Source organism: Stenotrophomonas sp. YJH_SMC_16 (assembly GCF_059367875.1).
Window position 1 is genome coordinate 224,585 of the sequence record NZ_JCAFRH010000006.1, and the last position, 56,987, is coordinate 281,571.

Genomic DNA, 56,987 nt, shown 5'->3' on the forward strand with positions numbered 1-56,987 from the left:
CAGTTGCGCGCGCGACACGATGCGCTCGGCGCGTACCGCCAGTGCCGACAGCAGGCCGAACTCGCGCGCGGTCAGTTCCAGCGACTGGTCGTCGATCCACACCCGATGCCCGGCCAGGTCGATGCGCAGGCGGCCGATGCGCAGGTCCGGGTTGCCATTGCTGGTGACCCGGCGCAGCTGCGCACGCACGCGCGCTTCGAATTCGTCCAGTGCGAACGGCTTGACCAGGTAGTCATCGGCGCCAAGGTCGAGCACGCGCACGCGCTCGGCCAGGCCATCGCGGGCGGTCACCACCAGCACCGCCAGGCCATCGCCGCGCTGGCGCAGGCGTTGCAGAACGTCGCGGCCATCCAGCTGCGGCAGGCCCAGGTCCAGCACCAGCAGCGCGTACTGGGTCGAGCCCAGCGCGGCGTCGGCGTGCGCGCCGTTGTCGACGTGGTCGACCACATGGCCCTGCCGGCGCAGCGAGGCGCACAGGCCGGAGGCGATATCCGGGTCGTCTTCAGCAATCAGAACGCGCATGCGCGGGGGCTCCTGTAACGGTCTGGCCCGCCGGATGGACGGGGTGGGCCTCTCTCGGCTGCCGAGGGTAGCCGCAAACCGGGTGAAGGTGGAGCGCGCCGGCGCCGTCGGTCGCGCTCGCGCTTTCCGGCCATTCAGTCCTGCAGGCCCGGCTCGCCCTGCGCCAGCGGCACCCGCGAACCGTCCAGCAGGCCACGGCTGAGTTTGCCATCTTCGATGAACAGCAGTTCGCCGTTCTCGCCGTTCTTGATGCTGCTGTCGATGGCGATCACGCGGTCGCCATGGAAGCTGCTGACGTGCGGCATCGAAGTGTGGCCGACCACGATGCGCGCGAGCTGCAGGCGGTCGAGCACCTTCTGCACCCCTGCGGTGTCGAGGTGGCCATCGAAGTAGCCGCGGTACCAGATCGGGCTGGTCTTGCCGTCATACAGCGGTGCGGTGTCCGGGCCGGCCTTCACTTCGGCCTTGGGCAGGCCGAGCGAGGCCTGGTAGGCCGCATTGGTGCGCGCCGGGTCCAGCGCCAGCTGTACTGCTTCGGGCGAAATTCCGCCGTGCAGGAACAGGGTGTCGCCGATCTTCAGCAGCACCGGGCGGGTGCGCAGCCACTGGCCGATCACCGAGTCGGCGCCATACAGCTGCGGGTAGCTGCGCCCCAGCAGCTGGGCACTGCGCAGGTACTTCGGGTTGACGTAGCGCAGGTCGTCGTACAGCACCATGGTCTCGTGGTTGCCAAGCACGAAGTGCACCGCGCCACCGGCGGCAGCCGCCTGTTGCTGCAGTCCGTAAAGCAGCCAGAACGCTTCGGTCACCTCTGGGCCACGGTCGAACACATCGCCGGCGATGACCAGGGTGTCCTTGCCCAGCGCCCAGCTGTCCTGTGCGTCGATCACCTTATTGGCGCGCAGCAGGCGCACCAGCAGCCCGTACTGGCCGTGGATGTCGGACAGCGCAACGATGCGCGGCACGGCCGGCAACACGGAGATCGAAGGTGCATCGGGTGCAGCCACGTGCACGCTGTGTTCGTAGCCGCAACGCGGGGCGATGTCGGTGCCTGAGGCCTGCGTGGCAAGCGTGTGCGACTCGACCTTGTCGTCGCAGATCCATCTGGCCTGCAGCTGGTTGCCCTGGCGGAACACATAGGGGCCATCGGCCTGCACGTGGTCGGCGGGCGCGGCAACCTCGCGGGCCTCCGTGGTTGCTGTGGCGCAGGCCAGCAGGGGTAACAGCAGGGCGGTCAGCAGGGAAGGGCGATCGCGCGACATCGGGGGCATCCAGCGGCGGAAAAAACCGATGCTAACCGGCGCGGGCGTTCGTCGGTGTACGCGAATGGGCGGGTCAGGTGTCGCGCCCGTCGTCCTTGAGTTTGCGTACGCGGGTGGCGGCGGGCTGAAGCGGCTGGCCGTCGCGCCCGCGCGGCTGCATGTAGGGCAGCGGCCGCCGCGTCGCCAATTCGATCAGCTGTGAATGGGCTTCCCCCATACCGAAGCGATGGCGCTCTCCCCACTGGCGCAGCGCGACCAGCAGCGGGAACAGTTCCTGGCCGGCGGCGGTGAGCACGTACTCCTGGTAGACCGATCCATCGGAGGCCGGCCGCAGCTGCAGGATGCCGGCCTCGACCAGCCGGCGCAGGCGGTCGCTGAGGATGTTGCGCGCCGCGCCGAGGCTGCGCTGGAAATCACCGAAGCGGGTGATGCCGTCGAACGCGTCGCGGATCACCAGCAATGCCCAGCGGTCACCGAGCAGGTCGGCACTGCGGGCTACAGGACAGGGACTGTCGGCGTGCATGCTGGGTACCTCCGAATGTGGTTGCAGTTTAAAACCAATGACGATAGCCTGCATCTGGTTTCAAATTGCAACTACAAGATGAGTGCCGCATCTCTTCCCCGCCCGTTGCTGGTCCTGCTTGCGGTTGCCGCCGGCGCCAGCGTTGCCAATGTCTACTACGCGCAACCGCTGCTGGATCAGCTTGCACGCGCCTTTGCACTGGACCGGGCCGTGGCCGGCGCGGTGCTGGCTGCCACCCAGGCCGGCAGCGTGCTGGCGTTGCTTGGCCTGCTGCCGCTGGCGGACCGCGGTGACCGGCGACGCCTGCTGCGGCTGCAGCTGATCGCACTGGTGCTGGCCCTGTTGTGGCTGGCGGCGTCGCGCACGGCGAGCTGGCTGTTGTCTGGCATGCTGCTGGCCGGATTGCTGGGCACGGCGCTGACCCAGGGCCTGATCGCCTACACCGCCACGCTGGCACCGCCCGAGCAGCGCGGTCGCATGGTTGGCGTGGTGCAGGGCGGAGTGTTCATCGGCCTGCTGCTGGCGCGCGTGGTGTCGGGTACGGTGGCGGCGGCCTTTGGCTGGCAGAGGGTCTACCTGCTGTCCGCGGTGGTGATGGCGGCATTGGCGGCGCTGCTGTGGCGGCGCTTGCCCGCAGTACCGGTGCCGTTGGTCCCTCCACGCTGGCGCGAGCTGCTGGGCTCGATGCTGGGCATGCTGCGCCGGAATCGGACGCTGCGCGAGCGCGGGCCGCTGGCGGTGCTGCTGTTTGCCGGCCTCAACGTGTTCTGGGCGGCGGCACCCTTGCCGCTGTCGGCACCGCCGCTGCACTGGTCGACCGCAGCCATCGGCGCGCTCGGCCTGGCCGGCGTGGTCGGTGCGTTGATGGCGGCGCGGGTCGGGCACTGGATGGACTGCGGTTTCGCACATCGGGTCAGCCTCGGCGCGCTGCTGCTGATGCTGGTCGCGTGGTGGCCGCTGCTGGGCCTGCCGCAATCGCTGTCCTTGCTGCTGCTGGGTGTGGTCGTGCTCGACCTCGGCGGCCAGGCACTGCATGTTTCGAACCAGGCATTGCTGCTGCGTGCACCGGCAGAACAGCATGGGCGCCTGGTGGCGTTGTACATGCTGTTCTATGCGGTGGGCAGTGGTGCAGGAGCGGCGGCGGGGCCCTGGATGCAGGTGCGGCATGGCTGGCCCGCAGTGTGCCTGCTGGGGGCAGGCATCGCGTTGCTGGCGCTGCTGTGGTGGGCAGCATGGTGGGTGGTGGCGGTGAAAGCAGCGGCTGACGTTGGTGTCGGTGGCGTCGGCTGTCGGTAGCGTCGACCGTTGGTCGACTGCTCTTGCCGCGGAGCGCGAGAAGCCAGCGCTCCGCGCGATAGTCGACTGGCAGTCGACTCTGGTGCCTGCCGCGCGGCGTTACCGCTGCAACGCACGCCGCCCGGGGGCTTCCTGCAATGCCTCGCTGGCCACCACCACGCGGTTGCGGCCGCTGCGCTTGGCTTCGTACATCGCGGCGTCGGCACGTGCCATCAGCCGCTCGTAATCCGGATGACCATCGTGACCGGCCACGCCGATGCTGGCGGTCAGTTCCAGCACTTGGCCATTGGCCAGCGCTACCGGCGACTGTGCGATCTGCCGGCGCAGGCTCTCGGCGATCACGGTCGCCTGCGATTCGCTGGCGGCCACCAGCACCACCACGAATTCTTCGCCGCCATAGCGGAACAGGTAGTCGCTGCCACGCGTGAGCTGGCCGAGCAGGCCGGCCACGTGCTGCAACGCGCGGTCGCCGGCATCGTGGCCATGGCCGTCGTTGATTGCCTTGAAATGATCCAGGTCGAGCAGCAGCAGCGAGAACGGTGTGCGGTTGCGCGTGGCCAGCTCGATTTCCCGGCGCAGCACGGTTGGCAGGAAGCGACGGTTGAGCAGATTGGTCAGCGCATCGCTGCCGGCATCCAGTTCGCCGATGCGCTCGAACAGCAGTGTCATCAGGGTGCGGATGGCAGCCAGATCCTCGCGGATGGCCGGCAGCACCGCCAGTCGCTGCGCCGGTGCATCGCCGCTCGCGCGCTGCAGGTGGCCGTCAATGCGGGCCATCAGTTGGCCCACCTGCAGCGTTTCGCTGCTTTCGCCGAAGCTGGGGATGCCCTTGTGGGTGAACCACAGGCCGAACTCCGAGGTGGCCAGGCTGGCGTTGTCGCTGGCCTGCACATGACCGGCGAGTGCGTACAGCAGGGCGTTCTCCCAGTCCAGCAGCAGTGCGCGCTGGCGCTCGCGTTCCGTACCGACGTTCTGCACCAGCGAGAACAGCCGGTACGCAGCATCGGCACGGGTGGAGCGTTCGCGTGCATGGGTGTAGGCCAGGGTCATGCCTTCCATGGCGATGTCCATGATCGCGCTGAGGCAGTCGATGGCGGCGAACGCGGTCGCGCTGTCGGGCGCGTCGTCGCGCAGGCGCACGAACAGCTCGTGCTTGAGCACGCGCGCACCGCGGGTGACCAGGTCGACGGGGATGCCGACCCGCGCGTGTACGTCACCGATCACCCGCTGCGAGGCGACGGTGGTGGCGATGCCGGAGGCGTCGGTGGTCAGCAGTTGCACCAGCCAGCGCTGCATGGCCGGCTGCAGGCGCTGTTTGACCTGGTCGTGGGACAGGAAGCGGCGGGCACGCCCGTCCTGCAGCAGCACTTCGTAAAAGCGCTGGGCCAGCGCGGGTGGGGCATCGGTGGCAGCGGCCCTGAGCAGCGCGGTGGCGGCAGGGCCGGCCTGCAGCAGGCAATGCTGCCAGGCCTCGGCCAGCGGCTGGCTGGCATCGTCCAATTGGGGTGGTTCCACGTCGATCTCTGACTGCGTACGGCAAACCACGGGTATCGGCCGCGGCGGCGTACGGTTGATGGCGGGTTAGCAGACCAGTTTACGCGCGGTGCAGGGTTGCACGGTGCGCAAACCACATCGGCACCGCTGCGCCAATGAGTGAACGCATTTGAGAATCAATCGCATTGGTGGGAGAATGCGCGCACGGAACGGGCTGCAGGTGCCTGCAGGACTGCTCCGCCTCCCCCCTCGTCGTTGCCTCAAGCCCTTTGCCAGAGGCCCCGTAGCCCTGCCAGAAGGTCCTGATCATGTCTCCTGCCGTTGTCCTTTCGCCGCGCCCGCTGGCGCTTGCCGTTGCCGCCCTGCTGGCGGGCAGCGCCCTGACCGCCCAGGCCGAAACCGACGCCACCGATATCGACACGGTGCATGTCACCGCCTCGCAAATCGCCCGCCAGGCGTTGGGTACCTCGACCATCACCGCCGAGGACATCGCCAAGCGCCCGCCGGCCAACGACATCGCCGAACTGCTGCGCACCATGCCCGGCGTCAACCTGACCGGCAACAGTGCCTCGGGCCAGTACGGCAACAACCGCCAGATCGATCTGCGCGGCATGGGCCCGGAAAACACCCTGATCCTGGTCGATGGCAAGCGCATCGGCGCACGCGATGCGGTGCGCATGGGGCGTAGCGGCGAGCGTAATACCCGCGGTGACACCAACTGGGTGCCGGCGGAAATGATCGAGCGCATCGAAGTGCTGCGCGGACCGGCAGCGGCACGCTATGGCTCGGGTGCTTCTGGCGGCGTGGTCAACATCATCACCAAGCGCCCGACCGGCGACCTGACCGGTGCGGTCGACCTGTATGGCCTGGTGCCCGAGCACAGCGCCGAAGGCGGCAGCGAGCGCGTCGGCCTGCAGCTGAGCGGGCCGATGACCGACACCCTGTCGTTCCGCCTGTACGGCAATCTCAACAAGACCGACGCCGATTCGCTGGAACTCAACCGTGACTTCGCGACCAATCCGAACGCGGTGCCGCCGGCCGGCCGCGAGGGCGTCAAGAACCGCGACATCAACGCGCTGCTGCGCTGGGACGTGACCGCCAACCAGGTGGTCGAGTTCGAAGCCGGCACCAGCCGCCAGGGCAACATCTATGCAGGTGACCGCGCGGTCAGCACCACCGGCACCTCGACACCGATCGATCTGGGGGCCTTGGCCGAGCAGCAGGCCGAGACCAACCGCATGTACCGCAACACCGGCGCGATCACCCATCGCGGCCGCTGGGGTGATGTGACCTCGCGGGTAACGGCGGCAGTGGAGGCGGTGAACAACTCGCGCATCAACGAAGGCCTGGCCGGTGGCCCGGAGGGCAGCTTCAACGGCACCGACTGGTCGACCTCGCGCCTGCGCAACTACCAGCTGGACGGCGAAGTGAGCTTCCCGACCACGCTGGGCGGCGCCGAGAACATCTGGACGCTGGGCTTTGAATACCTGGACAGCCGCCTGACCGACCCGTATTCGATGAGCCAGTCCAGCAGCAGTGGCGGCGGCATCCCGGGACTGTCGGCCGATCGCGCGCGCGGCAAGGCCGATGCGCAGACCACGGCCGTGTTCGTGGAAGACAACATCTACCTGGGTGAGCGCTGGATCGTCACGCCGGGCCTGCGCTTCGACCACCACAGCCAGTTCGGCAACAACACCAGCCCCAGCCTCAATGCGCAGTTCCGCATCAACAGCGACTGGGTGGTGAAGGGCGGTATCGCCCGTGCATTCAAGGCACCGAACCTGTACCAGTCGAATCCGGACTATCTGTACTACACCCGTGGCAATGGCTGCCCGAATGCACTGCCGAGCCTGGGCGCCGGCTGCTACATGCGTGGCAATGCGGACCTGAAGGCGGAAACCAGCCTGAACAAGGAACTGGGCATCGAGTGGGCGCCGCAGAGCGGCTGGCAGGCGTCCCTGACGTACTTCCACAACGACTACAAGGACAAGATCCAGGCCGGCTACACCCAGATCGGGCTGACTGCCGATACCAAGGGCCGCATCTTCCGCTGGGAGAACGCACCCAAGGCGATCGTGCAGGGGCTTGAAGGCAACCTGGTGATCCCGCTGCTGGGCGAGCAGGGCAGCCGCCTGAAGTGGAGCAACAACTTCACCTACATGGTCGAGAACGAGAACAAGACCACGCGCCAGCCGCTGTCGGTGATCCCGAAGTACACCATCAACACCATGCTGGACTGGCAGGCCACCGACAAGCTGTCGCTGCTGCTGACCGGCACGTTCTACGGCAAGCAGGAACCGGCCACCACCAACATCAACAACGACCCGCGCTGCACCGGCACCTGCGACCCGTCGATCGCACTGCAGGATCGCGGTGCGTACAACATCTGGGGCGTGAGCGCGCGCTACAAGGTGACCGAGACGGTCAGCTTCGGCTTTGGCGTCAACAACCTGGCCGACAAGCGCCTGTTCCGCGAGGCCAACAGCAGCGATGCCGGTGCGGCGACCTACAACGAGCCGGGTCGCGCGTACTGGGCCAGCCTGCGCTTCGGGTTCTGACCCCAGGCCGGCGTCGTTCCACGGGGCTCGCCAGGCATGCCTGGCGGCTCCGGACCGGTACGCCTGCAATGTTATAAACATCGTAATAGTCTCCCCCGCCAGCACGGCGTAGCCTGCACCGCATCGCAAAGGAGCTGTTGCCATGGGCCACGACCACGATCACCTGCCATCCGAGATCCGCCACGAGAAACCCTTGTGGTGGGCGCTCGGCCTGACCTCCACCTTCCTCGTCGTCGAGGTGGTGGGCGCGTTCTGGACCAACAGCCTGGCGCTGCTGTCCGACGCGGCGCACATGGCCACCGATGCGCTGGCGCTGATGATCGCGCTGGTCGCGGTACGGCTGAGCCGTCGCCCGCCCGACGCGCGCCGCACCTACGGCTATGCGCGCCTGGAAGCGCTGGGCGCGATGATCAACGGTGCGATGCTGTTCGTGGTCGCCGGGTACATCCTGTGGGAGGCCATTGGGCGTTTCCGCGAGCCGCAGGAGATTGCCTCGTCGGGCATGCTGGTGATCGCCGCGGCGGGCCTGGTCATCAACCTGATCTCGATGCGCCTGCTGCAGGCCGGCAGCGGCGAGAGCCTCAACGTGAAGGGCGCCTACCTGGAAGTGTGGGCGGACATGCTTGGCTCGGTGGCGGTGATTGCGGGTGCGCTGTTGATCAAGTGGACCGGCTGGAAGCCGATCGATCCCATCCTGGCGGTGCTGATCGGCCTGTGGGTGCTGCCGCGCACCTATGTGTTGATGCGTGAGGCGATCAACGTGCTGCTGGAAGGCGTGCCCAAGGGCATGGACGTGGCCAGGGTACGTGACAGCCTGTCCGGCCACGCTGCGGTACTGGATGTGCATGACCTGCACGTGTGGGCGCTTGCTTCCAGCACCCCAGCGCTCACCGCGCACATCGTGATGCGCGACGGCACCGATGCCGATGCGCTGCGCCGTGAACTGGGCGGGCGCCTGCACGATGACTTCGGCATCGAGCACGTGACACTGCAGATCGAAGCGGACCACTGCGGCGAAGCCTGTGGTGAGCCGGTGCCGGCCAAGGGCGGCGAGCACGAGGGCCATGAGGGCCATGACCACGGCGAGGACGCGCAGGGCCATCGCGGTCACGTGCATCGCTGATCGAAGGTGACGCGCGTGCCGGGAGATGCCCGGCGCAGCTATTCGTCCCGTCGCGAGGCGAGCCGATCCGCCAGCCGGGTCGGCTCCGGCAGCCGGTAACCGCGCAGGGTACGCTGCACCCAGGTCAGCGCGGTATCGGCACTGACCCGATGGCCACCGGCCACGAACAGCGGCTTGCAGCGCACCTTGCTGCGCAGCACCCAGCCCAATTGTTCATCGCCCTCCAGCAGCGGCGTATGTGCACCGGCCTCGGCGCCCGGCTCGACGAACCGGCCCACCAGCTTCGACTTGGCGACACCGATGCTCGGCAGGTCGGTGACCACGCCCAGATGCGCGGCCACGCCCAGCCGGCGCGGATGGCTGATGCCGTGGCCATCGACGAACGCCAGGTCCGGCGTGCGCGGCAGCAGCGCCAGCGCGGCCAGCAGCGCCGGCAGCTCGCGGAAGCTGAGCAGACCGGGGATATAGGGCATCACCGTAGGAATCCGCGCGATCTCCTGCGCCACGGGCTGCAGCGTCTTCGCGTCCAGCAGCACCGCCGCGGCGCGGGTGATGGCGCCGTTGTCCTCGAAGCCGACATCCAGCCCGGCCAGCCAGCGCACGTTGCGTGGCAGGCGGTCCTGGCGCTCCACGCGGCCGGCCAGCTGCAGTTGTTGCGCGCGAGCGGCGGCGACGCTGCCTTCCCAGCGTCCGGGATCGATCACCGTATTCATTGGCCGCAGCATCGCATGCGCGGCGCCACGGCCCGGTGAGTGGCGCCCGGGGCTACAATGGCGGCCTGCCTTTCCTCGCGTTGGAGACCCTGCAGTGACCCGTAAACTCGTACTGTTGCGCCATGGCCAGAGCCAGTGGAACCTGGACAACCGCTTCACCGGCTGGGTCGATGTCGACCTGACCGAACAGGGGCGCCGGGAAGCGGCCGCCGCCGGTCGCCTGATGCGCGAGGAAGGCCTGCAGTTCGACGTCGCCCACACTTCCGTGCTCAAGCGCGCCATCCACACCCTGCAGGGTGCGCTGGCCGAGCTGGAGCAGGACTGGCTGCCGGTGAACAAGTCCTGGCGGCTCAATGAGCGCCACTACGGCGGCCTGCAGGGCCTGGACAAGGCAGAGACTGCTGCCAAGCACGGCGAAGACCAGGTCAAGGTGTGGCGTCGTTCGTACGACATCCCGCCGCCGGCCATGGACCTGGAAGATCCGGGCCACCCGATCCACGACCGCCGCTACGCCGGCCTGGACCGCAACGCGCTGCCGGGCACCGAATCGCTGGCCACGACCCTGGACCGCGTGCTGCCGTACTGGCACGACGCCATTGCGCCGCAGCTGAAGGACGGCAAGACCGTGCTGGTCACCGCCCACGGCAACTCGCTGCGCGCGCTGTACAAGTACCTCAACAATGTCTCGCGCGAGGAAATCCTCGAGCTGAACATCCCGACCGGCATTCCGCTGCTGTTCGAACTGAACGACGATCTGACGGTGCAGTCGTTCCGCTATCTGGGCGACCCGGAAGCGGCACGCAAGGCTGCTGAGGCCGTGGCCAACCAGGGTAAGGCGAAATAAAGAAGCAGAAGGCCGGCGCAAGCCGTCCTTCGCTTTTTGTAGAGTCGAGCCATGCTCGACTGCTCTCCGTTGCGGGTTCATGACCCCTGCGGGAGGCCAACCGCAGTCGAGCATGGCTCGACTCTACAGGAAGCTCGCCCCTGTGACCTTTGGCCGGTCCCTGTCGTGGGCGTACCCGGCTACCCTGTGAAATTACCCGCAGGAGAGCCACATGAACGTCCGCAACCTGGTCCCGCTGGGCCTGACCATCGCCATTGCTGCCTCGCTGGCGGCCTGTGGCAAGAATGAAGCCGCACCGGCGGCCAGTGCCGACGCCAAGCCGGCCTTCGACCAGTCGCAGATCAAGACGCCGCTGATCTCGCTCAACAGCGCCGATCTGGACCCGTCGATCTCGGCCTGTACCGACCTCAATGGCTTCGTCAACAGCAAGTGGCTGAAGGCCAACCCGGTGCCGGGCGATCAGACCACCTGGGGCAGCTTCGAGATCCTGCGCGAGCGCTCGCTGGAAGTGCAGCACGCGCTGGTCCAGCAGGCCGCCGCCAGCCAGGCCAAGGCCGGTTCGGTGGAAGCCAAGATCGGTGATATCTGGAAGACCGGCAACGACGAAGCCAAGATCGAAGCCGCCGGCCTGGCGCCGCTGCAGCCGCAGCTGGACAAGATCACTGCACTGAACGACACCGCTGCCATCACCCAGTACCTGCGCGACAGCCAGGCCGAGGGCAAGGGCGTGCTGTTCTCGCTGTTCGCCAATGCCGACTACAAGGATTCGGCCAACGTCATCGCCTACGTCGGCCAGGGCGGCCTGGGCCTGCCGGAGAAGGGCTACTACTTCGACGACGCGCAGGCCAAGATCCGCGACGCCTACGTGGCCTACATCGCACAGGTGCTGACCCTGTCCGGTGTGGACGCGGCGCAGGCCGCCGAGCAGGCCAAGGCCGTGATGGCCTTCGAAACCCGCCTGGCCAAGGCCTCGATGTCGCGCATCGAAATGCGTGACCCGGCCAAGCGCTACAACCCGCTCAGTGCCGCAGATGCCGACAAGCTGACCCCGAACTTCAGCTGGACCGCGCTGTTCGACACCCTGAAGGTGCCGGCCGCGCAGAAGTTCTCGCTGGCGCAGCCGGCCTTCTTCGGTGAAATGGACAAGATGCTCGCCGATGTGCCGGCCAGCACCTGGCAGGCCTACCTGCGCTTCCACACCATCGACGATGCCTCGCCGTACCTGAGCAGCCAGTTCGAGAAGGCCAACTTCGATTTCTACGGCACCACCCTGCGTGGCCAGAAGGAAATGCAGCCGCGCTGGAAGCGCGTGCTGGAGTCGGTCAACGGCGGCATGGGTGAAGCGCTGGGCCAGCTGTACGTCGACGCCGTGTTCCCGGCCGAGTCGAAGGTCGCCATGCAGCATCTGGTGGAAAACCTGTCGCAGGCACTGAAGGCGCGCCTGGAGCAGCTGCCGTGGATGGGCGAAGAAACCAAGAAGAAGGCACTGGAGAAGTGGGCCAGCTTCACCCCGAAGATCGGCTACCCGGACCAGTGGCGTGACTGGGCAGGCCTGCAGACCAACGGGGACAGCTACCTGGGCAACATGCAGGCGGCGCGTGCGTTCAACTACCGCTACATGCTGGACAAGATCGGCAAGCCGGTGGACAAGACCGAGTGGGGCATGACCCCGCAGACCGTCAACGCGTACTACAACGCCACCAAGAACGAGATCGTGTTCCCGGCGGCGATCCTGCAGGCACCGTTCTTCGACGCCAAGGCCGATCCGGCGCTGAACTACGGCGGCATCGGTGCGGTCATCGGCCACGAAATGATGCACGGCTACGATGACTCGGGCAGCCAGTTCGCCGCCAACGGCAATTTCGACAACTGGTGGACCGACGCCGACCGCAAGGCCTTTACCGAGCGTACCGACCAGCTGGTCGCGCAGTTCGACGGCTATGAGTCGGTGCCGGGCGTGTTCGTGAAGGGCAAGCTGACCCTGGGCGAGAACATCGGCGACCTGGGCGGCCTGACCGTGGCCTACGACGCGCTGCAGATGGCGCTGAAGGAAGACCCGAAGGCCAATGTCGAGGTTGATGGCCACAGCCAGGACCAGCGTTTCTTCATGAACTGGGCCACCGTGTGGCGCCGCAACTTCACCGATGGTGAACTGCGCGTGCGCCTGAACACCGACCCGCACGCTCCGGCCAACTTCCGTGCCAACGGTGCGCCGTCGAACATGCCGTCCTTCGCTGCTGCGTTCCAGTGCAAGGCTGGCGACGCGATGGTGCGTGCCGACGACAAGCGCGTGGTGATCTGGTAATCGATCGCACGTGATGCGTGATGTGAAAGGCCCGGCGAACGCCGGGCCTTTTGTTTGTCCGCTCGAAAGCGTCGGGCCGTGCCTGGTGGCTCTCAGGCCAGCGCAGGTTCCTGCGCCAGCATGCGATGAAAGCGCTGCAGCACGTAGGGGTCGATCAGTCCACCGGACTGCTCGTCGATGATGCGCAACGCAGTCTCGCGTTCCATTGCCGCGCGATAGGGGCGCACGCTGGTCATTGCATCGTAGGCATCGACAACGGTGACGATACGTGAGCCCAGCGGAATGCTCTCGCCACGCAGGCCGTCGGGGTAGCCGCTGCCATCAAACGCCTCGTGATGGGCGCGGATCAGTCGTGCGACCGGTGCGGCGTCGCTGCGGCCGGTGGCCAGGAAGATGTGTTCGCCGCGTACCGGATGCTCGCGCATGATCGCGCGCTCCTCATCGGTATGCCGGCGCGGTGCCAGGAGCACATCGTCGGGAATGCCGATCTTGCCGACGTCGTGGAAGCGCGCGGCCAGGCCGATCTGCGCACAGGCATCGTCGTCGAGATCGCAGTGCGTGGCCAGGCGCTGCGCGAGCAGGCCAACGCGGTCGCAGTGGTGGCGGGTGTAGGCGTCGCGCATCTGCAGCGACATCGAGAGGGCATCGATCAGGCAGGCCTGCGCGTGCAGCAGGTCGGGGGCGGGTACGGCGTCAGGGAACATGGTCATCCGCCCGCACCGGGTGGGGACCGGTGCGGGGTGTTCGGGGGGGCGATCAACCCGGGGCGAGGGTGGTCAGAAGGGCGCGGGCCGCATTGAAGCGGTCTTCCGGCAACGGCAGCGGGTGCTTGATGCGCAGCTTGTCGGGCCCTTCCATGGCGTAGAGGTTCGGTTGTTTCTGGATCAGCTGGATCACCGCCATCGGATCGATGTTCGGCTTGGACTCGAACACGATGCGGCCACCGTTCTCGCCCAGGTCCAGCTTGCGGATGCCCAGCGTGTTGGCTTTCAGCTTCAGCTCGGCGATGGCGAACAGGTGCTTGGCCGCATCCGGCAGCAGGCCGAAGCGGTCGATCATCTCCACCTGCAGTTCGCGCAGCGCATCACTGTCGCGCGCGCTGGAAATGCGCTTGTACAGGGTCAGGCGGGTGTGCACGTCCGGCAGGTAGTCTTCCGGAATCAGCGCCGGCACATGCAGCTCGACTTCGGCACCGCGCACTTCCTCGCCGGCATCCAGGTCGGGCAGCTTGCCCTGCTTGATGCTGCGCACCGCGCGTTCCAGCAGTTCTGTGTACAGGCTGAAGCCGACCTCGGCCATCTGCCCGCTCTGGTCCTCGCCGAGCAGTTCACCGGCACCGCGGATCTCCAGATCGTGGGTGGCGAGGGTGAAGCCGGCGCCCAGTTCGTCCATCGAGGCGATCGCTTCCAGGCGCTTCTCGGCGTCGGGGGTGATCGCGCGGCGGTCAGGGGTGATCAGGTAGGCGTAGGCACGGTGGTGCGAACGGCCGACGCGGCCGCGCAGCTGGTGCAGCTGGGCCAGGCCGAAGCGGTCGGCACGGTTGATGATGATGGTGTTGGCGTTGGGAATGTCGATGCCCGATTCGATGATCGTGGTCGACAGCAGCACGTTGAAGCGCTGCTTCTGGAAATCCAGCATCACCTTTTCCAGCTCGCGCTCCGGCATCTGCCCGTGGGCGATGCCGATACGCGCCTCCGGCACCAGCTCGGACAGCTCGCGCTGCATGCGGCCGATGCTTTCCACGTCGTTGTGCAGGAAGTACAGCTGGCCACCGCGCGCGAGCTCGCGCTGGAAGGCCTCACGCAGCAGCGCGTTGTCCCACTGGGTGATGAAGGTCTGCACCGCCAGCCGGTTCGGCGGCGGCGTGGCGATGATCGACAGGTCGCGCAGGCCGGCCATGGCCATGTTGAGCGTGCGCGGAATCGGAGTGGCGGTCAGGGTCAGCAGGTGCACGTTGGCGCGCAGCGCCTTCAGCGCTTCCTTCTGGCGTACGCCAAAACGCTGTTCCTCGTCGACGATGACCATGCCCAGGTCCTTGAACTTCACGTCCGGCTGCAGCAGGCGATGGGTACCGACGATCACGTCGATGGTGCCGGCGGCAACCTTTTCCAGCTCGGCCTTGATCTCCTTGGTGCTCTTGAAGCGCGACAGCACTTCGACCTTCAGCGGGTAATCGGCGAAACGGTCGCGGAAGTTGCGGTAGTGCTGCTCGGCCAGCAGCGTGGTCGGCACCAGTACGGCCACCTGCTTGCCGGCACTGGCGGCGGCGAACGCCGCGCGCACGGCGACCTCGGTCTTGCCGAAGCCGACGTCGCCGCAGACCACGCGGTCCATCGGCTGGCTGCTGGCCAGGTCGCGCAGGGTGGCATCAATCGCGGCCAACTGGTCCGGGGTTTCCTCGAACGGGAAGCCGGCCGCGAACGGTTCGTACATCGCGCGGTCCACCTGCAGTGCCAAACCCGCACGCGCCTGGCGGCGGGCCTGGATCTCCAGCAGCTCGGCAGCGACGTCGCGCACCTTCTCGGCGGCCTTGCGCTTGGCCTTGCTCCACTGCTCGCCACCCAGCGAATGCAGCGGCGCGGTTTCCGCCGAGGCGCCCGAGTAGCGGCTGATCAGGTGCAGCTGGGCGACCGGCACGTACAGGCGGTCGCCCTTGGCATATTCGATTTCGAGGAATTCGCCGGGCATGCCGCCGACGTCCATCGCGATCAGGCCCCGGTAGCGGCCGACGCCATGGTCCTCATGCACGATCGGTGCGCCCTCGGTCAGTTCGCCGAGGTCGCGGATGATCGCTTCCGGCTCGCGGCCGGCACGGCGCGTGCGGCGGGTGCTGCCGGCGCGCTCGGGGAACAGCTGGCGCTCGGTCAGCACCGCGATGCGCGGGTCGTCCAGCGCGAAGCCATCCTCCAGCGGCGCCACGGCGATCGCGAAGCGCGCGTCGTCGGCGAGGAAGCTGGGCAGGTCGGCCACCACCGGCGGTCTCAGCTCGGCAGCCTGCAGCACTTCCAGCAGGGCTTCACGACGCCCGGGCGAATCGGCGGCAATCAGTACCCGGCCTGGATAGTGGCCGAGGAAGGATTTCAGCGCGTCGCCTGCGGGGGCCTCGCGTGCGGCCACCGGCAGCGGCGGCAGCGGCTGGTCACCCAGCGCATGGGCATCGGCGATGCGCGCGTGGTCAGCCGACCACACCTCGATGCGCGGGGCATCGTTCAGGCGCTCGCGCAGCAGCTCTGGCGACAGGTACAGCGCCGACGGCGGCAGCAGCGGCCGTTCGACGTCGTGGCGGCGCTGCTCATAACGCTCGCCGGTCTGCGCCCAGAACGCCTCGGCGGCTTCGCCGGCACCGGCGCAGACCACCGGCAGGCTGCCGTCGGGCAGGTAGTCGAACAGGGTGGCGGTGCGTTCGAAGAACAGCGGCAGGTAGTACTCGACGCCGGCCGGGGCCAGCCCGGACTTCAGATCCTGGTACAGCGAACTGCGCCGGGTATCCACATCGAAACGCTCGCGCAGCGCGGCCAGCACGCGGGCGATGCTGGCCTCGTCCATCGGCACTTCGCGGCCGGGCAGCATGTGCACGGACTCGACCTTGTCCAGCGAACGCTGGCTTTCCGGATCGAACGCACGGATCGAATCGATGTCCTCGTCCAGCAGTTCCACCCGCAGTGGCTCGTCGGAACCCATCGGGAACACGTCGAGCAGGCCGCCGCGCACGGCGAAGTCGCCGGGGTCCATCACCTGCGGCACGTTGCGATAGCCGCCACTTTCCAGGCGGCGCTTCTCGGCCTCCAGATCCAGGCGCTGGCCGACCTTCAGGTCGAAGCTGCCACCGATCACATAGCTGCGCGGGGCCAGCTGCTGCAGCAGGGTCTGCACCGGCACGATCACCAGGCCGCGCTTCAGCGTGGGCAGGCGGTGCAGGGCGGACAAACGCTGCGAGATGATGTCCGGATGCGGGCTGAAGCGGTCGTAGGGCAGGGTTTCCCAGTCCGGGAAGGCGACCACCGGCAGGGCCGGGTCGCCGCCGAGCAGGGTCTGCAGGTCGGCTTCGAGCTGGTTGGCACCGTGGTTGTCACGGGCGATCACCAGCAGCGGCGCGTCGTGCGCGCGCGCGGCCTGGGCCAGGTACCAGGCCAGTGCGGTCGGCGAGGCGGGGGCGCGCCACCAGGCGCGGAGCTGGCCGGCGCGCGGCAGCGGCGGGGCGGAGTATGAGGTACGCGACATGGACCCCGGATTTTAGCAGAAGCCTGATCCAGGCCCGGTGGGTCGGGCTCGCCGGTTGCCGACAGCCTCATGTGCCGTTGGGGGAACGCAATGCCGGCCAGCGGCCGGCACTACCGGGAGACGTGGCCGGGCAGGGCCCGGCGTATCCGTCAGTTGTCCAGCTCCAGCACCATCCGGACCAGGCCTTCGGCTCCGGTCGGGTGCGGCACCGGCTTGAAGCCCAGCGACGCGGCCAGCTGCTTCATCGGTTCGTTCTCGGCGGCAACGTCGCCGTACAGGCGGTCCAGGTACTTGCCACGGCCCCACTTCACCAGCTTGCGCATCAGCTGCCGGCCCAGGCCCTGGCCGATCAGGAAGCGGCTGATCAGGATCGCGTACTCGGCTTCACGGGTACCGGGGATGATCGAGGCCCGGGCGACCGCACCGACCACTGCTTCGCCAGCAGGCAGGGATTCGGCAGCGACCAGGGTGATCTCGGTCTTGGGATTCGGGTGGGTCAGGCGCTGGGTGGTTTCCGGCGAAAGCTCGGTCACCGCCTGCAGGAAACGATCACGGATTTCTTCCGGTCCGAACAGGCTGAACGCCGCTTGCAGCGGTGCGCCATCTTCCGGGCGGATGGGGCGGATCAGCAGCTCGTGGCCGCTGGGAGCCTTGAAGATCTCATGCCAGGGCGGCATGCGGTTGCGAGTGGCCATACCGGGTGATTCCTTGGTGGTCCATCGATTGTGGCATCACCGGGGCTGCATTCCGTGAACGAAAGGCTCACGGCGGTACAGCCTCGTGAAGGCCGTTATTCGGGTGCTTTGAGCCAATCCAGGCGGGTGCTGGCACCGGGTTCGCCCAGGTGCTGGCGCAGCGCCGGCAGGGCTGGGCCGACCACCCGGTCGAACTGCCAGGGCGGGTTGAGCAGCAGCATGCCGCTGCCGTTGAGGCGCAGCGGAGAGTCGTCCGGGCGCACCAGGAACTCGATCGTCATCGCCGATTTCACCGGCAGGGCGGTGGCCTTGCGCAGGAAATGCAGGATGGTGCGGCGCTGCTTGATCGGGAACCAGACGGCACACGTGGCCTGCGGCCAGCGCGCCAGGGTTTCGGCCAGGGCGGCCAGCACCGCCTGGTACTCGGCATCCTGGGCTTCGTAGGGCGGGTCGATCAGGACCAGGCCACGGCCGATCTTGCTGCCGTTGAACTTCGGCGGCAGCAGCGAGCGCAGCAGCGCATAGCCGTCGCCAGAGCGCACATCGACGCGGCTGTCATGGGCGAACAGGGCCTTCAACGTGGCCGTTTCGGCTTCCTGCAGCTCACAGACCGCCATGCGGTCCTGCGCACGCATCGCCTGTGCGCTCAGCAGCGGCGAACCCGGATAATTGGTCAGCGCGCCGACCGGGTTGTCGGCCTGTACCGCCTTCAGGTAGCGCTCGACCACCTCCGGCAGCTTGGGCTGGGCCATCAGCCGCATGATTCCGGATTCGGCCTCCAGGGTCTTGCGGCTCTCTTCGCTGGCCAGCAGGTAGCGGCCGGCACCGCCGTGGGTGTCGAGCACGAAGAACGGGCTGTCCTTGCGCTTGAAGCTGTCGATCAGGGCCAGCTGCACGATGTGTTTGAGCACGTCGGCATGGTTGCCGGCATGGAAGGCGTGGCGATAGTTCATGGGCGGCAGTGTACGGGGCGGCGGCCGCAGCGGCTATGCTGCGCGCCATGACAGCTCCTGTTGCCCATGTCCTGGTGGTCGAGGACGAAGCCGCCATCGCCGAAACCGTGCTCTATGCGCTGCGCAGCGAGGGCTATGCCGCCAGCCACTGCCTGCTGGGCGGCGAGGCCCTGCAACGGCTGCAGGCCGGGGATATCGACGTGGTGGTGCTGGACGTGGGCCTGCCCGACCTGGGCGGCTTCGAGGTCTGCAGGCGACTGCGCGCGCAGCCCGGGCCGTCGGCGCAGCTGCCGGTGATCTTCCTGACCGCCCGCAACGACGAAGTGGACCGGGTGCTCGGCCTGGAGCTGGGCGCCGACGACTACATGACCAAGCCGTTCTCGCCGCGCGAGCTGGTGGCACGGGTGCGTGCGCGCCTGCGCCGCGCGGCACCGGTCGTGGCAGTACCCGGCGCCGATGCGGGCTGGCAGGAACATGGCGCCTTTGCCATCGACCGCGAAGGCCGGCGCATCCGCTTCCGTGGCCAGGCACTGGACCTGACCCGCTACGAGTACGCGCTGCTGGAAGCGCTGCTGCTGCGCCCGGGCGCCATCCTCAGCCGTGCTCAGCTGATGGACCGTGGCTGGGACAGCAGCGCCGACAGCGCCGACCGCACCGTTGATACGCATGTAAAGACGCTGCGCGCCAAGCTGCGCGCGGCCGGTGCCAGCGACGACCCGATCCGTACCCACCGTGGCCTTGGCTACGCGCTGGAGGTCTAGCCGATGCGCCTGGTACTGAAGCTGTTCCTGGGCTTCTTCCTGATCACCGGCATCGCGGCGTTCTTCGTGATGCGCGTGTTCGTCAACGAAGTGAAGCCCGGTGTGCGCCAGGCGATGGAATCGACCCTGGTCGATGCGGCCAACGTGCTGGCCGAAATGGCCGCCGCCGACGTCAAGGCCGGCACCATCCGCAGCGGCAGCTTCACCCGCAACCTCGCCAAGGCACGCCAGCGCGACCTGAAGGCGATGGTCTGGCGCTTCCCGAAGCGCTCGCTGGATTACCGGGTGACCATCACCGATGCCAAGGGCATCGTCATCTACGACTCGCTGGGCCGCGACCTGGGGCGCGACAACTCGCGCTGGAATGATGTCTATCGCACCCTGCGAGGTGAGTACGGCGCGCGTTCCAGTCCCGAGATTGCCGGCGAAGAGGGCGACACGGTGATGCATGTGGCGGCGCCCGTATATGACCCGGCCGATGGGCGCACCCTCATCGGCGTGCTCAGCCTGGCGCAGCCCAACCGCAGCATCGATCCGTTCATCGCCGCCAGCCAGCGCGCTATCATCGAGCGCGGGGCCTGGCTGATCGGCTTGTCGGCGCTGGTCGGTGTGCTGGTGACGATGTGGCTGACCACCGGCCTGGGCCAGCTCAGCCGCTATGCGCGTGCGGTCAGCGCCGGCGAACCGGTGCCGCCGCCGCGCCGCCGCCGCGACGAGATCGGCGATCTGGGCCAGGCGCTGGAAACCATGCGCCGCAAGCTGGAAGGCAAGGCCTACGTCGAGCAGTACGTGCAGTCGCTGACGCATGAGATGAAGAGCCCGCTGGCGGCCATCCGCGGTGCCGCCGAGCTGCTGCAGGAGCCGCTGCCCGAAGCCGATCGCGTGCATTTCGCGCGCAGCATTGTCGACCAGCAGGAGCGGCTGACCGAGACCATCGACAAGCTGCTGGCACTGGCTGAAGTGGAACAGCACGGCTGGCTGCAGACCCGCGACCGGATCGCGCTGCCGGCATTGCTGGCCGATGCGGCCGCTGCCGCGCAGGTGCGCGCACAAGCGGCAGGCGTGCAGGTCCGCATCGGCAGCGTGCCCGACCTGCAGGTGCAGGGCGACGGCTACCTGCTGCGACAGGCACTGCACAACCTGATCGACAACGCGATTGCCTTCTCGCCGGCTGGCGCGGAGATCGCGCTGCAGGCCGAGGTGGACGGGCAGGGCGTGCGCCTGCAGGTGGCCGACCGTGGCGCCGGCATTCCCGACTACGCGCGTGAGCGGGTGTTCGAACGCTTCTATTCGCTGGCGCGCCCCGGCAGCGGGCGGCGCAGTTCCGGCCTGGGCCTGCCGTTCGTGCGGGAAGTCGCGCGCCTGCACGATGGGCGCGCCAGTGTCGATGCACGCGACGGCGGCGGTACCGTAGCCAGCCTGTGGTTGCCGCTGGGTACACCGGGCCAGCGCCCGCGCCGCTGACTTCACATTCGCTTCAAATTCGCCACAAACCCTGCTCACTGCAGCGGTCCATCCTGCAGTCCTCTCCAACGAGGATGGACCATGAAATCCCTGAAGATGCTGCTGCGGTTCGCCATTGTCGGCGGGCTGATCCTGCTGCTGCTGATCCCGCTGACGATGATCCGCGGGGTCATCAACGAACGCAGTGCGTACCGCGATGAGGCCTTCTCGCGGGTGGCCGACAGCCGCGCCGGTGCGCAGCAGCTGGTCGGGCCGGTGCGGGTGGTGCCGTGGGTGGAGCGCAAGCAGGTTGAACTGGTCGATCCGCTGGGCGTCAAGAAGACCGAGGTGCAGGTCACCGAGGGGCACTGGTTGCAGATGCCGGCGTCGCTGGAGGTGGGCGGTGAGATGCTGCCGAGCCAGCGTGAGGTCGGGCTGTTCAAGGTGCCGGTCTACAGCTGGAACGGCCAGATGAAGGCGACGTTCGCCGAAGACGACTATCCGGTGAAGGCCGGCCGCAGTTACGGCCAGCCGTATGTAGCCGTGGGCATTTCCGATGTGCGTGGCCTGGTCGGTACGCCGAATCTGCGCGTGGATGGCAAGCAGCTGCGGCTGCTGCCCGGCGTGGGCGCGGCCAGCGAAGTAGGGCGAGGCCTGCATGCACCGGTGGCCGGTTTCGCTGCGGATCAGGGCGGCAAGCTGGCTGCCAGCACCGTTGAACTGGAGCTGCGCCTGGACGGCAGCCGCATGCTGTCGGTGGTGCCGGTAGGCGACGATACGCATATCGCGCTGCGTTCGAGCTGGCCGCACCCGTCGTTCAGCGGGGCGTTCCTGCCCAATGAGCGACGCGTTGATGCACAGGGTTTCGATGCGCGCTGGGCCGTGTCCTCGCTGGCCTCCGACGCACAGCGACAGCTGCGCAATGACGGTTCGGTCGATTCGCAGGCGGTGACGGTATCGCTGGTCGATCCAGTCGATGCTTACACCCAGGCCGATCGCGCCTCGAAGTACGGCGTGCTGTTCGTGCTGCTCACCTTCGTCGGCTTCATCCTGTTCGAACTGATCAAGTCGCTGCGCATCCACCCGCTGCAGTACCTGATGGTGGGCCTGGCGTTGGCGATCTTCTTCCTGTTGCTGATCAGCCTGTCCGAGCACATCGCGTTCTGGAAGGCCTACCTGGTATCGGCGGTGGCCTGTATCGGCCTGCAGGCGGTGTACCTGGCCAACGTGCTGGGCCATTGGAAGCGCGGTCTCGGCTTCGCTGCGCTGCTGACCGTGCTGTACGGCGCGCTGTATGGCCTGCTGGTGTCGGAGAACAACGCGCTGCTGATGGGTTCGCTGCTGCTGTTCGTGATCCTGGCGCTGGCGATGTGGGTGACGCGCCGGGTCGACTGGTACGCGCTTGGCGCGGAACTGAAGTAAGGAGTACGTCATGGGCTGGCGCCAGGGATTGCGGCAACGGGCACGGCAGGGCATTCCGGCCCTGCTGGAAGTGGATGCACTGCTGCAGGCACATGGCGTGCTGGCGGCCCTGCCGGGGGCACGGATCGCCCCCGGCCTGGTCCGCTTCCAGCTGGCTGCGGTGACCTGCGAGGGATTGCAGGGGCAGGGACTGCGCTGGCTGCAGGACGCGCGGCAGGGACGCGGCGCGGTGGCCGGCCGGGTGCCGCGCTACCGGCCATGGAAGGCCGGGGCGGAGGCGCTGGCCGAGATCGGCATCGGCGGCCTGCCGGATGACTGGCCGGCACACGCGTCGGTGTATGGCTGCAGCAGCATCGATCGGCGGCATTGGTTGTTGTTGCTGCCGGAGCGGGCGCAGTTGTGGTTGGGGTGGAGTGGGTGATCGGGTTGTTCATCCACGCATGGCGTGGATCTACTGGCGGGAACCCAGCCCTCTGGTGGGTGCGAGCTGACCGGTCACCTGTGGGTGCGAACCTTGGTTCGCATGCTCCTGCCCATGACCGATGGGACGGTATCGGCGCGCCCCTGCTGGCTAGACTCGATGGGTTGATGATCGAGCCGAAGGGCAGGGGTGCGATGTGTTGAAGTGGGGCGTGCTGGCCGTAGCGCTGGCGATGGGTGGCAATGCAATGGCGCAGCAGCGCGAGTCGGTGGACCTGGACATGGTCAGCCGCATCCGCCAGGAGGCCTTCCACCGTTCGCAGGTGATGGATACCTTCAGCTACCTCACCGAACGCATCGGCCCGCGCCTGACCAATTCGCCGGCGATGGGCCGCGCCAACGCGTGGACCCGCGGCAAGTTCAGCGAATGGAAGCTGGACAACGTGCACGACGAAGCCTTCGATGACTTCGGCCGTGGCTGGGAGTTCACCTCGGCCAGCGTGGAAATGCTGGGTGACCGCGTGCAGCCGCTGCATGCGCTGCCCAAGGCCTGGACGCCAGGCACCAAGGGACCGGTTGAGGGCGAGCTGGTGCACGTGGAGATCAAGAAGCCCGAGGACATCGAAAAGTATCGCGGCAAGCTGCGCGGCAAGATCCTGCTGCTGGGCGAGGCGCGCGAGTACAAGCGCGGCACCGAGCCGGACTCGCACCGGCATGACGCCACCTCGCTGGAGGGCCTGCAGGAATTCACCCTGCCCAAGGACGTCGCCGCCGAGCGGGCCAAGCGGGTGAAGGAATACAAGGAACGCCAGGAGCTGGCCGCCAAGGTCAACGCCTTCTTCGTCGAAGAGGGCGCGCTGGCCGCGATCAGCATCAGCAGCTGGGACAACGGCATCATCCGCGTCGCCGGCGGCGGTTCGCGCAAGGCCGGCGAATCGGTGGGCATCCCGGAACTGGCGATGATCGCCGAGCACTTCAATCCGCTGGTGCGCGCGCTGGAGGCCAAGCAGACGGTACGCCTGCGCGTGGATGTAGCCGCGCGCTTCACCGACGAGGCTGACCAGCCGGGCTACAACACGCTGGCCGAGATCCGCGGCAGCAGCAGGCCCGACGAAGTGGTGATGATCGGCGCTCACCTGGATTCCTGGCACAGCGGCACCGGCGCGGCTGACAACGCGGCCGGCGTGGCGGTGATGATGGAGGCGATGCGCATCCTCAAGGCCACCGGCGCCAAGCCGAAGCGCACCATCCGCGTGGCGTTGTGGAGCGGTGAGGAGCAGGGCCTGATCGGCTCGCAGGCCTATGTGGCCAAGCACTTCGGTCGTTTCCCGGAACCCACCGACCCGGCCCAGAAGGCGCTGCCGGCCTCGCTGCGCGAGCCGACCGGTGCATTGCAGAAGACCCGCGACTACAGCAAGTTCCAGGTCTACTTCAACATGGACAACGGCTCGGGCCGCTTCCGGGGCATCTACGCGCAGGAAAACCTGGCGGCGATGCCGATCTTCGAAGCCTGGCTGGCGCCGTTCCATGACGTGGGCGCCACCACCGTGGCCACCCGCAACACCGGCAGTACCGACCACATCAGCTTCGACCGCATCGGCCTTCCGGGCTTCCAGTTCATCCAGGACCGGCTGGACTACTTCACCAACGTCCACCACAGCCACCTGGATACCTGGGACCACGCCGAGCCGGAAGACCTGAAACAGGCCGCCGCCATCGTCGCCTCGTTCGCCTACAACGCGGCGATGCGCGAGCAGTCGTTCCCGCGCAAGGCTGAACCGCAGCCCTGAAAAACCTGGCGGGAGGGGCGGGATGCGTCCGCCCCTCCTTGCCTTTCCGGGGCTGGTGGTAAAATCGGGGGATTCCCGTTCCTCGAGCCGTCCATGACCTGCCGCACCCGCTTCGCCCCCAGTCCCACCGGCTACCTGCACATCGGTGGTGCCCGCACTGCGCTGTACTGCTGGCTGGAGGCCCGCCACCGTGGCGGCGAGTTCGTGCTGCGCATCGAGGACACCGATCGTGAACGCAGCACCCAGGGCGCGATCGACGCCATCCTGGAGGCGATGGAGTGGCTGGGCCTGGACTACGACGAGGGCCCGATCTACCAGACCGACCGCGTCGCCCGTTACCAGGAAGTGGCCGAGCAGCTGATCGCCGACGGCAAGGCGTACTACGCCTACGAAACCCGCGAAGAGCTGGATGCGATGCGCGAGGCCGCCATGGCCAGGCAGGAAAAGCCGCGTTACAACGGCGCTGCACGCGAACTGGGCCTGCCGTACAGGGACGACCCGAACCGCGTCATCCGCTTCAAGAACCCGCTGGAAGGTACGGTGGTGTTCGACGACCTGATCAAGGGCCGCATCGAGATCGCCAACAGCGAGCTGGATGACATGGTCATCTTCCGTCCGGACGGCTACCCCACCTACAACTTCGCGGTGGTGGTGGACGACTGGGACATGGGCATCACCGAGGTCATCCGCGGTGACGACCACATCAACAACACCCCGCGCCAGATCAACCTGTACGAAGGCATCGGTGCGCCGGTGCCGAAGTTCGGCCACATGCCGATGATCCTGGACGAGCAGGGGGCCAAGCTGTCCAAGCGCACCGGCGCGGCCGACGTGATGCAGTACAAGGACGCCGGCTACCTGCCCGATGCGCTGCTGAGCTACCTGGCCCGGCTGGGCTGGTCGCACGGTGACCAGGAGCTGTTCAGCCGCCAGGAACTGATCGACCTGTTCGACGTGAAGGACTGCAATTCCAAGGCCTCGCGCCTGGACATGGCCAAGCTGGGCTGGGTCAACCAGCACTTCCTGAAGACCGAGGACGTGGCCGCCATCGTGCCGCACCTGGTCTACCAGCTGCAGAAGCTGGGCCTGGACGTGGCCGCCGGCCCGGCCCCGGAGGACGTGGTGATCGCCCTGCGTGAGCGCGTGCAGACCCTGAAGGAAATGGCCGAAAAGGCCGTGATCTGGTACCAGCCGCTGACCGAGTACGACGAAGCGGCGGTGGCCAAGCACTTCAAGGCCGGTGCCGAGGTGGCGCTGGGCAAGGCCCGCGAGCTGCTGGCAGCCCTGCCGGAATGGACCGCCGAGTCGGTGGGCGTGGCCCTGCACGACGTCGCCGCCGCGCTGGAGATCGGCATGGGCAAGGTCGCCCAGCCGCTGCGCGTGGCCATCACCGGCACCCAGGTCAGCCCTGACATTTCCCATACCGTGTACCTGGCCGGCCGCGAGCAGGCCTTGAAACGCATTGATGTGGCCATCACCAAGGTAGCAACGGCCTGAGGCATCCTTGCCAGGCCCGAACCGGAGAACACGCATGCCCGCCAAGACCGCCACTGCCTGTACGGCCCCGCACCACCACGTCCACGATGCATCGGATTTTGTGGCGGTGGTCGAGCGCGTCTCGCGCGAACGCGGGCTGCGCCTGACCCCGATCCGCGCCAATGTGCTGAAGCTGATCGCCGAGGCCGGCAAGCCGGTCAAGGCCTACGAGCTGCTGGAATGGGTGCGCAACGGCAAGGGCGTGGGCGCTGATGCCCCGCCCACCGTGTACCGCGCGCTGGATTTCCTGATGGCCAATGGCTTCGTGCACAAGCTGGAGTCGGTCAATGCCTTCGTGGCCTGCCACCATCCCAGCAGCGCCGCGCATTCGGTGCCGTTCCTGATCTGCAACAGCTGCCACAGCGCGGTGGAGCTGGAAGACCGCGAAATCGTCACCCAGCTGGAGAAGCGCGCCAAGGAGCTGGGTTTCCAGCCGCAGGCGCAGACTCTGGAAGTGCACGGCCTCTGCGCGCGCTGCGCGGGCTGAGCAATGGGTCCTGGGGTCAGATCCCTTTTGCCTTGGCAAAAGGGATCTGACCCCCGTTTCATGACAAACGCTAGTCCATCGGCTTGCTTGCGGTATCCACCCGCACGATCACCGACATGCCGGGCCGCAGTTGTGCCGCCAGCGTCTGGCCCTCGTTGATCGAAATCCGTACCGGCAGCCGCTGCACCACCTTGGTGAAGTTGCCGCTGGCATTGTCCGGGCGCAGCACGCTGAATTCCGAGCCGGTAGCCGGCGCGATCTCCTGCACGCGGCCCCGCAGCACCTGCCCCTGGAACGCGTCCACCGAGAACGTGGCCGGCTGGCCGATCGCCATGCCCCAGGTCTGGCCTTCCTTGTAGTTGGCCACCACCCACAACGTGTCAGGTACCAGGAACAGCAGCTGCGAACCGGCAGCGACGTACTGGCCCACGCGCACGCTGGCCTCGCTGATCTGGCCGTCGCGCGGTGCGTGGATCACCGTGTTGGCCAGATCGATGCGGGCCAGTTCCAGCTGCGCCTGCGCGCTCTCCACCTGCGCTTCCAGGCTCTTGCGCGCCACCTGCGTCGATACCAGGGTTTCCTCGGCAATGCGGATCTGCGCCTGTGACTGCTGGACGCTGGCCTGTGCCGACGCCTGGGTGGTGCGGAACTTGTCGCGGTCGTTGACTGACACCAGTTGCTGCGCGGCCAGCTCCTCGTAGCGCTTCAGCTCGTTGCGTGAGCGTTGCAGCTCCGCCTGGCCGGCCGACAACGTGGCGTGTGCGGAGGCAATCTGCGCACGGTTCTGCGCCTGCGACTGGTCCGAGTTGGCCAGCGCCGCGCGTGCGCTGTCCAGCGTCGCCTGCGCCTGGGCGACGCGCTGCGCGTAGATGCGGTCATCGATGCGCAGCAGCGGCTCGCCCTGCTTCACGTGCTGGAAGTCCTTCACCAGCACTCCGGTCACGTAGCCGTTCACCTGCGGCGCCATCACCGTGATCTGCCCGCGTACATAGGCGTTGTCGGTCACCATCACGCTGCTGGTGAATGGCCACAGGTGCCAGGCGCGCAGGATCAGCGCAATGCCCAGCAGGGCGACCACCACCATCACCACTACACTGCGCGCGCTGGGCTTGAGGTACTTCGGCGCGACCGCCGGCTCAACGGGCGTGGGCGCAGGTGCCGCGTCGGTCGGCGGCGGTGGGGTCACGTTGTCGTCGGGTCGGGGCGGGACGGGAGGCATGGCGGAGGACTCAGCGGGGCGCGGCCGGCGTGGCCGCAGCGGGGGAAGTGGGGTGGCGCTTGCGCCATTGCTTGAGCACCGCGGTGCGCAGCGACAGCAGCAGCAACCAGCACAGGAAGCCGATGGCCAGCCAACCGCTCAATGTGAACACATCATTGAATCCACGCACGTTGGCTTCGCGGCGAGTGGTCTGCGCCAGCTGCGCGCTGCCCTGCGCACTGCGCAGCACCGGGTCGGTGATCTGTGCGCTGTACAGCTGCTGCTGGATGCGCAGGCGTTGTGCCACCACCGGGTCGGCCGGGTCGAGCTGGCTGGTCAATGCGCTGGAGTACAACTGCTCGCGATGCAGCTGGAAGGTGCCCAGCACCGCCGAGCCGGCCAGGCCACCCAGCGTCTGGGTGATCGACAGCGTCACCAGGAAGGTGATCATGTGATCCACGCCCTGTTTCAACGCGGCAGAGATGCCGAGCATGATCAGCGGGCCCATGAACATACCGGCACCGACCGAGGCCAGGAACTGGCTGGCGTAGAAATCGTGTGGCCGGTCCAGGCTGGTGCGGTGCTGGTCGAAGAACGCGGCGGCGCCCAGCAGCAGGATCGCCATCAGCAGCTGGGGGATCAGCCGCTTCGGGCCGAAGGTCAGCGATGCACCGGCGATGCCGGTGACCACGCCCGCCAGGATCACGACGAACAGCGGGCGCATCTGGTCAGGCCCCATGCCCAGCGTGCGCATCAGGTTGATCACGCCGTAGGACTGCTCGGTGGTGAGGAATCGGATCAGGAACGCACCGACGATGAAGTGCAGTACCGGCAGCTTCGACAGCCAGCGGATCTGCAGCAGCGGATTGCGCCGGTAGTGCTCGATGATGAAGGCGGTGGTGGACAGCACGATCGAGGCGACCAGAGCCCAGCCCAGCCATGGCGTGTTGAGCCACCAGCGGGTGTAGCCCTGCGCCAGCACGATCACCAGCAGGGCGACGGCCGGTGCGAGCAGGGCGAACGTGAGGAAGTCCAGCGGCTCGAACGCCTTCACCTGGATGCCGGGCGGCAGCTTCAGCACCACCACTGCCGCGAACGCGCACAGTGCCAGCCCGGCCTCAAACGAGTAGAGCTGGTGCCACTGGCCGGTATCGACCAGGCCCGGCGACACGATCCAGGCGATCGGCACCGCCAGCTGCGAGAGGCCGACACCGACGACCAGCAGATTGCCGGTGAAGCGACGCGGCAGCGCCTGCAGCATGTACAGCGTGCCCAGTGTCGAACAGGCCGCACCCGCGAAGCCGCTGGCGGCGCGGGTCAGCATCGTGGTCTCAAAGCTGCCGACGAACAGGTGCAGTACCGCCAGCGCCGCATACAGGCCCAGCCCGATCTCGGCGAACAGGCGGATGCCGTACTGCTGGCGGAACTTGAAGGCCAGCAGGTTGGCGGTGACATTCACCATGGCATAGGCGGCCACCAGCCAGCTGCCCTGGGTCGGGGTCAGTGCCAGTTGGCCCTGCAGGAACGGCAGGTTGGCGGTGACCAGCGCATTGCCGAGGCCGCCGGTGATCGCCACCAGCAGCGATACCAGTGCATAGGCCAACCGACGGTACGGTGGGTGCCAGGGCATCGAAGCCGAACCGGGCATGGTCGGCTTCTCGTGCTCCTCCCAATCCGGAACCGGCTTCAGATACGGCTGGACCATCAGCGGGCCTCGCTGGTTGCTCCCTGGAGACCCCCGCGCAGCAGCTGCAGGGCGCGCCCGGCCAGGTGGGCGCGCTCGTCGCGGGTCTTGCCGCGCAGGGCCGCGCCCAGCATGCCCGAGATGAGTGAAATGTCCGTCTTCTCCAGGTCGGCACGGCACAGGCCGGCGGCCTTGGCACGGGCGATCGGTGCTTCCAGCAGGTCGCGCACGGTCTCGCGCGCGGCGCGCATGGCCGGCACGTCCGAATCCACTGCGCGCCAGTAGTCGGCCAAGGCAGGCGAATCGATGATGCGCTGGGCCATGCCCTCGAACACCTCGAACAGGGCATCGTCGCGGTCGCCGAGCTGTTCGACCTGGCGCCGGATGCGGTCGACCGTGCGTTGCAGCAACGCCTGGATCAGCGCGGTGCGGTCGGGAAAGTTGCGGTACAGGGTGGCGCGGCCCACCTGGGCGCGTTCGACCACCAGGTCCAGCGGGGCGGTGACACCGTGTTGGCCGAACACATGATCGGCGGCGTCGAGGATGAGGGCACGGCGGGCAGCAGCATCGGCACGTTGGGCAGTCATGGAATTATGTTCGGACAAAAATGTCCGATTGGCGAGACTTTGAGTGACGGGATTGTCCGCTTGTTGTGGTACGCACATCTTTGTGACGAATGTGTGATGGTGCGGATCGAAATGAAAACGGGGGCCCGAAGGCCCCCGTGGGATCCGACCCCGCCTTACGCGATCAGAAGAACGCGCGGATGCCGAATGCGACACCACGGCCCGGCAGCGGCGAGTAGTCGCGCAGCAGCGAGGTATGCGGACGCACTTCGCGGTTGGTCAGGTTGCTGCCATCCAGGAAGACTTCGTAGCTGTTGCTGGCGTTGCGGTCCCAGCGGTAGGCCAGGTGCGCATCGACCAGGGTGTAGCCGTCGCTCGGTGCTTCGTTCTGCGCGACGTCCTTCTGGCGGCTGTAGCGCACCGCACCGACCGAGGCGCGCCAGCCGTCCTTCGACCAGCGCAGGTCGGCACCGACGCGGGCCGGGGCGATACGCGGCAGGTAGCCGGTGTTGGCCAGTTCCACGTTGTAATTGTGGTTGTGGTCGCCGTGCGGCACGGCGATGTCGAGGTTGCGGCTGCCGCTGCCATCCAGCTTGGCCTTCACGTAGTCACCGAACAGGCGCAGATCCCAGTCACCGGCGCCACCCTCGAACAGGTGCACCAGCGCTTCGGCCTCGGCGCCGCGGAACACCGCGTCCTGCTGGGTCCAGGCGCGGACCGGCAGGCCTTCGGTAACACCGGTGTCGGCCAGGTAGATGAAGTCCTTGAACCTGGTCTGGTAGACCGACGCGGAGAAGTCCAGGCGCTCGCTGTGGGTGTGGATGCCCAGTTCCACGCGCTGGCCGCGCTCGGTCTTCAGGTTGGCGTCGCCGATTTCCAGCGAGCGGGTGGCGATGTGTGCGCCGGCGGCATACAGCTCTTCGTTGGTCGGTGCACGCTCGGAGCTGTCCACGCCGATGCGCAGGTCAACGGCGTCGTTGAGCTTCCAGATACCGGCGGCAGACAGGTTGGTGGCACCGAACGTACGGCGGCGGTAGTCACCGGTCGGGTCCAGCTTGACCTGGTCGTGGCGGCCGCCCAGTTCCAGCTTGAACGGGCCGAACTGCTTTTCCTGCAGTACGAACAGGCCGATGTTCTTCGTGCCGGTATCCGGCACGAACGCCTCTTCGCCCTTGGCGCCGAAATCACTGTTGCCAAACTGCAGGCCGAAGGCACCGTCCCAGCCACCGATCTGCTGCTGTACGGCTTCCAGACGCGCTTCGATGCCACGGTTGGTGAAGCGGGTGGACGGCGTGCCGGCTTCCAGCTCCACGTGTTCGTAGTCGGTGTAGGCCACGCGTGCGTTGATGTTCTTCAGGAACGAGACCGGGTCGTAGATGCCGGCCTTGGTCTCGAAGCGGTTCTGCACCATGTCGATGCGCACGTCGTGCTCGTCGCCGCCTTCTTCTTCATCGCCATGGTCGTGACCGTGGTCATGGCCATGATCATCACCATCGGCGTGCACGTGCGCGCCATTGGGAATGCCGTAGTTGGTGCGGTAGGTGCTGGCCGATACGCCGAAGTAGCCGCCGTCGCCCAGCCACGTTGCGCCGACGCCACCGGCGCGGGTGCGGATCGAGCTGTTGTCCAGGCGGCCGCGACGCGGCTCTTCACCCTCGGCCGCGTCATGGTCGTGATCGTGGTCATGATGATCTTCAAGGCTGTCGATCACTGCATAACCGGGGATGCGGTAGTCGTCGCCATTGCGGACCAGGCCATCCACGTGCAGCACGACATTGCCGCTGACGCCATCGAGGCGGAACATGCCGCTGCGTTCGTTGTTCACCGAATTGCCGCGCAGTTCTGCGCGGCCGCTCAGAGGGCGCTCCGGCAGTTCGCGCGCGATGCGGCCATCGACCACATTGACCGCACCACCGATGGCGCCGCTGCCGAACAGCAGCGTGGCCGGACCCTTCAGCACTTCGATCTGGTCGGCCAGGAACGGCTCGATGCTGGTGGCATGGTCGGCGCTGACGGTGGATGCATCCATGTTGCCCATGCCGTTGGACAGCACGGCCACGCGCGGGCCTTCCTGGCCGCGGATGATCGGGCGGCCGACGCCGGGACCGAAGAAGGTGCTCTGTACGCCGGGCAGCTTGGCCACGGTATCGCCGAGGGTGCCGGCCTTCTGCTCGTCCAGGCGTTCACCGGCCAGAACCTCCACCGGGCGTGCCAGCGATTCTGCGTCGCCCTGCAGCGGCGACGCGGTGACCTGCACCGACGACAGTTCAGTCAGGTGGCGGTCACGATGGGAATCGTCTTCGCTGGCGGCGAAGGCAACGGTCGGAAGCAGGGCGGTCAGGGCCAGGGCGAGGGAATGCGGCTTCAACCGCGGGGTACGGGCGGGCATCGGTGGGTCCTTTGTTACACTGTATCAATCGCTGGGCGCACGCATCCCGTCAGCGGGACAGGGGGAGGGAAACCGTGCGGGTCGGGAAGGGATGTTATATTATTCCATAACGATTCGCCGACCCTGCTGGAAGTCATGTCCCTGTCCTCACGCCTGCGCCACCTGCTCGACCGTTTCGGCGCCACTGGTTCGATGCTGTGCGCGGTGCATTGCGCGGTGATTCCGGTGCTGCTGGCCGCAGCGCCGTCGTTGGGCCTGTCGTTCTGGCTGAGCGACGGCGTGGAACAGGCGCTGGTGGTGTTCGTGACCCTGCTGGGGCTGTTCAGCCTGGTCTGGGGCTACCGTCGCCACGGTGCGCTGCGTGCGCTGGGCTTCCTGATTCCCGGCCTGGTGGCGTTGTGGGCCGGCGTGCTGTACGACCCGTTGCACCACAATGCGGTGCCGCACGCGGTGGTGATGACCGTCGGCGGCCTGCTGGTGGGTGTGGCCCATCTGGTCAACCTGCGCCTCAACCACGGTCACGTGCACGACGCCAGCTGCGCGCACTAGGCGCTCCGTGATAGGATTTTCGATCGTGCGCGGGGGCGCCCAGCAAGGCGGCCCCGCCGAACCCGTGTCAGTACGGGGTAACCAGATTTCACATTTGAGGAGTTGAAGACATGGGTAAGGGTGACCGCAAGACCGCCAAGGGCAAGCGCTATAACGCCAGCTACGGCAACGCCCGTTCGCACACCGCGAGCAAGGTCGCCGTAGGCGCCGCCGCTCCGGTTGCCAAGAAGACCGTGGCCAAGGCTCCGGCGAAGAAGGCTGTGGCGAAGAAGGCCGTCGCCAAGGCCTGATCCGGCCCAGACCGGTTCAACGAAAAACGCGGCGCCTGGCGCCGCGTTTTTTTATGCACGTTTTTGTAGAGCCGAGCCCATGCTCGGCTGGCGCAATGCAGCCGAGCGTGGGCTCGGCTCTACAACCGGATCAGCGCAGGGTGTTCTTCAGCGTTTCCGGATTGCCGTCGTTCGGCGCGGCCGGCACCTGCAGCAGGTGCGCCAGCAGCGGGTAGACGTCGACGTTGTCGAAGCCATCGATCACCAGGCCCTGGCGGAACGACGGGCCGCTGGCCACGAACACGGCGCGCATCGAGGGCAGGGCGTTGTCATAGCCGTGCGAGCCGCGGTCCTGCTTCGCGCGCTTGGCGATCTTCTCGCGGTGCAGTGCATCCCAGCCTTCATCCATCGCACAGACGATGGCCGGAACCCGCGGATGGGTGCCGTAGTGCCAGCGCGCCGGCAGGTTCTCCTTCTTCCAGCACTCGTAGTGCGTATGGCGGCCGAGCAGCGCACGTTCGGCCTCGGCTTCGCGGCCGGCGACCGGCGCGAAGCCCACCGACTGGCCCTGGCTGACATTGCGCGCGATGGCCGGATCGGCCATCGACTCGGTGGCGATCACGTGGCCGTCGGCGACACTGGCCATGCCGTGGTCAGAGACCACGATGATGTTGGTGGTCGCGACCAGGCCGCGCTGTTGCAGTCCATCGAGCACCTGGCCGACGATCTGGTCGGCGCGCACGATGGCGTCGGCGTACTGTTTCGACTCGGGGCCGTAGTTGTGGCCTGCCTTGTCCACGTGTTCCATGTAAAGCGTGGTCAGGCGCGGTGCATCGGCATCGGTCTGCGCCAGCCAGTCGAGCACGATGCCGGCGCGCTGCTCCAGTGGTTCCTTGCCATCGTAGACGCGCCACTGGCTGGGGCGCACGCCACGGATTTCCGACTCGCTGCCCGGCCACGAGGTGGTGGCGGTGCGCACGCCGACGTTCTCGGCGCCGACCCAGATCGGTTCGCCACCCCACCAGCCGCTGGTAGTGACCGCGTCGCGGTTGCTCAGTTCGAAACGGCCCAGGGTTGCATCGTCCATGCTGTTGTTGACGACGCCGTGGTGGTCCGGGCGCAGGCCGGTGACGATGGTGTAGTGGTTGGGGAAGGTCAGCGACGGGTACGAAGGCGTCATCCAGCGCGCGCGTACCCCGCCGTCGATCAGTCGCTGCAGATTCGGTGTCAGGCCGCGATCCAGCGCATCGGCGCGCAGGCCGTCGATCGAGATCAGCAGCAGCTTCGGCGGTGCAGCCGTTGCAACAGTGGTGGGAACAGAGGCGGAAGGGGCGGGCGCGGTGGTGCAGGCGGCCAATGGCAGCAGCAGCGCCAGCGCGCAGGTCAGGCGTACGGAAGTCATCCGTCCATCATAGTGCGAGGTAATGACGCGCCCAAGACACGGCGCACTATCGCGCGCCGTGTCCGCGCATTTTTCCTTATCCCCGCGCCTGTCGGCGCGCCCCCTTCAACAAGAAGGGGGCTTTTCTCCAGACATATTCCTGATGCTTCCATCCACGCATGGCGTGGATCTACCGTGTCGACCAAGGTTGACACCTACCAGCAGCCGCGCAGTGCGCCGTCCCGACAGATCGCAGGAATCTGTCGAAGGCGTGGTGGGTCCGGTTGCGGGGGTGTCCGCGGCATGGATGCCGCGGCCAAGCCCCCATGGACGGGTTTACGGCGTCCCCCGCAACCGGACCCACCACGCCATGCCTCGGAATGCCGCTGTTGCTTCGGCCGTTGCGGTTGCCTCTGCGGGTGCCGGGCGCAGCCCGGCCAGCCCTCTCAGGCGAACAGCGGTGCCTGGCGCTGTTCCAGCCGCAGCAGTGCAGCCTTGGTTTCCAGCCCGCCACCAAAGCCGGTCAGTGCACCGTTGCTGCCGATCACGCGATGGCAGGGCAGGATGATCGGCAGCGGGTTGCGGCCGTTGGCAGCGCCGACCGCACGGGTCGCACTGGGCTGGCCGAGGTGCTGCGCCAGCTGCAGGTAGCTCCAGGTCTGGCCGAACGGAATCAACGCCAGCGCCTGCCATACACGCAGCTGGAACGGCGTGCCACGTGGTGCCAGCACGAGGTCGAAGCTGTTCCGCTCGCCGTGCAGGAACTGCAGCAGCTGATCGCGTGCTTCCGGCAGTGCATCCGGGGCGTAGTGCCAGTCTTCGCGGCCGCGTGCCGGATGGCGGTTTTCCGGGAACAGCACATGCGACAGGCCACGCTCGTCACCGGCGATGGTCAACACGCCGATCGGGCTGTCGAAACGATCGAACAACAGGGTCATGTCGGTTCTCCAACGAAGGTGCCGGACAGGTGCCACAGATGCAGCACGGCATAGGCGCGCCACGGGCGCCACGGTTGCGAGCGGGCTTCGGTCGCACGCTCGCTCAGGCGCTGGCCTTGGGCGTGGCCGAGGACCTGTTGCAGCACCAGGTCACCGGCGGGGAAGGCATCGGGCTGGCCAAGTCCGCGCAGCGCGATGTACTGCGCGGTCCACGGGCCGATGCCGGGCAGTGCCACGCAGCGCGCAACGAATTCCTCCAATGCCTGACCGGGCCCGAAGTCGAGCTGGCCGCTGGCGCAGGCAGCGGCCAGCGCACGCACGGTGGCGGCGCGGGTGAGCGGCAGGCCGATCGATTCCAGCGGCGCCTCAGCCAGTACCTCGGGCGCGGGGAACTGGCGATCGAATTCCGATGGCATGCCCGGCAGGTGTGCGCCATAGGCATCGACCAGGCGCCGCGCGAAGGTGGTGGCCGCGGCCACGCTGACCTGCTGTCCGAGCACGGCGCGTACGCCCACCTCGAAGCCATCCCAGCCACCGGGCACGCGCAGACCGGGACGTTCGGCGATGCCTCGCGCCAGCAGCGGTTCCTCGCCCAGCGCGGCATGCACCTGCTGCAGGTCGGCATCCAGATCGAACACGCGACGCACGCGGCGCACGATGTCGGGGATCAGGCGCGGATCGACCGCGCCCAGCTGCAGGCGCAGTTCCGGGCGTTTCGGGTCGGCGGTGACGCGCAGCAGGGTGGGGCGCTCGGGTGTGCCGAGCACGCGCTGGTAGCTGTCTTCGCCGATCAGTTCGATGCCGGGCAGGCTGCGCTTGCGCAGGAAGGCCAGCATGCGCGGGAAATCCAGCGGTGGACGGTACACCAGGCGCAGTACCAGGCCGCCGTCATCGGCGGCCGGCGGCTGATGCTGGCGACGCAGTGCCGTCGGTGCCATGCCGCAGCCCTGCAGGAAGGCGGTATTGAAGCGGCGCAGGCTGTTGTAGCCGGCGGCCAGCGCAACATCGGTCACCGGCAGCGTGGTCTCGGTCAGCAGCTGCTTGGCCAGCAGCAGGCGATGGGTGGCGTGGATCTGCCCCGGCGTCGCGCCCAGGTGTTCAACGAACAGGCGCTGCAGCTGGCGCGCGCTGAGGCCGATCTTCTGCGCGAGGTCGGCAACGGGCTGCTCCTGCAGGAAGCCGCCATGGATCAGGGCGAGGGCGCGCTGCACGATCTGCCCAGCCAATGCCTGCTGTGCCTGCGGCGCCAGTTCGGGACGACAGCGCAGGCACGGGCGGTAGCCGGCGGCGGCGGCCGCAGCGGCGGTCGGGTAGTAGGTGATGTTGCGCGGCTTCGGTGGCGGTGCCGGGCACACCGGGCGGCAGTAGATGCCGGTGCTGCGCACGGCGGTGAAGAACACGCCGTCGAAGCGTGCGTCGCGGGCCAGACGGGCGCGGTCGCAGGCGGCGGTGTCGAGGGCGAGGGCGGTGTCCATGGCGCCAGTCTAGGTGTGTGCGGGTGGAGATACTCGCCACATTCGGACATGGATGCTGAAGGGCGTCAGGTCGGGCTGTGCCCGGCACCCGCGGTAGTGCCGGCCGCTGGCCGGCAACGGCAACGGCAACGGCAGAAGCTGGTTTCCTGTGGGGAGGCGGGGTGGGCCCGGTTGCGGGAGACGCCGTAAACCCGCGGGGGCTTGGCCGCGGCATCCATGCCGCGGACACTCCCGCAACCGGACCCACCCCGCCTTCGACAGGTTCCTGCGATCTGTCGGAAGGGCATCCCGCTCTGGTAGGTGTCGACCTTGGTCGACACGCTTTCCCAAGGGTCAGAAGGGGTTCAGTACCACGCGCTGAATGCGCGCTCCGGACGGGTAGACTGTGGCCCTTGCTCCCTTGAAATCCGGTTGCCCGATGTCCGCCAAACTCCGCTGGTTGCCCCTGTTGTGCCTGGCCCTGGCGGGCTGCAGTCAGCTGGAGAATCCGGGCAATGTGACCGCTGCCGACAAGGCGGCGCGGGCACCGGCCAGTGATGGCGAGAACATGGTGTCGATCAACGCCGCCGATGCGCCACCGCCGCCGGCGCCGCCGCGCAGCCGGGCGGATCGGCCGTGGCCGCAGGCGCAGCTGGAGAACGGGCGTGCGTGGGTCAGCTGCAGCACCGAATATGCCGGTGACGCGGGCGACGGTGTCGAGCTGGAAGGCCTGCAGCGCGAGCAGATCAGCCAGGCGCTGGCGCCCTGCGCCGAACGTGGCCTGATGCGCGTGCGCTACGCCGGCAAGATCAACCCGGGCTTCGCCGAGATGATGTGGCGGTTGGCCGTGGTTGCCGACCAGCAGAAGATCCACAAGCGCATCCTCGACCTGGATTCCAGCGGGGGCCAGGTGGAATCGGCGATCGTCGCCGGTGACAGTATCGGTGAATCCGGCTGGACCATCTGGGTGCGCGAAGGCTCGATCTGCCACAGTGCCTGCGTGTTCGTGCTGGCCGCCGGTGACAACCGCCTGCTGTCAGGCAAGGTTGGCATCCACCGCATGATGCGCATCAGCTCCAAGGCCACCTCGCGCGCAGAACTCAACCGCGAGCTGCACGAGGTCTACGACAACGTAAAGGACTACCTGCAGCGCAACGGCGTGGCGGTGGGCGTGGCTGATCTGATGATGACCGTGCCCAACCGCAGCCTGCGCCTGCTGACCGCGGACGAGCTGCGCCAGTACGGCCTGGATGGCACCAACGCGGTGCAGGATGATCTGGAACGGATCAAGCAGATGCGGGCCTGCGGCGATGATTTCGTGCAGCGCAAGGACGCGTTCCTGATCGCCTTCGACCAGCAGTGCAAGCGCGAAGGCGCCGACATGGAATCGATCAACAGCTGCGGCCAGGCACTGAAGCAGCGCTTCGGTTTCCCGGATGCAGTGTGCCCGGAAGAAAGCCCGCTGTCGGAGATCGACGTGGCAACGCTGCCGCCGGCACCGTCGGAGCCGCCGCCGGTGGCCGAACAGGCGCCGGCAGATTCCGGCACGCCTGCCGCGCAGGCCGATGCCGCCACGGTGGAAGGCAGCGCCAACGCGCGCTGACGAACAGCTCACCGCGCTGGCGTAGACTGCGGTTCTTTCCCGAGAACCGGCGGTGTCCATGAAGCGCGTGCTCCTGCTGCTGTCCCTGCTGCCCCTGACCGCATTGGCGCAGGCACCTGCGCCGGCCACGCCCGCCCCGGCACCCGCGCGCCCGGCACCGGCCTCGCCAGCGGCTGCAAAACCGGCTACCGCCGACGCTCCGGTGTTGACCGCCGCGCAGCAGGCGCAGGTGCAGAAACAGGACGCGGAAATGGGTGCGGCCGCAGTGAAGGCGGCGCAGCTGGTGGATGCCAACCGCGCAGGCGAATTGTGGGACGGCGCTTCGGCCGTCGCGCGACGTGCGGTACCGAAGGCCGCCTTCGTCAGCCAGTTGACCAGCGAGCGCTCGCGCCTGGGTGCGTTGGCCGGCCGCGGCCAGCCGACCATTACCCGGGTCAAGTACAGCGCCGGCGCTGCGGTGCCGGAAGGGTTGTACATCAACGTCAGCTTCCCGACCCGTTTCGCCAACAGCGCGCAGCCGGTGCGCGAGCTGGTCTCGTTCCGTTTCGACGAGGACCAGGTGTGGCGCCTGGCCGGTTACAGCCTGCGTGCGTCGGCACCCTGAGGAGATGCATGATGGCAACTGAACTGACGATGCTGGCCTGGTCGGTGCTGCTGGGCTTTGTCTACATTTTCGCCACCTCCACCGTGGTCACCCGCGAGCGCGGGATGAAGTGGAATGCTTCGGCGCGAGATGGCGAAGCGAAGCCGGTCAGCCCGCTGGCCGGTCGCCTGCAGCGGGCCCAGGCCAACTTCCTGGAAACCTTCCCGTTCTTCGCCGCCGCCGCGATCGCAGTGGTCGTGGCTGGGCGCGGCAACGACACCACCGCGCTGGCCGCGCAGGCCTACTTCTGGGCGCGCGTGGCCTACTTGCCGCTGTATGCCGCAGGCGTGCCCTACGTGCGCAGCCTGGTGTGGCTCGTATCGCTGCTGTCGATCCTGGCGCTGGTGTTCGCACTGCTGTAGCCGGGCCTGATCCAGATCAAGGCCAGTCATGCGCGCGGCGCTATGCTGGCCCGGACTGAATCAACGGCAGGAGGCGCGCATGCGCAGGATGGACGTGGTGGTGGTCGGCGCCGGACCGGCAGGCCTGTGCTTCGCGCGCGCGCTGGCCGGCAGCGGGCTGCAGGTCGGGCTGGTCGAAGTGCAGCCGCGCCAAGCCTTGGCCGAAGCCGCCTTCGATGGCCGCGAGATCGCGCTGACCCATGCCTCGCGGCAGAGCATGGAGCAGCTGGGGTTATGGCAGCGCCTGCCGCACGCCGAAGTCGCTGAACTGCGCGATGCCAAGGTGATGAATGGTGGCTCGCCGTTCGCGCTGACCTTCGCCAGCAGCCAGGTCGACGGCCAGCCGCTGGGCTGGCTGGTGCCCAATCATCTGATCCGCCGTGCTGCATGGGATGCCGTGCAGGGCCAGGACGGCCTGGAGCTGTTCGACGGGCGCAAGGTGCAGGGCGTGCAGGCCGATGCACAGGGCCATGTGGTCAAACTCGATGACGGCAGCCAATTGCATGCGCGGCTGCTGGTGGCCGCTGACAGCCGCTTCTCCGCCACCCGCCGCATGCTCGGCATCGGTGCGCAGATGCGCGACTTCGGCAAGTCGATGCTGGTGTGCCGCATGCAGGTCGAGCGCGACCATCACCACACTGCCTGGGAATGGTTCGGCTACGGCCGCACGATGGCGCTGCTGCCGCTCAACGAGGGCCAGGCGTCGGCGGTGATCACGCTGCCGCCGCGGCAGATTGAAGAACTGCTGGCAATGGATGAGGTGGCCTTCGGTGAGGCCATCAGCGGTTGCTTCGAACATCGCCTGGGCCGCATGCAGCCGGTGGCCACGCCGCAGGCGTATCCGCTGGTAGGTGTGTACGCGCACCGCTTTGTCGGCGAGCGTTCGGCACTGATCGGCGATGCCGCAGTCGGCATGCACCCGGTCACCGCGCATGGCTTCAACCTGGGACTGGCCAGCGCACAGCGGCTGGCGCAGGGCATCGTCGAGCAGCAGCGTCGCGGTGCCGACATTGCCGCGGCCGGCATGCTGGCCAGCTACCAGCGCGGTCACCGGCTGGCGTCGCGGCCGCTGTACGAGGCCACCAATGCGATCGCCAGCCTGTACACCGACGATCGCCGTCCGGCGCGCCTGCTGCGGGCGGCCGGCCTGCGCCTGGCGCAGGGCGTAGCACCGTTCAGGCAGCTGATTGCCTCGCACCTGACCCAGCGCGTGGCCTGAACAGCTTCAGATCAGCCGGCAGCCAGCACCCGGATCTGGCTGTCGGCGAATTCGACCACCTGGCCTGCGCGGATCTTGCAGGCCTTGCGCAGTTCGACTTCGCCATCGACCCGCACCTGGCCGTCACCGATGACCATCTTGGCTTCGCCGCCGCTGGTGACCAGGTCGGCCAGCTTCAGCAACTGCTTGAGTTCGACGTAGTCACCGTCGAGGTCGAATTCGAGAATCTGCATGGAGCGGGTTTCCTGGGAAGGGGCGCGGGCCAGCGGCCGGGCCGGGGAAGAGGGCGCGTATTGTGCGCCAGCACGGGGCATGACGACACGCGCATGGCAAGCTGTACACCTTGTTCAGGATCAATGCGGTATGATTCCGCTCTGAGCGAGTGAAATCTCCTCCAACCGAGCAGCGCCAGGGCACGCGATAAGAAGGGCGCCCAAAGCGCGGACCATCACCTTTTTTATCGCACTGCCAGGAAGACGGCAGTGTCTTCGGAGTTCCCCATGTCCCAAGATTCCCAAGCGCCGCTGCAGTTTGCGCAGCTCGGCCTGTCCGAGCCCGTGATGCAGGCGGTCACCGCCATCGGCTACGAAACCCCGTCGCCGATCCAGGCCGCCACCATCCCGGCGATGCTGGAAGGCCGTGACGTGCTGGGCCAGGCCCAGACCGGCACCGGCAAGACCGCCGCGTTCGCGCTGCCGGTACTGTCCAACATCGACCTGCAGCAGATCAAGCCGCAGGCCCTGATCCTGGCACCGACCCGCGAGCTGGCCATCCAGGTTGCCGAGGCGTTCCAGTCCTATTCGTCGAAGATCCCGGGCTTCCGCGTGCTGCCGGTGTACGGCGGCCAGCCGTACGGCCAGCAGCTGTCGGCCCTGCGCCGTGGCGTGCACATTGTGGTCGGTACCCCCGGCCGCGTGATCGACCACCTGGACCGCAGCACCCTGGACCTGTCCGAGCTGAAAACCCTGGTGCTGGACGAAGCCGATGAAATGCTGCGCATGGGCTTCATCGACGACGTCGAAGCCGTGCTGAAGAAGCTGCCGGAGCAGCGCCAGGTGGCCCTGTTCTCGGCCACCATGCCGCCGCAGATCCGCCGCATCGCGCAGACCTACCTGCAGGACCCGGTGGAAGTGACCATCGCGGCCAAGACCACCACCTCGGCCAACATCCGCCAGCGTTACTGGTGGGTGAGCGGCATGCACAAGCTGGATGCGCTGACCCGCATCCTGGAAGTCGAGCCGTTCGACGCGATGATCATCTTCGCGCGTACCAAGGCCGGCACCGAAGAACTGGCCAGCAAGCTGCAGGCCCGTGGCCTGGCCGCTGCCGCCATCAACGGTGACATGCAGCAGGCCCAGCGTGAGCGCACCATCGCCATGCTGAAGGAAGGCAAGCTGGACATCCTGGTGGCCACCGACGTGGCCGCCCGTGGCCTGGACGTGGAGCGCATCAGCCACGTGCTGAACTACGACATCCCGTACGACACCGAAAGCTACGTGCACCGCATCGGCCGTACCGGCCGTGCCGGCCGCAGCGGCGAGGCGATCCTGTTCGCCACCCCGCGCGAGAAGGGCATGCTGCGCCAGATCGAGCGCGCTACCCGCCAGCCGATCGAAGAGATGCAGCTGCCGAGCGTGGAGGCGGTCAACGACACCCGCATCAACAAGTTCACCTCGCGCATCAGCGAAACCCTCGGCGCCGGTGGCCTGGACTTCTACCGCCAGCTGCTGGAGCGCTTCGAGAACGAGCAGAACGTGCCCGCCATCGAGATCGCCGCCGCGCTGGCAAAGCTGCTGCAGGGTGACACCCCGTTCCTGCTGCAGCCGCCGGTGCGCGCCCCGCGTGAAGAGCGCGCGCCGCGCGAGCGCTTCGACCGTGGCGACCGTCCGGAGCGTGGCGATCGATTCGACCGCAACGAGCGTGGTCCGCGCTTTGAGCGTGGCCCGCGTCGTGACGACGCCGAAGGTGGTTTCGAGCAGCGTCCGCGCCGCGAGGTTCCGCCGCGTGGTGCGCCGGAGCAGGGCATGGAGACCTACCGCATTTCGGTGGGCCACCAGCATGGCGTGAAGCCGGCCAACATCGTCGGCGCCATTGCCAACGAAGCCGGACTGGAAAGCCGCTTCATCGGCCGCATCGACATCCACGACGACTTCTCGCTGCTGGACCTGCCGGCGCAGATGCCGCCGGACGTGCTGTCGCACCTGCAGAAAGTGTGGGTGTCCGGCCAGCAGCTGCAGATGCGTGCGCTGGCCCCGGGTGAAGACACCAACCCGGCCCCGCGTCCGTTCAAGCCGCGCTTCGACAAGCGTGGTCCGGGCGGCCCGGGTGGCCCGCGTCGTGGCGGTCCGGGTGGTCCGGGTGGCCACGGCGGCGACCGCGGCGGTGACCGCGACAGCCGCCCGCCGCGTCGTGACGGCTTCAAGCCGCGCGGTCCGCGCAGCTTCTAAGCCGCACCCGCAGCCGTCCTGATCAACGCCAGCCTCCGGGCTGGCGTACAGGAAAAGGGGACGGAGGGGATGAAGTCGTAAATGGCAGGCCGCGCGCTTATGCCGAAAACGACTTAATCCCCTCCGTCCCCTTTTTCGCATGGCCCACACATTGCCGGTCATAGGCTGGGCCGGTTCCAAGGGAGGTTGTCACCGCAGCACATTCGGGGGGATCCGGGATGGGTAGAAGTGGCACGGACCAGCAGAGCCGGCGGGTGCCGATGACCCGTGGCCTGGGATTGCGCTTTGCGTTGTTGACGGGCATGGCGATCGGGTTGGTCGCGCTGTCCGCCTTGATCCAGGAGCTGCAGGCGGCCTCCACCGCATGGATCGCCGGCCAGGGCTACTGGTCGCGTGGTCAGCAGGATGCGACCGCCGCACTCAGCCGCTATCTGGCGCGCGGTGATGCCCAGGACCTGGACGACGCGCGCCAGGCGCTGCGGATTCCGTTGGGGGATCTGCAGGCCCGGCTGGCGCTGGAACAGGCGGTACCGGACGAGGAGAAGGCCAGGCAGGGCTTCCTGCAGGGCGGCAACGCGCGCGCCGATATTCCGCGCCTGGTGTTCTCGTTCCGCTATGCACGCGACATCGGTGCATTCCGGGAAGCAAGCACGCTGTGGCGACAGACCGATGATGACCTGTTGGCCGTGCAGCGGCTGGTCGCCGAGCTGCAGTCGGGGCATGCCCAGGGGGCGCTGCCAGTGGCGGACCGCGACCGGTACCTGCAGCAGCTGCGTGATCTGGACCGGCGGTTGCAGGTGCAGGCACAGGCATTTTCCCAGGCGTTGCTGCGCATGGCCACGATGGTGCGGATCGCCACGCTTGTGGTCGGTGGGCTGTCGGTGCTGGCGATCAGCCTGATGGCTGTCGCGCTGGCGCGCCGCGTCGGCAAGGACCTGACCGAGCACGAAAGCCGCTTCCGTGCGGCCTTCTACCAGGCCAATGTCGGCATGCTCAAGCTCGACACCGACGGCAAGGTGATCGAGGCCAACCAGGCGATGGCCGATATCCTCGACTACCGACGCGACGTGCTGCTGCAGATGTCGCTCGGTGATCTGCTGATGGAAGGCGAACTGGTCATCGATGGCGTCGGCCGCATTGACTGGGACCGGCAGCTGCGGCCGAGTGAGCTGCGCTTCTGCCGCCGCGATGGCAGCCTGGTGTGGGGGCGCTGGAGTGGCACCGGCGTGCGCAGCGCGGGAGGTGGCCTGTCGGTGTTTGCGATCATCGAGGATGTCAGCCAGAACCATGCCCTGGCGCGCGAGATCGAACACCACGCCAGCCACGATCCGCTGACCGGCCTGATCAACCGGCGTGAGATCGAGCGGCTGCTGGAACGTTCGCTGCTGCAGGTGCGCAGCGACGGCGGCACGCATGCGCTGTGCTACATCAACCTGGACCACTTCAAGCTGGTCAACGACAGCTTCGGCCACGCCGCCGGTGACCAGATGCTGCGCAGTTTCGCCGACTATCTGGTGGCTGCAGTGCGTGACGGTGACTGGGTCGGCCGCCTGGGCGCCGACGAGTTCGCCGTGTTCCTCGCCCATGCCGGGCAGGACGAGGCCAAGCGGGTGCTGCAGCGGGTGATCCGCAACCTGGGCCAGGCCACGTTCCCGATCAGCGAGGGCAGCCCGCAGCTGAGCTGCAGCATCGGTGTGGTTGAAGTCAGCGCCGACGCCCCCGATGCGAACTGGCTCATGAGTGCTGCCGACAGCGCCTGCTATGCCGCCAAGCAGGCCGGTCGCAACCGGGTGCACTGTTTCAATGAGAACCGCATGGCGCTGGAGGAGCGCCGCCGGGAAGCCGAGCGGTTGCAGGGCGTCAGCCTGGCGATGGCCGAGAACCGCATGCTGCTGTATGCGCAACGCATCGCCCGCGTGGGCGATCCGACCTACCTGCACTACGAAGTGCTGGTGCGCATGCGCGGTACCGACGGCAGCCTGCACCTGCCCGGACAGTTCATGCCGGCAGTGGAGCGCTATGGCATGGCGGTGGCGCTGGATCGTCACGTGCTCGGGCTGCTGTTCCGCCACCTGCAGGTGTGCCCGGCACACGTGCGCCAGCTGGGCCTGTGCAACGTCAACGTCTCTGCGCAGTCGATCGCCGAGCCCGGCTTCCTCGCCTTCGTCTGCGACCTGCTCGAGCGCAACCGCGCGCTGGCCTCCAAGCTGTGCTTCGAGATCACCGAGACTGCGGCGATCAGCAACCTCACCCAGGCCCGTGCATTCATCGATGCGGTCAAGGCGCGGGGCTGCCGGATGGCACTGGATGACTTCGGCTCCGGCCTGTCTTCTTTCGGCTATCTGCGCCAGTTGCCTGCGGACATCCTGAAGATCGACGGCGCCTTCGTGCGGGACATGGATACTGATCCAGTCAGCCACGCCACAGTTCGCGCGATCAGCGAGCTCGGGCGCGAGCTGCAGATGGAAGTGGTGGCCGAGTGGGTGGAGACCGCCGAGGTTGCCGGTGCGCTGACCCGGCTTGGCGTGCAGGGCCTGCAGGGCTATGCCATCGAACGCCCGCAGCCGCTGGAGCGGCTGACCCTGGCCGATCTGCGCCCGGTGCGGCTGGTCGCGGTGAAGGGGCCGCCGGGGGCTGGCTGAACGGCGTGGCGGCGACTTTGGTCTACACGTGCGGCGTACGTCCGGCTGCGATAATGCCGGCCAGGGGCGACGCGCAGTGGGCGCGGGCGTAAGCAACAACAGGATGTGGCGTGGGCGGCAGGCAGTGGCAGTACGGAACGGGAGCGGTGCTGGTCGTACTGCTGGCGTGGTTGGCGACGCCGTGGCCGCTGCAGGCCGCAGCGGTGGAATCGGGGCGCGATTACCTGCTGGTCGGTGGCGCCACCGATGAGCCCACCCCGCATCGTGCGTGCACGCCGCACATGCTGTCGGGCCCGCGCCAGCAGGTGCTGGTGACGGCTCCGCAGGAAGGCTGGTCGGGCCAGCCACAGGCGCTGGACGTGTTCAATGTCTTTGCCGGCGAAGTGCGGGTACAGCACGGTGACCGCGAAATCTGCGGCAACATGCACGACGCCCGCACCCGTGATTCGCGCTTCCGTGCAGGCATCGGCCTGGTGGCCGTACCGCCGGCCGGCAGCCATGAGCCGTTCCTGGTTTCCTGGCAGACACCGCTGAAGACACGTTGGGTACCGACCCTGCGGCTGGGCGCGCCCAGCCCGGTGCAGCAGAACGACACCGCCCGCCTGCTGATGCGTGCTGCCTGCATCGCCGTGGCGATCGCACTGGCGCTGTCGGCGTTGATGGCCTTCCTGACCACGCGCGATCGCAGCTTCCTGGTTTACGTCGCCGGCACCACGGTACTGGTGCTGTGGCAGGCGATCCTCGGTGGCCTCAGCGGCTACCCGGAACCGTGGCTGCCGGTGGGGGAGCGTGGGGCCTGGTGGCTGCTCTCGCTGACCGCCGCCACGCAGGCGCTGGTACTGCCGGCACTGTGGCGGCTGAACGGCGGTGACCGCGTATGGCCACGGTCGCGGCCGCTGCAGGCGACCGTGCTGTGGGGCCTGGTGGCGCTGGCCGTCCTGGTGCCGTGGCTGCGCTGGGAACAGCTGGCCTGGGTCGCGCAGGGCCTGCAGGTGTCCTATCTGCTGGGGTGTGGCCTGGCGTTGCTGATGGGCGTATGGGCACGTTGGCGTGGCGACCGTTGGTCGCAGGCAGGACTGGCCGCATTGGCACCCATGCTGGTCCTGATCATCGCCGATGCCTGCCGTGCGGAATGGTTGTTGGAGTACCGGGTCGAAGCACTGCAGCTGGCGGTGACCTGGCTGCTGATGATGGCCGCCTATGCCATGAACCAGCGGCTGGGCCGACTGCGCCAGCAGCGCGATGAACTGCGTCAGCTGGCCGAAACCGACGGCCTGACCGGACTGCCGAATCGCCGCGCCGGCCTGCAGCAGCTGGCCCGTCACCTGGCACAGGTCGACCGTGAGCGTGGCCCGCTGGTGATCGGCTTCCTCGACATCGACCTGTTCAAGGACATCAACGACCGCCACGGCCATGCCGTGGGCGACCAGGTACTGGTGGCGGTGGCACGCGCGCTGCGCACTGCGGTGCGCAGCCAGGACGAAGTGGTGCGGATGGGCGGCGAGGAGTTCCTGCTGCTGATGCCCGGCATGCCGCGCGAGGCGGCGTCGGCGCGGCTGGACCGCCTGCGCCAGCGCATCACCGAGGCCGGGCAGGCCCTGCAGGTGCCGGGGCTGGAAGTGACCGCCAGCATCGGCCTGGCGCAGTGGCGGCCGGGCGAGGACGATCTGGCCGGGCTGTTGCGGCGGGCCGACCATGCCATGTACGTGGCCAAGCGCGCCGGCCGCAACCGGGTGTTCGACGGTGAAGAGCTCGATCCGCCCGGCCTGGCATGAAGCGCTGCGAGCGGCGATGCCGGATAATAGGGCGATGACCACCCGACTCAACAAACATATCGCCGACACCGGCTTCTGCTCCCGCCGCGAGGCCGATCGCCTGATCGCCGCCCGCCGGGTCACCGTCAACGGCCATCCGGCCGGCACTGGCGCGGTGGTGGGCGACGAAGACCAGGTGCTGGTCGACGGCCAGCCACTGCGCGCGCGCGTGGCCCGCAAGCCCGGCGCACGCCGCCATGTCTACATCGCGCTGAACAAGCCGGTGGGTGTCACCTGCACGACCGAAACCTCGGTCAAGGGCAACATCGTCGATTTCGTCGGCCACGAGCAGCGCATCTTCCCGATCGGGCGCCTGGACAAGGAATCCGAAGGCCTGATCCTGATGACCAGCAACGGCGACATCGTCAACCAGATCCTGCGTGCTGAGAACGGCCACCAGAAGGAGTACCTGGTGGCGGTGAACAAGCCGGTTACCGATGAGTTCCTGCGCGGCATGGCGCGCGGTGTGCGCATCCACGACCAGATGACGTTGCCGTGCAAGACCTCGCGCATCGCCAAGTTCGGTTTCCGCATCACCCTGCAGCAGGGCCTGAACCGGCAGATCCGCCTGATGGCCGCCGAATTCGGCTATCGCGTGACCCAGCTGCGCCGCGTGCGCATCGACAACATCAAGATCGGCGCGTTGAAGCCGGGCCAGTGGCGTAACCTGACCGAGCAGGAGCTGCAGGGCCTGTTGCCGAAGCAGCTGGACTGGTAAACGGCCTCTGTAGAGCCGAGCCCTGCTCGGCTGCCCTTTTGTCCGGGTGCAGCCGAGCAGGGCTCGGCTCTACATCGGCTAGACTCCGCAGTGACCTGCCGGAATGTGACGCTGCATGATCAAGCCCGACAAGCCTGCCAACGAAGCGCTTCGGCTCGAGGCGCTGTACCGCTACCGGATCCTTGATTCGCAGCGCGAGAAGTCATTCGACGACCTGGTGGCGATCGCCAAGGCGGTCTGCGGTACCTCGATGGCGGCGGTGACCCTGATCGATGTCGAGCGGCAGTGGTTCAAGTCGATCCAGGGCATCGACGCGGCGGAGAACCTGCGCAGCGAATCGATGTGTGGCCATGCCATCCTGCAGCCGCAGGAAATCATGGTGGTCGAGGACGCGTTGCAGGACATCCGCTTCCACGACAACCCGGTGGTGACCGGTGACCCGCACATCCGCTTCTACGCCGGTGCGCCACTGATCAGTTCCGATGGCCTGCCACTGGGTACGTTGTGCGTGTTCGATGCACATCCGCAGCACCTGCCCAGCGACAAGGCCGAGGCACTGGCCGCTCTGTCACGGCAGGTGATGCTGGTGATGGAGCTGCGCCGTTTCGCGCTCGACATCCAGAAGCACATGCTGGAACGCGATGACTACGAGCGCCTGCTGTCGGAGTACCAGGACGTGCTGCTGGCGCAGAATGCCGACCTGGCCGAGCAGAGCCGCACCGATGCGTTGACCGGACTGCCGAACCGCCGCGCGATGGCGGCGGCACTGGAAGAGGCGGTGGCGGAGATCGATGGGCAGCCGGGACTGGCCTGCGTGGCCTTGCTGGACATCGATCACTTCAAGCACATCAACGATTTCCAGGGCCACGCCACCGGCGACCGGGTGCTGGCCGAGCTGGGCGTGCTGCTGCGCTCGCACCTTGCCGGCCGTGGCATGGCCGCGCGCTATGGCGGCGAGGAGTTCGTGGCGGTGATGCCGGGCACCGATCTGCACACGGCCGAACTGCAATGCGAGTTCCTGCGCCTGGCCGTGGCAGACCTTCCGCTGGGTTTCCCGGTCACGATCAGCATCGGCGTTGCCCAGCACCAGGCAGGTGAAAGCGTGGATGACATGCTGGCGCGCGCCGACAAGGCGCTGTACCGGGCCAAGGGCAACGGTCGCAACCGGGTGGAACGGGCGGGCTGAGCCCTGCATGCAGTAGGTCCACGCCATGCGTGGATGATTTTGCCGATGGGATAACGCCGTGTCGCGGCCTGTGCGATTGTGCCCGGCGAATATGCCGTTCCTGTTCCCACGGACGCCGACCATGCTGCAGACCCTGGCCATCGCCCACTATCGTTCGCTGCACGGGCTGGTCCTGCCGCTGCAGCAGTTGAACGTGGTGACCGGTGACAACGGCAGTGGCAAGTCCAGCCTGTACCGCGCGCTGCGCCTGCTGGCGGAGACCGCACAGGGCGGCGTTGCAGCGGTGCTGGCCCGCGAAGGGGGGCTGGGTTCGGCGCTGTGGGCCGGCCCCGAATCCATCGATCGCCGGGTCGCGGCCGGCGAGATCCCGCTGCAGGGTGGCCCTCGGCAGGCATCGGTGGGATTGAAGCTCGGCTTCACCACCGACGAATTCGGCTATGCCATCGACCTGGGCTACCCGCCGCCCAGCCATTCGGCGTTTGCGCTGGATCCGCAGATCAAGGTGGAGGCGATCTGGGCCGGGCCGTTCCTGCGCAGCGCCAACCTGCTGGTTGATCGCCGTGGGGCAATGGTGCGGCAACGTCATGCGCGCGGCTGGGATCTCGTGGATGACCGGTTGTCGCTGTTCGACAGCCTGTTCACCCAGGTCGGCGATCCGCAGCGCATGCCGGAAACCATCGCCTTGCGTGAGTACATCCGTCGCTGGCGCTTCTACGACCATTTCCGCAGCGATGCCGATGCCCCGGCGCGACAACCGGCGATGGCCACGCGCACCCCGGTGCTGCATCACGACGGCCGGGATCTGGCGGCAGCCTGGGTGACCATTCTCGAAATCGGAGATCCGGTCGCGTTGGCACGCAGCGTCGACGATGCGTTCCCCGGCGCCACGGTCGGCTTCGAAGAGCTGGACGGTCGACTGGCCCTGCGCTTCCACCAGCCGGGGTTGCTGCGGCCGTTGTCGATGGCCGAACTGTCCGACGGTACGCTGCGCTTCCTGCTGCTGGCTGCTGCGCTACACACGCCACGCCCGCCGCCGCTGCTGGTGCTCAACGAGCCGGAGACCAGCCTGCATCCGGACCTGCTGCCGGCGCTGGCGCGGCTGATCATCGCGGCCAGTGCGCGCAGCCAGGTGTGGGTGGTGTCACACGCCAGCCGGTTGATCGCAGCACTGGAGCAAGCGCCCGGCTGTCATTCGCTGCACCTGCACAAGGAACAGGGCCGCACGCTGCTGAGCGGGCAGGGCCTGCTGGATGCGCCGGCATGGCACTGGCCGCAGCGTTGATACGGCCATCCACGCCCTGCGTGGACGCGCTCAATCGGCGATGTTGCGTGCCTCGGCCGTGCCAAGGATTTCCGGATGCTGCACCGGCTTGCGGCGGTTCAGCAGCGGATGCAGGAACACCGCGCCGACGATGATCGCCACGCCCAGGTAGAACCACGGGGTGACCTCGTGCTGCTCGCGCAGCAGCACCACCGCCAGCACCACCGCATAGACCGGTTCCAGGTTGGTCACCAGCTGCACCGTGTAGGCGCTCAGGTGGCGCAGCGCGACCAGGGCCAGGGCGAACGGCAGCAGCGTGCAGAACCCAGCCAGGACCAGCAGCAGGATGCCGTCGTGCAGGCCCGGAACCACCCACAGCGGGCTGGCCAGCGCCGGCAGCAGGTAGGGCATCAGCGGTGCCAGCAGGGTCAGGGTGAGGGTGCCCGCACCCAGCTCCAGTGCGGTGACCGTGAGCGGATCCGCGTGGCTGACCATGCGCTTGTTGAGCGAGCCGAACACTGCCACCAGCAGCGCCGAGATCGCGCCGATCAACACCCCGAGGCGCATGCCATCGGGCACGCCGCCGACCACCAGCGCAACACCCGGCAGCACCGCCAGGCCGAACGCCAGTTCACGCAGCTGGAACGGCCGCTTGGCCACCCATGGCTCGATGATCGAGGTGAACACCGGCGCCAGCGCGATGCAGGTGGCGGCCACCGAGGCATTGGCCAGCTTCACCGCACCGTAGAACGTCAGCCAGTGCAGGGCGACCAGCGCGCCGATGCCGGCGTAGCCGGCCACCAGCCGCAGGGGCAGGGTACGCAGTCCGCGCCACACCCGTGGCAGCAGGGCCAGCATCGCCGTCACCAGCAGCATGCGCCACCATACCAGCGGCAATGCGGGCAGGGTGATCAGCTTGCCGAGGATGGCGGTGATGCCCCACAGCAGGACACAGAAATGAATCTGCCACAGCGCTTTGCGGGTGTCGGGTGTGCTCATCTGCCTATTGTGAGGCAAGGCGAACGTCGCAGCGCTACCCGCGTGTGGAATGACTGCTCTGGTCAACCTGCCGCTGCAGCGCCATCGCTGCCGCCGGGTTGCGCGCCTTGCCTGCGCCGATGCACAGGAGGTAGACCTCGCGCGGGCTTTCAGGGGCGGGCCCTGCCAGGCAGGGCAGGTCGTCCACCGGCTCGCCGCGCGACCAGCGGCGTGCGCGTTCGGCCCAGCGCTGCTGCACGGATGCTGGCAGGCCCTCGTTCAAGCGGGCCTGGCTGCGCTTGATCCGCGCGTAGACGAAGCCGGCACTGACATCGCCACGCAATGGCGCCTCGTCGCTGTCCTCGATCACCACGGCCACGCCATGCGCGCGTGCGGCGGTAACCAGTGCCGGGCCATGCGCCTCGGCATTGCGGACTTCCAGGGCGTGCTGCAGCGGCACGCCGCCCAGCTGCTTGGGCAGCTGCGCCATCAGCCGTTCCAGCGCTTCGGCGTCGGCCGGATGCCGCGGATCGAACTGCCACAGCAGGGGGCCCAGCCGGTCGCCGAGTGCGAGTGCGGCCTGCAGGAAGGGCGCGGCTGCCTCCACCGTGCTGGACAGGTCGCGGCGCTGCACCAGGTAGCGTGGTGCCTTCATCGAAAACCGGAAGCCTTCCGGCGTCTGCGCGGCCCACTGCGCGCACTGTGCTGCGGTGGGCGTGCGGTAGAAGGTGCCGTTGATTTCGATGCAGCGCAGGGCCCGGCTGGCATGGGCCAGTTCTTCACGCTGCGGCAGGCCCACGGGGTAGAAAACGCCGCCGCGCCATTCGGGAAACACCCAGCCGCCGATGCCGCAGCGGATCGCTGCGGCGGTCACTGGTCGTGGTCCGCGCGCCACGGATCGTAGCTGCCGAACCACCACAGGTAGCCTTCCGGATCGGCGCAGGCATAGCCACGGCCGCCGTAGTCCTGGTCGGCGATGTCGATGACGATGCGGGCGCCTGCGGCCTTGGCCCGGGCGTAATGGGCGTCGGCATCGGTGACGATCACGCAGGCACTCTGGGTCTGGCGGCCGCCCACCTCGTCCGGCATCGCGGCATGCTGGCTCCAGGCGCTTTCCCTGTCGGCCGAGCCGAGCATGATCATGCCGCTGCCGAAGGTCAGCTGCGCATGGAACACCGTATCGCCATCGGCGTAGACAGCCTGGGCATGGAAGCCGAAGGCGCGCTGCAGCCAGTCGATGGCGGCCTGCGCGTCGCGATAGCGCAGGCACGGAATGATGGTGGAGCCGTTGCTCGGTTGGCCGTTCCCGCCCATGACACCCCTCCTATGGCACAGGGCAGGGTGCGCCGCAGAACGTTACCATCCCGCGAAACCCCGGTGACGGCCTGCACATGGCCGCCACCCCTGTTCGGAGATCGTGCTGGATGAAACCCTGGATTGGAGGAGCCGTGCTGCTGGCGTGCACGACCATGGCGAGTGCTGCCACCCCGGCGCAGCTGCAGGACCTGGATGCGACCGTCGAGCGCGTGCGCGCGCAGTTCGACGTGCCCGGCATTGCCGTGGCGGTGGTCAAGGATGGCGAGGTGGTGCTGGAGCGCGGCTGGGGCGTGCGCGAGCAGGGCAAGCCGGAACCGGTGCAGGCCGATACGCTGTTCGCCATTGCTTCCAACACCAAGGCGTTCACCGCCACCTCGCTGAACCTGTTGGCCGAGGACGGCAAGCTGAAGATGGACGACAAGGTGATCGACCACCTGCCGTCGTTCCGCATGTCCGACCCGTTCGTGACCGGGCAGATGACGATCCGTGACCTGCTGTCCCACCGCAGTGGCCTGAGCCTGGGCGCTGGTGACCTGCTGTTCTGGCCGACCACGTCCTACAGCAATGCCGAAGTGGTGGAGCGGTTGGGCAGAGTGCCGCTGAAGGGCGGTTTCCGCGAAAGCTATGCCTACGACAACATCCTGTACGCGGTCGCCCAGCAGGTGATCGAGCATGTCTCTGGCATGAGTTACCAGCAGTTCCTGCAGACCCGCATCTTCGACAAGGTGGGCATGGCCGGCACGCGCTACAACGCCGATCACCTGAAGCCCGGCGACAAGGCCGCGGTCGGCCACGCCAAGTACGATTTCAAGGACCTGCGCACAGTTGCACCGCTGACCTGGTCGAACAACGCCGGCGCCGGTGGCATCTATTCCAGCGCGCATGACATGGCGCGCTGGATGAAGGTGCAGCTGGCCGAAGGCAAACTGGCCGATGGCACGCCGCTGTTCAGTGAAAAGAGCCAGCAGCAGATGTGGCGGATGATCACCCCGCAGTCGATCCCGGCGCCGAGCGTGCCGGAGCTGGCACCGGCGCGAGCCAATTTCGCCGGCTATGGCGAAGGCTGGAGCCTGAGCGATTACCGTGGGCAGAAGCTGGTCTGGCACACCGGTGGCTGGCCGGGCATGGTCTCGCGGCTGACCCTGGTGCCGGGCGAGAAGCTGGGCGTGGTGGTGCTGACCAACCAGGAAGTGGGCGCGGCGTTCAATGCGATCACCCTGAGCGTGCTCGATGCCTATCTGGGCGGCGGGAAGCACGACTGGGTGGACGCCTATGCCAAGGCCGTGGCCAAGGGCCAGGACAAGGCCGACGAAGCCTGGGCCAAGCACCAGAGCGCGCGCGACAAGGGCAGCAAGCCGTCGCTGGCACTGGCCGGCTACACCGGCAGCTTCCGTGACCGCTGGTATGGCGACATGCAGATCAGCGCCGAAGGCAAGGGCCTGCGCCTGCGCTTCATGAAGACCGCGCAGCTGAGCGGGCGCCTGGAGCACTGGCAGCACGACACCTTCATCGTGCGCTGGGACGACCGTTCGCTCAACGCCGACGCGTTCGTGAACTTCAGCCTGGACCCGGACGGCAGGGTACGCGAGGTGCGCATGCAGTCGATCTCCGACCTGACCGATTTCAGCTTCGATTTCCAGGACCTGCTGTTCACACCGACTGATGGGTAAATGCCGACCTTGGTCGGCATGCGGTAAGGCGCCCACCAAGGTGGGCGACTACCGGGGGAGCGGGTGATCATCGGCTGGCGTACACATCCGGCGTGGGATACTTCGCAGCTTGCAAGAGGCGAGGGAATGCAATGTTCCGTTGGTTTGAATCCCTGATTCCGGTGTTCCCGCCCGTGGATGGGCGCATGCCACCGCGCAAGGTGCTGCCGTTCTACCTGCACTACCTGCGCCCGGTGTGGCCAGTGCTGCTGGCGACCCTGATCGCCGGCCTGCTGCTGGCGCTGGTGGAAGTGGCGATGTTCGATTACCTGGGCCGCATCGTCGACATGGTCGCCGAGCAGCCGGGTGCCGGCTTCTTCAAGCGCCACGCCAATGAACTGGGCTGGATGCTGTTCATCACGGTCATCGCGCGGCCGATCCTGGTCGGCCTGCACAACCTGCTGGTGAACCAGGCGATCGTGCCCGGCCTGAGCAACCGCTCGCGCTGGCTGATGCACAACTACGTGGTGCGGCAGAGCCTGAGCTTCTTCCAGAACGACTTTGCTGGCAGCGTGGCCAACCGGGTGATGCAGACCGGTACCTCGTTGCGCGAGTCGGCGGTGCAGATGGTCGATTCGCTCTGGTACATCGTGGTCTACACCGGCACCGCGCTGTACCTGTTCGCGCAGGCCGACTGGCGGCTGATGCTGCCGCTGATCCTGTGGCTGCTGGCCTACGTGGTGATCATGGTCTACTTCGTGCCGCGCGCGAAGGAACGGGCATGGATCGCCTCGGAAGCACGTTCGAAGGCAATGGGCCGCATTGTCGATGGCTACACCAACATTCCCACGCTGAAGCTGTTCGCCCATGGCGGGCGTGAGCAGGCCTACGTGGCCGAGTCGATCCGGGAGCTGGCGGTCAAGCACCGCGCACAGACCCGCATCACCACCGGCATGGACCTGACCATCGCCATCGTCAACGGCTTCCTGATTGCCGGTACCTGCGGTCTCGCGCTGTGGCTGTGGAATGGCGGCCACATCACCGTCGGCGCGATCACCCTGGCCACCGGCCTGGTGATCCGCATCCACAACATGTCCGGCTGGATCATGTGGACCATCAACGGCATCTTCGAGGACATCGGTACGGTGCAGGATGGCATCACCACCATTGCCCAGCCGCTGACCGTGCAGGACCGCGAGGATGCGGTGCCGCTGCAGGTGACCCGAGGCGGCGTGCATTTCCAGGACATCCATTTCCATTACGGTAAAAAGGGCGGTGTGATTGCCGGCCTGGACCTGGTGGTGAAGCCGGGCGAGAAGATCGGCCTGGTCGGTCCGTCCGGCGCCGGCAAGTCGACCCTGGTCAACGTACTGCTGCGCCTGTACGACCTGGAAAGCGGCCGCATCCTGATCGACGATCAGGACATTGCCTACGTTACGCAGGAAAGCCTGCGCCAGCAGATCGGCGTGGTTACCCAGGACACCTCGCTGCTGCATCGCTCGATCCGCGACAACCTGCTGTACGGCCGCCCGGATGCGACTGATGAGCAGCTGCGTGCAGCCGTAGCCAAGGCACGTGCCGAAGCCTTCATCGATACGCTGGTGGACGGGCAGGGGCGTCGTGGCTACGACGCGCATGTGGGCGAGCGTGGCGTGAAGTTGTCCGGTGGCCAGCGCCAGCGCATCGCCATTGCCCGCGTGCTGCTGAAGGATGCACCGATCCTGGTGCTGGACGAAGCGACTTCGGCGCTGGATTCGGAAGTGGAAGCAGCGATCCAGGACAGCCTGGACCAGTTGATGGGAGGCAAGACGGTGATCGCCATCGCGCACCGGCTGTCGACCATCGCGCGCATGGACCGGCTGGTGGTGATGGACCAGGGCCGCATCGTCGAGACCGGCACCCATGCCGAGCTGATTGCTGCCGGTGGCCTGTATGCGCGCTTGTGGGCGCGGCAGACCGGTGGCTTTGTGGCTGCCGATCAGTGACTTCGATGTGACCGCGTTGCAAGGTGCCAAGTTACATCGTCACCCGTCCGGATGATTTGAGGTTTCACTTGCTCCGATGTTTGGAGGTCGCGGCTGATCGCCAAAGAACACCCTGGCATCGGGGATGTATCCCTCGTCCACGAGTACCGCGGCCATGCCTCTTGAATGCAGAAGATCATCCAAGGGCAGAGTGGTGAAAACCGTACTGTGCCGCGAAGTAGTTGAGCGGAGCACTGCAACCCAGTGAGTTCGTCTCTGGATATCAAGGTCAATATTCATCGTAGTGGCGATCGCGTCGTTGGTCAGACGAGCCCAGCACCGGGAGGGC

47 protein-coding genes (2 of these 47 running past the window's edge) are annotated in these 56,987 nt (G+C 67.4%); 26 read left to right on the plus strand and 21 right to left on the minus strand.

The window, feature by feature from the left end; translation table 11 throughout:
• The 3 genes from AC5P6E_RS15200 to AC5P6E_RS15210 all read right to left on the minus strand — a co-directional run.
• On the minus strand, window positions 1–522 hold the 5' portion of the coding sequence (locus tag AC5P6E_RS15200) for a response regulator (protein ID WP_019337583.1). It extends 162 nt beyond the left edge of the window; the window shows 522 of its 684 coding nt (coding positions 1–522); it begins with the start codon at window positions 520–522; its stop codon lies off the left edge, out of view.
• A gap of 134 nt (window positions 523–656) precedes the next feature.
• Window positions 657–1,784, minus strand: coding sequence for a metallophosphoesterase (locus AC5P6E_RS15205; RefSeq protein WP_313269605.1), 1,128 nt, complete (start codon window positions 1,782–1,784; stop codon window positions 657–659).
• Window positions 1,785–1,857: 73 nt separating this feature from the next.
• Complete coding sequence (locus AC5P6E_RS15210; protein WP_010483172.1) at window positions 1,858–2,307, minus strand: winged helix-turn-helix transcriptional regulator; 450 nt, start codon at window positions 2,305–2,307, stop codon at window positions 1,858–1,860.
• A 78-nt stretch (window positions 2,308–2,385) separates the two neighbouring features.
• On the opposite strand from AC5P6E_RS15210, the gene AC5P6E_RS15215 reads away from it, so the two are divergent.
• Window positions 2,386–3,603, plus strand: a complete 1,218-nt coding sequence (locus tag AC5P6E_RS15215; protein ID WP_197653769.1) for an MFS transporter — start codon at window positions 2,386–2,388, stop codon at window positions 3,601–3,603.
• A 99-nt stretch (window positions 3,604–3,702) separates the two neighbouring features.
• On the opposite strand, the gene AC5P6E_RS15220 is transcribed toward AC5P6E_RS15215, so the two are convergent.
• Window positions 3,703–5,118 carry a diguanylate cyclase gene (locus tag AC5P6E_RS15220; RefSeq protein ID WP_019337585.1) on the minus strand — a complete coding sequence of 472 codons (1,416 nt, stop codon included), beginning with the start codon at window positions 5,116–5,118 and terminating at the stop codon, window positions 3,703–3,705.
• 287 nt (window positions 5,119–5,405) lie between these two features.
• Between AC5P6E_RS15220 and AC5P6E_RS15225 the strand changes: the two genes are divergently transcribed.
• Together AC5P6E_RS15225 and AC5P6E_RS15230 are read left to right on the plus strand one after the other, a co-directional pair.
• Complete coding sequence (locus AC5P6E_RS15225) at window positions 5,406–7,655, plus strand: FepA family TonB-dependent siderophore receptor (RefSeq protein WP_019337587.1); 2,250 nt, start codon at window positions 5,406–5,408, stop codon at window positions 7,653–7,655.
• 142 nt (window positions 7,656–7,797) lie between these two features.
• The gene (locus tag AC5P6E_RS15230; RefSeq protein WP_010483164.1) at window positions 7,798–8,778 is read left to right on the plus strand and encodes a cation diffusion facilitator family transporter; all 981 of its coding nucleotides are present in this window, start codon (window positions 7,798–7,800) and stop codon (window positions 8,776–8,778) included.
• 38 nt (window positions 8,779–8,816) lie between these two features.
• Here AC5P6E_RS15230 and nfi read toward each other — a convergent pair whose 3' ends face one another.
• On the minus strand, window positions 8,817–9,491 hold the full coding sequence (gene nfi / locus AC5P6E_RS15235) for a deoxyribonuclease V (RefSeq protein WP_019337588.1): 675 nt from the start codon (window positions 9,489–9,491) through the stop codon (window positions 8,817–8,819).
• Between the two features lie 94 nt (window positions 9,492–9,585).
• Between nfi and gpmA the strand changes: the two genes are divergently transcribed.
• Together gpmA and AC5P6E_RS15245 are read left to right on the plus strand one after the other, a co-directional pair.
• Window positions 9,586–10,335: a 2,3-diphosphoglycerate-dependent phosphoglycerate mutase gene (gene gpmA / locus AC5P6E_RS15240; protein WP_019337589.1), complete on the plus strand. Its 750-nt coding sequence runs from the start codon at window positions 9,586–9,588 to the stop codon at window positions 10,333–10,335.
• 211 nt (window positions 10,336–10,546) lie between these two features.
• Window positions 10,547–12,640, plus strand: a complete 2,094-nt coding sequence (locus AC5P6E_RS15245; protein ID WP_329835413.1) for a M13 family metallopeptidase — start codon at window positions 10,547–10,549, stop codon at window positions 12,638–12,640.
• A gap of 92 nt (window positions 12,641–12,732) precedes the next feature.
• Here the strand turns inward: AC5P6E_RS15245 and AC5P6E_RS15250 are convergent, their stop codons facing one another.
• The 4 genes from AC5P6E_RS15250 to AC5P6E_RS15265 all read right to left on the minus strand — a co-directional run bounded on the left by AC5P6E_RS15250 (window position 12,733) and on the right by AC5P6E_RS15265 (window position 18,509).
• Window positions 12,733–13,350 (minus strand): HD domain-containing phosphohydrolase, encoded by a 618-nt coding sequence (locus AC5P6E_RS15250; protein ID WP_019338447.1) that lies wholly within the window; start codon window positions 13,348–13,350, stop codon window positions 12,733–12,735.
• 46 nt (window positions 13,351–13,396) lie between these two features.
• On the minus strand, window positions 13,397–16,861 hold the full coding sequence (gene mfd, locus AC5P6E_RS15255; protein ID WP_262102460.1) for a transcription-repair coupling factor: 3,465 nt from the start codon (window positions 16,859–16,861) through the stop codon (window positions 13,397–13,399).
• A gap of 149 nt (window positions 16,862–17,010) precedes the next feature.
• Window positions 17,011–17,556, minus strand: a complete 546-nt coding sequence (locus tag AC5P6E_RS15260) for a GNAT family N-acetyltransferase (protein ID WP_004150340.1) — start codon at window positions 17,554–17,556, stop codon at window positions 17,011–17,013.
• A 95-nt stretch (window positions 17,557–17,651) separates the two neighbouring features.
• Window positions 17,652–18,509 (minus strand): 23S rRNA (adenine(2030)-N(6))-methyltransferase RlmJ, encoded by an 858-nt coding sequence (locus AC5P6E_RS15265; protein ID WP_019338445.1) that lies wholly within the window; start codon window positions 18,507–18,509, stop codon window positions 17,652–17,654.
• A 35-nt stretch (window positions 18,510–18,544) separates the two neighbouring features.
• Between AC5P6E_RS15265 and creB the strand changes: the two genes are divergently transcribed.
• The 7 genes from creB to AC5P6E_RS15300 all read left to right on the plus strand — a co-directional run bounded on the left by creB (window position 18,545) and on the right by AC5P6E_RS15300 (window position 26,368).
• Window positions 18,545–19,270, plus strand: a complete 726-nt coding sequence (creB, locus tag AC5P6E_RS15270) for a two-component system response regulator CreB (protein ID WP_019338444.1) — start codon at window positions 18,545–18,547, stop codon at window positions 19,268–19,270.
• A 3-nt stretch (window positions 19,271–19,273) separates the two neighbouring features.
• Window positions 19,274–20,734, plus strand: a complete 1,461-nt coding sequence (gene creC, locus AC5P6E_RS15275; RefSeq protein WP_019338443.1) for a two-component system sensor histidine kinase CreC — start codon at window positions 19,274–19,276, stop codon at window positions 20,732–20,734.
• Window positions 20,735–20,815: 81 nt separating this feature from the next.
• Window positions 20,816–22,135: a cell envelope integrity protein CreD gene (creD, locus tag AC5P6E_RS15280; RefSeq protein WP_019338442.1), complete on the plus strand. Its 1,320-nt coding sequence runs from the start codon at window positions 20,816–20,818 to the stop codon at window positions 22,133–22,135.
• A 10-nt stretch (window positions 22,136–22,145) separates the two neighbouring features.
• The gene (locus AC5P6E_RS15285) at window positions 22,146–22,556 is read left to right on the plus strand and encodes a hypothetical protein (RefSeq protein ID WP_049482784.1); all 411 of its coding nucleotides are present in this window, start codon (window positions 22,146–22,148) and stop codon (window positions 22,554–22,556) included.
• Window positions 22,557–22,752: 196 nt separating this feature from the next.
• Window positions 22,753–24,345: a M28 family metallopeptidase gene (locus AC5P6E_RS15290; RefSeq protein ID WP_483697663.1), complete on the plus strand. Its 1,593-nt coding sequence runs from the start codon at window positions 22,753–22,755 to the stop codon at window positions 24,343–24,345.
• A 93-nt stretch (window positions 24,346–24,438) separates the two neighbouring features.
• Window positions 24,439–25,842 carry a glutamate--tRNA ligase gene (gene gltX, locus AC5P6E_RS15295; RefSeq protein ID WP_010483126.1) on the plus strand — a complete coding sequence of 468 codons (1,404 nt, stop codon included), beginning with the start codon at window positions 24,439–24,441 and terminating at the stop codon, window positions 25,840–25,842.
• A 34-nt stretch (window positions 25,843–25,876) separates the two neighbouring features.
• Complete coding sequence (locus AC5P6E_RS15300; protein WP_004150412.1) at window positions 25,877–26,368, plus strand: Fur family transcriptional regulator; 492 nt, start codon at window positions 25,877–25,879, stop codon at window positions 26,366–26,368.
• Window positions 26,369–26,438: 70 nt separating this feature from the next.
• On the opposite strand, the gene AC5P6E_RS15305 is transcribed toward AC5P6E_RS15300, so the two are convergent.
• The 4 genes from AC5P6E_RS15305 to AC5P6E_RS15320 form a co-directional block, all read right to left on the minus strand.
• A complete protein-coding gene (locus AC5P6E_RS15305; RefSeq protein WP_483697665.1) occupies window positions 26,439–27,587 on the minus strand; it encodes an HlyD family secretion protein in 1,149 nt (382 codons plus the stop codon).
• A gap of 10 nt (window positions 27,588–27,597) precedes the next feature.
• The gene (locus AC5P6E_RS15310; protein WP_019338438.1) at window positions 27,598–29,271 is read right to left on the minus strand and encodes an MFS transporter; all 1,674 of its coding nucleotides are present in this window, start codon (window positions 29,269–29,271) and stop codon (window positions 27,598–27,600) included.
• On the minus strand, window positions 29,271–29,837 hold the full coding sequence (locus tag AC5P6E_RS15315) for a TetR/AcrR family transcriptional regulator (RefSeq protein WP_019338437.1): 567 nt from the start codon (window positions 29,835–29,837) through the stop codon (window positions 29,271–29,273). Before AC5P6E_RS15315 ends, AC5P6E_RS15310 begins: the two co-directional genes overlap by 1 nt.
• Before the next feature lie 163 nt (window positions 29,838–30,000).
• Window positions 30,001–32,205, minus strand: a complete 2,205-nt coding sequence (locus tag AC5P6E_RS15320) for a TonB-dependent receptor (RefSeq protein WP_019338436.1) — start codon at window positions 32,203–32,205, stop codon at window positions 30,001–30,003.
• Window positions 32,206–32,340: 135 nt separating this feature from the next.
• Here AC5P6E_RS15320 and AC5P6E_RS15325 point away from each other — a divergent pair, with 135 nt between their 5' ends.
• Together AC5P6E_RS15325 and AC5P6E_RS15330 are read left to right on the plus strand one after the other, a co-directional pair.
• Complete coding sequence (locus AC5P6E_RS15325; RefSeq protein WP_019338435.1) at window positions 32,341–32,754, plus strand: MerC domain-containing protein; 414 nt, start codon at window positions 32,341–32,343, stop codon at window positions 32,752–32,754.
• Window positions 32,755–32,864: 110 nt separating this feature from the next.
• Window positions 32,865–33,044, plus strand: coding sequence for a 30S ribosomal protein THX (locus tag AC5P6E_RS15330; protein WP_004150462.1), 180 nt, complete (start codon window positions 32,865–32,867; stop codon window positions 33,042–33,044).
• 130 nt (window positions 33,045–33,174) lie between these two features.
• Here AC5P6E_RS15330 and AC5P6E_RS15335 read toward each other — a convergent pair whose 3' ends face one another.
• From AC5P6E_RS15335 to AC5P6E_RS15345, 3 genes are all read right to left on the minus strand, one after another.
• Complete coding sequence (locus AC5P6E_RS15335; RefSeq protein ID WP_483697669.1) at window positions 33,175–34,425, minus strand: alkaline phosphatase family protein; 1,251 nt, start codon at window positions 34,423–34,425, stop codon at window positions 33,175–33,177.
• A 425-nt stretch (window positions 34,426–34,850) separates the two neighbouring features.
• Window positions 34,851–35,342 carry a methylated-DNA--[protein]-cysteine S-methyltransferase gene (locus tag AC5P6E_RS15340; RefSeq protein WP_019337599.1) on the minus strand — a complete coding sequence of 164 codons (492 nt, stop codon included), beginning with the start codon at window positions 35,340–35,342 and terminating at the stop codon, window positions 34,851–34,853.
• Complete coding sequence (locus tag AC5P6E_RS15345) at window positions 35,339–36,817, minus strand: AlkA N-terminal domain-containing protein (protein ID WP_019337600.1); 1,479 nt, start codon at window positions 36,815–36,817, stop codon at window positions 35,339–35,341. The genes AC5P6E_RS15340 and AC5P6E_RS15345 overlap by 4 nt, the downstream gene beginning before the upstream one ends.
• Before the next feature lie 418 nt (window positions 36,818–37,235).
• On the opposite strand from AC5P6E_RS15345, the gene AC5P6E_RS15350 reads away from it, so the two are divergent.
• From AC5P6E_RS15350 to ubiM, 4 genes are all read left to right on the plus strand, one after another.
• The gene (locus AC5P6E_RS15350) at window positions 37,236–38,399 is read left to right on the plus strand and encodes a COG3904 family protein (RefSeq protein WP_010486407.1); all 1,164 of its coding nucleotides are present in this window, start codon (window positions 37,236–37,238) and stop codon (window positions 38,397–38,399) included.
• Window positions 38,400–38,457: 58 nt separating this feature from the next.
• A complete protein-coding gene (locus AC5P6E_RS15355; RefSeq protein WP_019337602.1) occupies window positions 38,458–39,003 on the plus strand; it encodes a DUF4019 domain-containing protein in 546 nt (181 codons plus the stop codon).
• Window positions 39,004–39,014: 11 nt separating this feature from the next.
• The gene (locus AC5P6E_RS15360) at window positions 39,015–39,404 is read left to right on the plus strand and encodes an MAPEG family protein (RefSeq protein WP_010486403.1); all 390 of its coding nucleotides are present in this window, start codon (window positions 39,015–39,017) and stop codon (window positions 39,402–39,404) included.
• A 79-nt stretch (window positions 39,405–39,483) separates the two neighbouring features.
• Window positions 39,484–40,662 carry a 5-demethoxyubiquinol-8 5-hydroxylase UbiM gene (gene ubiM, locus AC5P6E_RS15365; RefSeq protein ID WP_019337604.1) on the plus strand — a complete coding sequence of 393 codons (1,179 nt, stop codon included), beginning with the start codon at window positions 39,484–39,486 and terminating at the stop codon, window positions 40,660–40,662.
• 11 nt (window positions 40,663–40,673) lie between these two features.
• On the opposite strand, the gene AC5P6E_RS15370 is transcribed toward ubiM, so the two are convergent.
• Window positions 40,674–40,895 carry an RNA-binding S4 domain-containing protein gene (locus tag AC5P6E_RS15370; RefSeq protein WP_010486399.1) on the minus strand — a complete coding sequence of 74 codons (222 nt, stop codon included), beginning with the start codon at window positions 40,893–40,895 and terminating at the stop codon, window positions 40,674–40,676.
• 267 nt (window positions 40,896–41,162) lie between these two features.
• Here AC5P6E_RS15370 and AC5P6E_RS15375 point away from each other — a divergent pair, with 267 nt between their 5' ends.
• From AC5P6E_RS15375 to AC5P6E_RS15400, 6 genes are all read left to right on the plus strand, one after another.
• On the plus strand, window positions 41,163–43,109 hold the full coding sequence (locus AC5P6E_RS15375) for a DEAD/DEAH box helicase (protein ID WP_019337605.1): 1,947 nt from the start codon (window positions 41,163–41,165) through the stop codon (window positions 43,107–43,109).
• A gap of 218 nt (window positions 43,110–43,327) precedes the next feature.
• A complete protein-coding gene (locus AC5P6E_RS15380) occupies window positions 43,328–45,751 on the plus strand; it encodes a putative bifunctional diguanylate cyclase/phosphodiesterase (RefSeq protein WP_019337606.1) in 2,424 nt (807 codons plus the stop codon).
• 110 nt (window positions 45,752–45,861) lie between these two features.
• Window positions 45,862–47,526: a diguanylate cyclase gene (locus AC5P6E_RS15385; RefSeq protein WP_019337607.1), complete on the plus strand. Its 1,665-nt coding sequence runs from the start codon at window positions 45,862–45,864 to the stop codon at window positions 47,524–47,526.
• A 34-nt stretch (window positions 47,527–47,560) separates the two neighbouring features.
• Window positions 47,561–48,283 carry a pseudouridine synthase gene (locus AC5P6E_RS15390; protein WP_010486389.1) on the plus strand — a complete coding sequence of 241 codons (723 nt, stop codon included), beginning with the start codon at window positions 47,561–47,563 and terminating at the stop codon, window positions 48,281–48,283.
• Between the two features lie 115 nt (window positions 48,284–48,398).
• Window positions 48,399–49,469, plus strand: coding sequence for a diguanylate cyclase (locus AC5P6E_RS15395; protein WP_019337608.1), 1,071 nt, complete (start codon window positions 48,399–48,401; stop codon window positions 49,467–49,469).
• Window positions 49,470–49,590: 121 nt separating this feature from the next.
• The gene (locus AC5P6E_RS15400; RefSeq protein ID WP_019337609.1) at window positions 49,591–50,751 is read left to right on the plus strand and encodes an AAA family ATPase; all 1,161 of its coding nucleotides are present in this window, start codon (window positions 49,591–49,593) and stop codon (window positions 50,749–50,751) included.
• Window positions 50,752–50,781: 30 nt separating this feature from the next.
• On the opposite strand, the gene AC5P6E_RS15405 is transcribed toward AC5P6E_RS15400, so the two are convergent.
• Genes AC5P6E_RS15405 through AC5P6E_RS15415 form a run of 3 tightly spaced genes read right to left on the minus strand, consistent with a single transcriptional unit; the run spans window position 50,782 to window position 53,022 of the window.
• Window positions 50,782–51,729 (minus strand): DMT family transporter, encoded by a 948-nt coding sequence (locus AC5P6E_RS15405; protein WP_019337610.1) that lies wholly within the window; start codon window positions 51,727–51,729, stop codon window positions 50,782–50,784.
• Between the two features lie 34 nt (window positions 51,730–51,763).
• Window positions 51,764–52,582, minus strand: coding sequence for a DUF72 domain-containing protein (locus AC5P6E_RS15410; protein ID WP_019337611.1), 819 nt, complete (start codon window positions 52,580–52,582; stop codon window positions 51,764–51,766).
• Window positions 52,579–53,022 (minus strand): VOC family protein, encoded by a 444-nt coding sequence (locus AC5P6E_RS15415; RefSeq protein ID WP_019337612.1) that lies wholly within the window; start codon window positions 53,020–53,022, stop codon window positions 52,579–52,581. Before AC5P6E_RS15415 ends, AC5P6E_RS15410 begins: the two co-directional genes overlap by 4 nt.
• A 110-nt stretch (window positions 53,023–53,132) precedes the next feature.
• Between AC5P6E_RS15415 and AC5P6E_RS15420 the strand changes: the two genes are divergently transcribed.
• Both AC5P6E_RS15420 and smrA read left to right on the plus strand, forming a co-directional pair.
• The gene (locus AC5P6E_RS15420) at window positions 53,133–54,695 is read left to right on the plus strand and encodes a serine hydrolase (RefSeq protein ID WP_019337613.1); all 1,563 of its coding nucleotides are present in this window, start codon (window positions 53,133–53,135) and stop codon (window positions 54,693–54,695) included.
• A 131-nt stretch (window positions 54,696–54,826) separates the two neighbouring features.
• Window positions 54,827–56,659: a multidrug efflux ABC transporter SmrA gene (gene smrA / locus AC5P6E_RS15425; RefSeq protein ID WP_019337614.1), complete on the plus strand. Its 1,833-nt coding sequence runs from the start codon at window positions 54,827–54,829 to the stop codon at window positions 56,657–56,659.
• 39 nt (window positions 56,660–56,698) lie between these two features.
• On the opposite strand, the gene AC5P6E_RS15430 is transcribed toward smrA, so the two are convergent.
• Window positions 56,699–56,987, minus strand: the 3' portion of a protein-coding gene (locus AC5P6E_RS15430) for a TraB/GumN family protein (protein WP_049455661.1). It continues 788 nt past the right edge of the window; the window shows 289 of its 1,077 coding nt (coding positions 789–1,077); its start codon lies beyond the right edge, outside the window; it ends in the stop codon at window positions 56,699–56,701.

Excerpts from the sequence above, each read along its gene's own strand:
- AC5P6E_RS15345 (WP_019337600.1), bottom strand. The coding sequence starts at position 36,817 with ATGGACACCGCCCTCGCCCTCGACACCGCCGCCTGCGACCGCGCCCGT.
- creB (WP_019338444.1), top strand. The coding sequence starts at position 18,545 with ATGCTGCGCGCCATGACAGCTCCTGTTGCCCATGTCCTGGTGGTCGAG.
- AC5P6E_RS15315 (WP_019338437.1), bottom strand. The coding sequence starts at position 29,837 with ATGACTGCCCAACGTGCCGATGCTGCTGCCCGCCGTGCCCTCATCCTC.
- gltX (WP_010483126.1), top strand. The coding sequence starts at position 24,439 with ATGACCTGCCGCACCCGCTTCGCCCCCAGTCCCACCGGCTACCTGCAC.
- creD (WP_019338442.1), top strand. The coding sequence starts at position 20,816 with ATGAAATCCCTGAAGATGCTGCTGCGGTTCGCCATTGTCGGCGGGCTG.
- AC5P6E_RS15205 (WP_313269605.1), bottom strand. The coding sequence starts at position 1,784 with ATGTCGCGCGATCGCCCTTCCCTGCTGACCGCCCTGCTGTTACCCCTG.
- AC5P6E_RS15330 (WP_004150462.1), top strand. The coding sequence starts at position 32,865 with ATGGGTAAGGGTGACCGCAAGACCGCCAAGGGCAAGCGCTATAACGCC.
- smrA (WP_019337614.1), top strand. The coding sequence starts at position 54,827 with ATGTTCCGTTGGTTTGAATCCCTGATTCCGGTGTTCCCGCCCGTGGAT.
- AC5P6E_RS15355 (WP_019337602.1), top strand. The coding sequence starts at position 38,458 with ATGAAGCGCGTGCTCCTGCTGCTGTCCCTGCTGCCCCTGACCGCATTG.
- AC5P6E_RS15375 (WP_019337605.1), top strand. The coding sequence starts at position 41,163 with ATGTCCCAAGATTCCCAAGCGCCGCTGCAGTTTGCGCAGCTCGGCCTG.
- AC5P6E_RS15285 (WP_049482784.1), top strand. The coding sequence starts at position 22,146 with ATGGGCTGGCGCCAGGGATTGCGGCAACGGGCACGGCAGGGCATTCCG.
- AC5P6E_RS15210 (WP_010483172.1), bottom strand. The coding sequence starts at position 2,307 with ATGCACGCCGACAGTCCCTGTCCTGTAGCCCGCAGTGCCGACCTGCTC.
- AC5P6E_RS15405 (WP_019337610.1), bottom strand. The coding sequence starts at position 51,729 with ATGAGCACACCCGACACCCGCAAAGCGCTGTGGCAGATTCATTTCTGT.
- AC5P6E_RS15360 (WP_010486403.1), top strand. The coding sequence starts at position 39,015 with ATGGCAACTGAACTGACGATGCTGGCCTGGTCGGTGCTGCTGGGCTTT.
- AC5P6E_RS15395 (WP_019337608.1), top strand. The coding sequence starts at position 48,399 with ATGATCAAGCCCGACAAGCCTGCCAACGAAGCGCTTCGGCTCGAGGCG.
- AC5P6E_RS15260 (WP_004150340.1), bottom strand. The coding sequence starts at position 17,556 with ATGGCCACTCGCAACCGCATGCCGCCCTGGCATGAGATCTTCAAGGCT.
- AC5P6E_RS15340 (WP_019337599.1), bottom strand. The coding sequence starts at position 35,342 with ATGACCCTGTTGTTCGATCGTTTCGACAGCCCGATCGGCGTGTTGACC.
- nfi (WP_019337588.1), bottom strand. The coding sequence starts at position 9,491 with ATGAATACGGTGATCGATCCCGGACGCTGGGAAGGCAGCGTCGCCGCC.
- AC5P6E_RS15310 (WP_019338438.1), bottom strand. The coding sequence starts at position 29,271 with ATGGTCCAGCCGTATCTGAAGCCGGTTCCGGATTGGGAGGAGCACGAG.
- AC5P6E_RS15420 (WP_019337613.1), top strand. The coding sequence starts at position 53,133 with ATGAAACCCTGGATTGGAGGAGCCGTGCTGCTGGCGTGCACGACCATG.
- AC5P6E_RS15245 (WP_329835413.1), top strand. The coding sequence starts at position 10,547 with ATGAACGTCCGCAACCTGGTCCCGCTGGGCCTGACCATCGCCATTGCT.
- AC5P6E_RS15215 (WP_197653769.1), top strand. The coding sequence starts at position 2,386 with ATGAGTGCCGCATCTCTTCCCCGCCCGTTGCTGGTCCTGCTTGCGGTT.
- AC5P6E_RS15400 (WP_019337609.1), top strand. The coding sequence starts at position 49,591 with ATGCTGCAGACCCTGGCCATCGCCCACTATCGTTCGCTGCACGGGCTG.
- AC5P6E_RS15250 (WP_019338447.1), bottom strand. The coding sequence starts at position 13,350 with ATGACCATGTTCCCTGACGCCGTACCCGCCCCCGACCTGCTGCACGCG.
- AC5P6E_RS15350 (WP_010486407.1), top strand. The coding sequence starts at position 37,236 with ATGTCCGCCAAACTCCGCTGGTTGCCCCTGTTGTGCCTGGCCCTGGCG.
- AC5P6E_RS15370 (WP_010486399.1), bottom strand. The coding sequence starts at position 40,895 with ATGCAGATTCTCGAATTCGACCTCGACGGTGACTACGTCGAACTCAAG.
- ubiM (WP_019337604.1), top strand. The coding sequence starts at position 39,484 with ATGCGCAGGATGGACGTGGTGGTGGTCGGCGCCGGACCGGCAGGCCTG.
- AC5P6E_RS15225 (WP_019337587.1), top strand. The coding sequence starts at position 5,406 with ATGTCTCCTGCCGTTGTCCTTTCGCCGCGCCCGCTGGCGCTTGCCGTT.
- AC5P6E_RS15390 (WP_010486389.1), top strand. The coding sequence starts at position 47,561 with ATGACCACCCGACTCAACAAACATATCGCCGACACCGGCTTCTGCTCC.
- AC5P6E_RS15230 (WP_010483164.1), top strand. The coding sequence starts at position 7,798 with ATGGGCCACGACCACGATCACCTGCCATCCGAGATCCGCCACGAGAAA.
- AC5P6E_RS15415 (WP_019337612.1), bottom strand. The coding sequence starts at position 53,022 with ATGGGCGGGAACGGCCAACCGAGCAACGGCTCCACCATCATTCCGTGC.
- AC5P6E_RS15335 (WP_483697669.1), bottom strand. The coding sequence starts at position 34,425 with ATGACTTCCGTACGCCTGACCTGCGCGCTGGCGCTGCTGCTGCCATTG.
- mfd (WP_262102460.1), bottom strand. The coding sequence starts at position 16,861 with ATGTCGCGTACCTCATACTCCGCCCCGCCGCTGCCGCGCGCCGGCCAG.
- AC5P6E_RS15380 (WP_019337606.1), top strand. The coding sequence starts at position 43,328 with ATGGGTAGAAGTGGCACGGACCAGCAGAGCCGGCGGGTGCCGATGACC.
- creC (WP_019338443.1), top strand. The coding sequence starts at position 19,274 with ATGCGCCTGGTACTGAAGCTGTTCCTGGGCTTCTTCCTGATCACCGGC.
- AC5P6E_RS15305 (WP_483697665.1), bottom strand. The coding sequence starts at position 27,587 with ATGCCTCCCGTCCCGCCCCGACCCGACGACAACGTGACCCCACCGCCG.
- AC5P6E_RS15320 (WP_019338436.1), bottom strand. The coding sequence starts at position 32,205 with ATGCCCGCCCGTACCCCGCGGTTGAAGCCGCATTCCCTCGCCCTGGCC.
- AC5P6E_RS15300 (WP_004150412.1), top strand. The coding sequence starts at position 25,877 with ATGCCCGCCAAGACCGCCACTGCCTGTACGGCCCCGCACCACCACGTC.
- AC5P6E_RS15265 (WP_019338445.1), bottom strand. The coding sequence starts at position 18,509 with ATGAACTATCGCCACGCCTTCCATGCCGGCAACCATGCCGACGTGCTC.
- AC5P6E_RS15325 (WP_019338435.1), top strand. The coding sequence starts at position 32,341 with ATGTCCCTGTCCTCACGCCTGCGCCACCTGCTCGACCGTTTCGGCGCC.